We start from the raw sequence: 42,246 nt of genomic DNA on the forward strand, positions 1-42,246 counted from the left end.
AATGTCAGGGTAGTAGTACCCACAAATCCCGACCAGATGCTCGAACTGGCCGGCCACATCATTACCAAACACACGGCCGATGGGGCGGCAAGTCCGCTCAGTGGCCTGGACATGGCGGCTTTTGGAACGCGCGTTACCGATGCGGACACTCAGAATGAACTGGCCAAGCAGCTGCGCAAAGATGCCGAACTGGCCACAGAGAGCCGTGATGGGCTGTTGGGTAAACGGAAGGACCAGAATGTGAACTCGGAGGGCACGGTTCTCAACATCATTGCCCGCGTGCGCGACATTCTATTGGGCATGTACAAAGGCAACGAGCAGCAGTTGGGGCAGTGGGGCTTTGAGGTGAATCAGAGTTCCACAGGTGGAAATGGTTCGGGCCATGGCGGTGGCCCACAACCACCGGGCACGGGTTCCATTACAGGTACGGTTGCCGATATGGCGACCGCATTCGGTATTTCGGGGGCCATGGTAGAGGTGACCGCCTTGGGGGTGTCTGCCACTACCGATGCCATGGGGAAATTCACCCTGCCCAACATACCCTATGGCACCTATACGGTAAAGGTTTCGGCCACGGGTTATCTGATGCAGGAGGTACCGGTAACGGTATCGTCTGAGATGCAGGCGACCATCAATGTTGCACTTGCCGTAACGCCATGATGGATCATTGTCCTGTGGTCAAAAGAAAACCCCGCCCGAGTTCCGGACGGGGTTTTGTTTTCCAACATGATGATATGGACCTATTACTCCACCGTCAAGGTCAGGTTTGCCTGCTTGTTCAGTCCATCGCGGTTGGTGATGGTGAATGTGAAAGCATGCGTATTGCCCGAAACGGTATCGGTGTTGGTAAATGTGTAATCATGGTCATAGCTGGTAGCTTCAAGGTCTTCCGTATAAACCGTTGTGGTCGATCCACCGTTCACCGATTCGGAAACATTGAAACGGATGATCGGATCCTTGGCCTTCTCGGTTTCCGCTTCAACGCCAATGGTTATTGTGTCGTTTGCAGCCATGGTGCCATCCTGGTATGTGTAACCTGCGGTGGATTTGAACGAGATGTGCAGTTCATCGCCCTCATCCTCTTTATCGCAAGAGACAAGCACAGAAGCCATAAGCATTACTGCAAACATGGTTTTGAAAATTGAATTGATCGCTTTCATTTTTTGATTGTTGTTAAATGGTTTTTGAATTTGATTTTAAGATTGATAGACACGTCCCAACCGATGTTGAGCGTGCCGTAAAGTTTGAGCCGTGACAGGTGGTCGTAGTAGGCCTGATTCGTCAGGTTGTTTCCCACCAGATTCAACTCATAGTTGACCTTCTCACCGATATATTCGGCTCCGAAGCCCGCATTGAGCAATTGGTAGCTTGGTGTGGACTTTTCGGTGGAGTAGGTCAGGTATTGCCGCAGCACGAGGTCGGTATTCACAAAGCCTCGGAACGACCACCTCGCATTGTATTGGCGACTGTAAGCCACTTCGGGCCGCACCTTCTGCGCTGGCATCCAAGGAAGGAACTCCCCATTGTTCAACTTCCCAACAAGCCCCGAATAACTGGCCGAAATGCGCAGTCCTTTTGTCTGCGGTGGTGTAATGGAAATGGAAGCCTCACCACCGTAGAGATCCGCATCGTGCTGGCGGAACCGATACACGGGAAATCCGAACCATTCCTCATCGGTCGGATCCAAGAAGATGTACCCGAAGAAATGGTTGTAGAAACCCGAAACACTTGCCTGAACCCACTTGGAGGTGAACGCAACCTGCGCATCGCCATTGATGTTCTGCTCGTTCTTCATGTTCGGGTCACCGATCTCGTACGTGTAAACACCTTCGTGCAGGCCGTTGGAGGAAAGCTCCGCCAAATTGGGTGCCCGCACACCGCTGGCAGCGTTCAGCTTCAAGTTCCAATGGCTGTTGGGCGAGTAGCTGATGCCGACCAGACCATTTCCAAACTCGCGCGTCTGCGCAAACGGATGAATGTCTTTCTCAGCCGAATTGACCGTTGGAGTCAGCAACGTTTTGATGTAGCGGATGCCGCCTCCTGCACCGTATTCCACCATGAAACGGTTAAAGCGATGCTTTAAGTAAACCGACACAACGCTTTCCACCATCCACGCGTCAGGCACGATCTTGCGCCTGCCGTAATTGGTGTTGTTCTCCATGCTGGAAAGATTGGCCACCACCAGTTGCGTTCGGTTGCTGAGCTGCTTCAGCCACTTCACCGAATTCTGCACGGTGAGCAGATGCATTTCCAAACTCAGTTCGCCCCCGCCTTCATCCTCCGAACGGAAGTTCGATTGAAAACCCGTGTTCAAGCGAAGCAATGAATTCTTCAGTCGGATGTCGTTGGCGGATGAGAATACATTCAGCATGACGATGTGGTGCGGCCCCGACATCTTGCGGCTCCATCGCGCATCTTTCTCCATGAAATGAAGGATGTCGTTGAAGATGAAACCGAAGTTGTTGTACGAGAAATGGTAATGGTTCACCGATTTCCAGTTCTTCCGCTCAAACCCGAAAGACGCCTTCAGGTAATAGCCATCGTAGCGGCTGTTCAGTACACGCGTTCCGTTTCCATCCGAATAATCCGCGTGATTGTCCACGCCCACACGAAAGCGGAACCACTTGTTGCCGAAATTGGCTTTCGTTCCGACCTGAAACGTTCCTCCCAACGTATTGGAATGGAACTCTACGCCAAGGTCCGTTTCCCACATTCCCACCTTGGGAGGCTGCTCTTCGATGATGTTGATGACACCACCCACGGCATCCGTTCCATAGAGAATGCTCAACGGACCTTTGATCACTTCCACCTTTGAAATGCCCAAATCGGAAAGACCGAGACCGTGCTCATCCTGCCATTGCTGGTTGTCGAACCGCAGGCCTGAGAACAGCACAAGTAGGCGATTGCCATACAGTCCGCGTACCACAGGTTTGGAAACACCCAAACCCGTGCTGAACTGCGAAATGCCAGGCACGCGCGCCAGCGCATCGGTGAGATTGAACGAGCCTTGTCGTGCAATCTGGCGTATGTTGAGTGGCTCTATCGGAATGCTGGTTTCCAACGCATCTTCATCGGCATATGCCGAGACCAGAACTTCATCCAGCGGGTTGGCCGAGGCTGAGAGTTGAACCTTCGGATGTTCCGTCAGTTCGGTGTAACTCAGTTCGAGTGGCCTGTAACCCACCATGCGAATAATGATCTCTGCTACGCCTCTGAAAGCCGACACATCTGCATTTCCGTTCACATCTGTTACGGCCAGCCTCTTTGGTTCTTCGCTCGAAATGGTAGCGTAACCCAAAGGTTGGCCCGAAAGACTGTCCTGAACGGTGATGGTCTGTGCCTGCGCATTCGCCAACATGCCCAACAGGAACCACAGTATCAGAATTCTGAACATGTGATCGGTTTATTGGAACAAATTGAGGTGTTCTCAGAAAAAGAACGCGGCTTGACCGATCAGGCTTCGGGTGGGGGCGAAGGAGGGGAGATGTTCCAAGCTGAATGACCTTTCGCGTTCCGCATTGTAAAGGTTGCAACTGGAGTTTCAGTCATTCGCCAAGAAGATGGCTCTGAAAAGAACAACATCTGTGTAAAATGTGTGAAGTGGCTTTCTCGCTCTTGACGGCTTTTGTCCGTGCCAAGTGCCAACACTGTGAGTTGATTCAGCTGCTTGCTGAGATGAGTTTCCTCATTGTCCCACCAACAGCGATAGACAATGCTGTCACCGACAGAAACGACCGAAACCACGTCATACATTTCGCCATCGAACTCAAACTCCTTTTCATCCTTCCACCTGAGTTTCCTCTCTACCTCAGCCTTGGAAAATTTGAGTGACACAAGATCATCTTTCCAAATCCCTTCGACCAATCGGTGTTTCACTTGGCTGCGAACCACCGCCTTGCGAACATGCAGCCATCCTTGCATGCCCACAAACGGGGCAACCAGAACAAGGATCATTGAATATGCAAGAATGGTGCGCTTCAAGAAAACAAGTGAGTTTACGTTGTACAATAGTACCGCCTCTGAGGCGGATTTTCCAAATGACCCGACAAACTTTTCGAATGGAACGCACCCAATATTTTGAAAGCTTTGGCGTTCATCATCGCGTAATCGAAAAAACTATCTTTGCGGCCATGTTGAAAAAGGCCTTTCCAGCCCTTCTTGTCATTACTTCCGTTTTCCTGTTTTCTGGATGCAGTAAGTATCAGAAAATTCTGAAAAGCAACGATTTCGAACAGAAGTTCGAGATGGCCAAGATGTACTATGACAATGGCAAGTACCAGAAGGCTTTCCCATTGTTCGAGGAGCTGATCACGGTTTTCCGTGGAACCAGCAAGGCCGAGGACGTTTATTATTACTACGCATACTGCAATTACCAAGTGGGCGATTACATGCTGGCGGGGTATCATTTCGACAACTTTATTCGCACATTTCCGCGAAGCAGCAGGGCAGAGGATGCGCAGTTCATGAACGCCAAATGTTACTTCTTGGATTCTGCCGACCCGACACTCGACCAAGCAAGTACGCACAAGGCCATTGATGAACTTCAGTTGTTCATCAACAAATACCCTGAAAGCCCGAAAGTGGATGAGTGCAACGACCTGATGGACCGACTGCGCTTTAAACTGGAGACGAAGAGCTTCAACGGAGCCAAACTCTATTATCGCGTGGGTGAATATAAAGCTGCTATCTTTGCGCTCCGAAATACGCTCACGGACTATCCAGATACGAAGTACCGAGAGGAGATCAGTTTTATGATACTGCGTTCGAGTTATCTGCTGGCTGACAATAGTGTGGAGGAGAAGAAACTGGAGCGATTTGAACAGACATTGACCGAATGCAATGAATTCATTGAGCGGTTCCCACGATCGAAAGATGTGAGTTCTGCCAAGAGCATCAAAGAAGATTGTAAACAAGAACTTGAAAAGTTAAAAACCCTGTAAAATGGAATACAAGAACACCAAGGCAGAGCGCGATACCATTACCCGTGACATGCGTCAGTTCGAAGAAGGAACTGATAACGTGTATGAGACCATCGCCATCCTTGCAAAGCGTGCAAATCAGGTAGGTACGGACATCAAAGAGGAACTGAACGCCAAATTGGCTGAGTTCGCCACCACTTCCGACAACTTGGAGGAGATCTTTGAAAACCGCGAACAGATTGAGATCTCCAAGTTCTACGAAGGACTTCCTAAGCCTGTGGCCATTGCCGTTGAGGAGTATCTGAAAGGAAAGGTTTACTTCCGCAACCCTGCAAGAGAGGAAGGCGAAGCAGTTGAAACAGAACAGGCCGAAGCCTGATTCTTACCAGATAAGCATTGAAAAACCCGACTGAGTTCGGGTTTTCATGTATATTGGAACATGCAAGGCAAGAAAATACTGATCGGAGTTACAGGCGGCATTGCTGCTTTCAAAACACCTTTGTTGGTGCGTCTGATCGTGAAGGCAGGTGCAGAGGTGAAGGTGGTGGCTACCGATGCGGCTTTTGACTTTGTAACGCCATTGACGCTTTCCACCGTTTCTAAGAATCCTGTTCTGAGTTCGCTTTCCAATGCCGAAGGCAATTGGAACAACCATGTGGAACTTGGACTTTGGGCCGATGTATTTGTAATTGCTCCCGCTACGGCCAACACCATCGGGAAAATGGCCAACGGCATCTGCGATAATCTTCTACTGGCCACATATCTTTCTGCAAGATGCCCTGTTGTGGTTGCCCCGGCCATGGACCTTGATATGCTTCAGCATCCAGCAGTAAAAAAGAACATGGCAACCATTGCCGATTTCGGTAACCGCATCATTGAGCCGACCGAAGGAGAATTGGCCAGTGGCCTCGAAGGCAAAGGCAGAATGGCCGAACCTGAACAGATCTTTCAATTTGTGAAGGAATTGCTGCATGCCTGAACTGCGCGGAAAAAAGGTGCTTATCACCGCAGGCCCAACCTATGAGGCCATCGATCCTGTTCGGTTTATCGGCAATCATTCGTCTGGAAAAATGGGAATTGCCATTGCTGAAGTTGCTGCTGAAAATGGGGCAGAAGTGACCTTGATCTGTGGGCCTTCGCATGTTAAATGTTCCAAAAACATCCATCGTGTCGACATCATTTCTGCACAAGAAATGTTTGATAAAGTGATGAAACGCATGACAGACCAAGACATTCTTATCTGCGCTGCTGCGGTGGCAGACTATCGCCCCAAGCATGTTGCGGAGAATAAAATGAAGAAGAAAGACGTTTCCCTGACCATTGAACTGGAGCCGACACCAGATATTCTGGCCACGCTGGGAGCTACGAAGCGTAAGGATCAGATTCTTGTTGGCTTTGCTCTGGAAACAGACAATGAGTTGGAAAACGCAAAATCGAAATTGAAAAACAAGAACTGTGACCTACTGATTCTGAACTCGCTTCAGCATAAAGGAGCAGGGTTTGGGCACGACACCAACAGGGTTTCAATTCTGGACAGACACAATAATATATCTACTTTTGAATTGAAGTCGAAAACAGCGGTTGCAGACGATATTCTGCACGCCATCATCGCCATAAAATGACACGGTTTTTCACTTTTATTCTACTGATCTTCGCAGTTGCGGGAAAAGCACAGGAACTGAACTGTACGGTTTCGGTCATCAGCCCTGGAATTCAGAACACGGAGAAACGGATCTTTGAAACGCTTCAGAAGGATGTGCGCGAGTTCATGAACTCCAACCAATGGACAACCGACATTTACCAGTTGGATGAGCGTATCGAGTGCAATATTCTGATCACGATCACCGAAAAGGTTTCGAGCAGCCAGTTCAAAGGAAACATTCAGGTGCAATCGAGCCGCCCTGTTTATATGACCTCGTACAATACGGTCTTGCTCAACGTGAACGATCAGGAATTTGCCATTGAATATGTTGAGAATCAGCCATTGCAATGGCAACCGAACCAGCACATCAGCAACCTCACGTCCATCTTGGCTTTCTATGCGTACATGATCATCGGTGCCGACTACGACAGCTTCTCTCCGAAAGGAGGCGAGCAGTACTTTCAGAAGGCACGTCAGATCGTGAACAACGCTCAGAACGAATCGCAGAAAGGTTGGAAGGCGTTCGAGAATTCACGGAACCGCTATTGGCTGATCGAGAACATGATGAACGCACGTTACGAAGGTTTCCGTAATGTGATGTACAAATATCATCGACAAGGCTTGGATAAAATGCAGTCAGACCTGCAAGGTGGTCGTCAGGCCATCTACGAATGTCTGGAGCCCTTGAAGAAACTGCGTTTGGACCAACCGAACTCGTATCTACTAACGATTTTCTTTACGGCCAAGATGGATGAGCTGATCAACATCTTCAAAGAAGCGTTTCCTGACATCAAGACCAAAGCGGCCAACGACCTGATGCAGGCCGATCCATCGAACGCGAACAAGTACGAGGCGATCATCAAAAGCTGAGAACGATGCTGACCCGCCTGCACGTTCGTAATTACGCCATCATTTCCGAGTTGCATGTGAAATTTTCAGATGGTCTCACCATCATTACTGGTGAAACTGGTGCGGGAAAATCGATCTTGATCGGAGCACTTTCGTTAGTACTCGGTAAGCGGGCAGATACATCTGTGCTGTATGATGCTGATGAGAAATGTGTGGTCGAAGCGCATTTTGAGATCGGTGGTTTTGGGTTGGAAGCATTCTTTGAACAGAACGACCTCGATTTTGAAAAGCATACCATTCTGAGACGCGAGATCAATGCGCAAGGAAAGTCGCGAGCGTTTGTGAATGATACGCCTGTCAATCTCTCGCAACTGAAAGAGCTTGCCAGCAATTTGATCGACATTCATTCACAACACGAAGTGCTGACACTCAAAACACCTGAGTTCAGAGCAAGATTTCTGGATGCCTGCGCGGATGGAGGAAAACAGTACGCGAAATTTCAGAAGGCATATTCGGAGTGGAATGCGCTAAAGCGGCAAGTTGAGAAACTGAAGCAGAAACTGCAGGAAGCCTCTGCTGATGAAGATTATGTGCGGTTCCAGCTTTCTGAATTGCTGGAACTGAACCTGAAAGAAGGCGAGTTCGCAGAAAATCAAGAACGATTGAATCTACTTGAGAATGCGGAAGAGATCCGACAAACGCTCGGACAGGTTTCTGAAGGATTTTCAGGTGTGGAAGGTTCCATTTTGGATCAACTCCGAAGAATTGAATCGGAGCTGGGTCATTTGGCTCGGAAACATGCGCCATCGAAAGATTGGACGGAACGCGTGAAATCCAGTTTCTTGGAACTGGAAGATGTGGCTCAGGAAATTGAGCGAAGTGCCGAGGGGCTGAACGAAGACCCTGAGGAATTGATTCGACTACAGGAGCGAGTGGATGAAGTGGTTCGATTGATGACGAAGCATCGCAAGCAAAGCGAGAGCGAATTGATTGAATTTCAGCAAGAGCTGGAAGAAAAATTGGATGGCATTGGCGTTTCCGATGAACAACTGACCTTGCTCCAGGCAGAATTGGAATTAGCTGGCTCCAAACTCGAATCGGAAGCAACGCTGCTGAGCCAGTTGCGTGCTACTGCCGCCAAAAATGTTGCTCCCGTCATTGAATCTGAGTTGCACGAACTCGGAATGCCCGATGCCACTTTGAAGATCGAATTGCACCGAACTGAGGTCAATGTGCTCGGCCAAGATGGAATCGATATTCAGTTCACCGCCAATAAGGGACAGGCGTTGCAAGACATCAGCAAAGTGGCCAGCGGTGGTGAGCTCTCGCGACTGATGCTATCCGTCAAATCGCAGATCGCAAAGACATCGCAATTGCCTGCCATCATCTTTGATGAGATCGATACAGGTGTTTCGGGAGATGTAGCGAACAAGGTTGGGCAGAAGATACGCTCGTTGAGTACGTTGATGCAAGTGCTGTGCATCACGCATTTGCCGCAGATCGCTTCCAAAGCTGACCAACATCTGTATGTTTACAAGCAGATTGAAAAAGGTAAAACGGAAACGAAAGTGCGTGAACTGAATGAGCAGGAACGAGTGGTTGAGGTAGCGAAAATGCTAAGCAATGCCAACCCGACCGAAGCAGCCTTAACGCACGCGAAAAACTTACTTAACGAAAAATGAACGGTTAGGAATTCGAAATTGGTTTTCTTCCAAGGCTCAATTCTTCATTCCAATTCATACTTATCAAAATGGGGTACAATCTTCTAAAAGGAAAGAAAGGAATCATTTTCGGAGCGTTGGACGACCGTTCCATTGCTTGGAAAGTGGCAGAGAAATGTGTGGATGAAGGTGCAGAGATCATTCTCACCAATGCGCCAGTTGCGCTTCGGATGGGCGCCATTAAGGAATTGGGGGAGAAGCTCAATGCAGATATTATTCCCGCTGATGTGACCGTAATGGAAGACATTGAGAATCTGGTGGCTACTGCGAAGGAGAAGTTCGGTGGTTTGGACTTCATGCTTCATTCTGTCGGCATGTCTCCGAATGTGAGAAAGGGGAGAGGCTACACCGATCTGAACTACGATTTCTTCCACAAGACATTGGATATTTCGGCCATGTCGTTGCATCGCGTGTTGCAGACCTGCTATAAGCAGGATGCCTTGAATGAATGGGCGTCTGTGGTGGCTTTGACTTACATCGCTGCTCAAAGAACTTATACTGGTTATGGCGATATGGCCGAGGCCAAAGCCATGTTGGAAAGCATTGCCCGTAGTTTCGGACATCATTATGGAGTGAAGAAGAAAGTGCGGGTGAATACGATTTCGCAAAGCCCGACCGTGACCACTGCAGGTTCGGGAGTGGAAGGTTTTGATGACTTCATCAATAATGCAGACAAACTTTCTCCGCTGGGAAATGCCTCAGCTGCGGAATGTGCTGATTACTGCGTAACGCTTTTCTCAGACCTTACGCGCAAAGTGACCATGCAGAATCTTTTCCATGATGGAGGCTACAGCAGCATGGGAGCGACAGATTAGCAGATTTTCACGCAGAGATGCAGAGAAAATGAGGAATACAAAACGAAAACGGGGCTTAATTGCCCCGTTTTCATTTCGTTAGTCTCTGTGTCTCTGTGTGAGCTAAACCCGTCAATCTTTTTTCTTTTCCGACTTCGGTTTTTTGACCGAGATGGTCAGTTCATCTGCGTCTTTTGCATGCTTCACCTCAAGCACATCTCCTTCAGAAACAGTCGAACCAATAATGGCTTCTGCCAATGGGTCCTCCAAATATTTCTGGATGGCTCTTGCCAACGGACGCGCCCCGAAATCTGGGTCGTAGCCTTTTTCAGAAAGGAAATCCTTGGCAGATTTGTCCAATTGAATGGTGTAACCAGCGTCTTCAATTCGTTTGAAAACACCTTTCAATTCAAGATCGATGATTTGGAAGATGTCTTCTTTCTTCAATTGGTTGAAGAGAATCACATCATCAATTCGGTTCAAGAACTCAGGCGCAAAAGCCTTCTTCAATGCTTTCTCGATCACACCGCGAGCGTGGTCATCAGTAGCGGAAGTTTTAGCCGCAGTTGCGAAACCAACGCCTTGGCCGAAATCCGACAATTGTCGCGAACCGATATTCGAGGTCATGATCACAATCGTGTTCTTAAAATCGATCTTACGACCCAAGCTGTCGGTCATCTGTCCATCATCCAATGCCTGAAGCAACAGGTTGAACACATCTGGGTGTGCTTTCTCAATCTCATCCAAAAGCACAACGGAATACGGCTTTCTACGAACCTTTTCGGTCAACTGACCACCTTCCTCATAACCAACGTATCCTGGAGGCGCTCCCACCAAACGTGAGATGGCAAACTTCTCCATGTATTCGCTCATGTCAATACGGATCAAGGCATCATCTGAATCGAAAAGATATTGAGAAATGACCTTCGCCAATTCTGTTTTACCAACACCAGTTGGCCCCAAGAAAATGAAACTTCCGATCGGTTTGTTCGGGTCTTTCAAGCCAGCGCGGTTACGCTGAATAGCGCGAACCACCTTCTTAATGGCTTCATCCTGACCAATCACTTTGCCTTTGAGCATTTCGCCCATTTGCTTCAGACGATCGCCTTCGTTCTGAGCCACGCGATTGACAGGAATTCCCGTCATCATCGAAACAACCTCAGCCACATGCTCCTCGGTTACCGTTTCACGGTTCTCCTTGGTCTCGTCTTCCCACTTTTTCTTCTCGCGCTCCAACTCTTCCTGAAGCTTACGCTCCTTGTCACGAAGATTGGCCGCCTCTTCGTATTTCTGGCTGCGGACAACCTTGTTCTTTTCCTCCTTAATGTCGTCCACTTTCTTCTCCAACTCAACAATCACATCAGGAACGTGAATATTGGTGATATGAACACGTGAACCAACCTCATCCAAGGCGTCAATTGCCTTATCTGGAAGGAATCGATCGGTCATGTAGCGATTGGTGAGCATCACGCACGCCTCAATCGCCTCTGGCGTATAGATCACATTATGATGTTCTTCGTACTTCTCTTTGATGTTGTTCAGAATCTCGATGGTTTCCTCTGGAGAGGTCGGATCGACCATTACCTTTTGGAAACGTCTTTCCAGCGCACCATCTTTCTCAATGTACTGTCGATACTCATCAAGCGTAGTGGCACCGATGCATTGCACTTCGCCACGTGCCAAGGCTGGCTTGAACATGTTCGATGCATCCATAGAACCTGAAGCACCACCAGCACCAACAATTGTGTGAATCTCATCAATGAACAGAATCACATCTGGAGATTTCTCCAGTTCGTTCATCACTGCTTTCATGCGCTCCTCAAACTGACCGCGGTATTTGGTTCCAGCAACAAGCGATGCTAGATCCAAGGTTACCACACGCTTTCCGAACAGCACACGAGATACTTTTCGCTTCACAATTCGCAAGGCGAGACCTTCGGCAATCGCTGATTTACCAACACCAGGTTCTCCAATAAGAATCGGATTGTTCTTCTTTCTACGGCTAAGGATCTGCGAAACCCGCTCAATTTCCTTTTCACGACCAACTACTGGGTCGAGTTTTCCATCTTCCGCAGCCTTGGTCAGGTCGCGTCCAAAATTGTCCAGAACAGGTGTTTTGGATTTCGGGTCAACTGCTTTTCGCATCTGACCGCCACCACCTGCACCGAAAGCATCACCTTCGTCATCGTCATCTGCCGACTGGCTGTGCTTGGCTTCTGGATTCAAACCAGTTTCTCCCAACATCATTTCAACCTCTTCTTTCACGAGGTCGTAATCAACTCCCATCTTCTTCATACTTCGTGTTACAACGTTATCTTCATCTTTCAAGATGGCCAATAATAAGTGTTCGGTACCAATTGTAGGACTCTTGAACACCTTGGCCTCCAGGTATGTGATCTTCAATGCTTTCTCAGCTTGCTTGATCAAAGGGATATTACCCAAATTGGTCTTCTTGACAGCTTTTCCAGTTTGAGTAGTGCTTTCGATCTCCTTTCTAAGTTTTTGAATATCAATACCTAATGATTCAAGGATCTTAATGGCCGTCCCTTCTCCTTCACGGATAATCCCGAGAAGTAAGTGTTCCGTTCCTATGTATTCATGTCCCAATCTCAGCGCTTCCTCGCGACTGAAACTGATGACATCTTTTACCCGTGGTGAAAATTTCGCGTCCATGTTCAATCCTCAAATGTCGGACTTATCCTTTTACTACTGAAACAACAGCCGATAAATCCGCATGTTCAAAAATAGATTCGCCCTTTCAGCAGACCTTTCGGTGAGTTCGTTTTTATCAACAGAAATCTGTTAGTAAGAACTGGCTTTCGGAGCCTTGCAAAAGCCGACCAACGCAGCACAAAACCCTATCTTCGAAGGCTAAATTTGAGCATGGTTTGTCAAATACCATGCGAGCGTTTATTCACTAACATTTTGTCATGGCAGAAGGAGAGAGAATTATACCTATTAATATAGAAGATGAGATGAAGACGGCCTACATCGATTATTCGATGTCGGTCATTGTGTCACGTGCGCTTCCAGATGTAAGAGATGGTCTGAAGCCTGTACACAGAAGAGTGCTTTTTGGAATGCTTGAACTGGGCGTCCGTTCCACCAGTGCTTACAAGAAATCGGCAAGGATCGTAGGGGAGGTACTCGGTAAGTATCACCCGCATGGCGATTCATCCGTTTACGACACCATGGTGCGTATGGCTCAGGAATGGTCGTTGCGCTATCCGTTGGTTGATGGCCAGGGAAACTTCGGTTCGGTAGATGGTGACAGTCCAGCTGCCATGCGATACACCGAGGCCCGCTTGCGGAAGATCGCGGAAGAACTGCTTTCAGATATTGACAAGGACACGGTTGATTTCTCGCTGAACTTCGATGATACGCTGCAAGAACCAACTGTTCTTCCAACACGAATTCCGAATCTTCTGGTAAACGGTTCTTCGGGCATTGCGGTCGGTATGGCCACCAACATGGCTCCGCACAACCTCACCGAGGTCATCAACGGAACAATCGCTTATATCGATAACAGAGACATCGAGATCTCTGAATTGATGGAATACGTGAAAGCTCCTGATTTCCCAACGGGTGGTATCATCTACGGATATGATGGTGTTCGCGAAGCATTTGAGACGGGTAGAGGTAGAGTGATGATGCGCGCCAAGGCCGAGTTTGAGGAAACGAAAACTGGGAAGGAGCAGATTATCGTCACCGAGATTCCTTACCAGGTGAACAAGGCCGACATGATCAAGAAGACGGCCGAGTTGGTTGTTGACAAGAAGATCGAAGGCATCAGCGACATCCGTGATGAATCTGATAGAAACGGTATGCGTATCGTTTACGAACTGAAGCGTGATGCGATTCCGAATGTGGTTCTGAATACGCTCTACAAATACACAGCACTTCAGACTTCGTTCAGCGTGAACAATATTGCCTTGGTGAAAGGTCGGCCAGAAATGCTGACGCTGAAGGACATGATCCACCATTTCGTGGAACACCGTCACGATGTGGTTGTCAGAAGAACCAAGTTCGAACTCGATCAAGCGGAGAAGCGGGCACATATCCTCGAAGGTCTCATCATTGCATCAGACAATATTGACGAGGTAATCGCATTGATTCGCGCCTCAGCAAGCCCAGAAGAAGCACGTGAAAAACTCATGGAGCGTTTCGAGTTGAGTGATGTTCAATCACGTGCGATTGTTGAAATGCGTCTCCGTCAGTTGACAGGACTGGAGCAGGACAAACTTCGTGCGGAGTATGAGGAACTGATGAAGACCATCGCGCATTTGAAGGATATTTTGGACAACGAAGACCTTCGAATGACCATCATCAAAGACGAGCTCACAGTTATCCGCGACAAGTACGGTGACGAAAGACGAAGTGAGATCGTTTATGCTGCCAATGACCTTCGTATGGAAGATATGATCGCGGATGAGGAAGTGGTCATAACTATCTCGCACATGGGCTACATCAAGCGAACGCCACTTGCGGAATACCGTGTGCAAAGTAGAGGCGGAGTAGGCTCCCGCGCCAGCACTACACGCGATGAGGATTTCTTGGAATACCTGTATGTGGCCACCAACCACAATTACATGCTATTCTTCACCGAGAAAGGCCGTTGTTTCTGGATGCGCGCGTTCGAAATTCCAGAAGGAACGAAGACAAGTAAAGGTCGCGCTATTCAGAACCTGATCAATATCGAATCGGATGATAAGGTGAAAGCGTTTATCCGTGTCATTGATCTGAAAGACGAGGAGTACATCCAGAATCACTATGTGATCATGTGCTCTAAGAAGGGAATCATCAAAAAGACCACGTTGGAAGCATACTCACGTCCACGTGTAAATGGCATCAATGCAATTACCATTAAGGACGGTGATGAGCTTCTTGAAGCACGCCTTACAACGGGCAACAGCCACATTCTTATTGCTGGGACGCACGGTCGTTGTATTCACTTCCCAGAGGATAAAGTAAGACCGATGGGCCGTACAGCCGCAGGTGTCCGCGGCATCAACCTACCGGAGAAAGCCGATGTCGTTGGCATGATCTGTGTAGAAGACCTCGAGACCGAAACGGTGATGGTGGTATCTGAGAATGGTTATGGAAAACGCTCTGCGGTAGAAGATTACCGCATTACCAACCGTGGTGGAAAAGGCGTCAAGACCATGAATATCACCGACAAAACGGGTTCGCTCATTGCCATTAAGAGTGTAGTGGATGAGAACGATCTTATGATCATCAACAAATCAGGAATCGCCATCCGAATGGACGTGGCAGACATCCGTGTTATGGGACGCGCAACGCAAGGTGTGAAACTCATCAACCTGAAAGGAAAAGATACCATTGCGGCCATTGCCAAGGTGGAAATCTCTTCTGAGGATGCGGACCTGAATGAAGACGAGGAGGATGAAAACCCGATCGGTGGTATTGAAGGAAATGCCGAAGACCGACAGGAGGGAGGCGACACCTCAACCGATCAGGAAGAATCTGAGGAGTGATTGACCGACCAATTTGAGAGATAACGCGATATTCGCACCGAATAAAACCTAAAAACGATGAGTACGAAGAATACAATCTTGATTGCAGTAGCATTGCTGGTCAGTGCGGCCGTGTTCGGTCAGCCATCGAAAAGAACGAGTGCCAACAATTATCTTGGCTATGGCGAACTGGACAATGCCGTGGAGGCCATTGAACCGACAATTACCCACGAAAAGACCATGAATGATCCGAAAACATGGCTTTATCGAGGGCAGATCTACAATAAGGTTTATGAGGTTCAGAACAACGAAGGTAAATTCAAGGAGTTGAGCGATGACCCGCTTCAGATCGCCTACGAGAGTTTCAAGAAGTGTAAGGAACTGGATGAGAAGAATTACTATAAAGATGAGATCCAGAAATATCTGAACTTCGAGTCGGTCAACTTCTACAATCTGGGAATCGCCTCCTTGCAAGCCAAAGATTACGAGAAGGCAGCTACACGCTTCGGAAATGCTGTTGAAATGAGTGGCATGGGATGTTGCCCAGCCCTGAATGACACCTTGGCGATGCTAAGCGTCTTCTATCGTGGTTGGGCAAATGATGCCTTGGGGAAACTTGAACTTGCCGAATCGGATTATCTGAAAGCTGCGGAATTGGCCAAAGAGCTGAAGCAAAAAGAGCATCGTGCGGCATTTGTGCGATTGATCAATATGTGGCATACCGCGAAAAACACGGAAAAAGAGTTGAATGCTATCAAGTTGGGACGTGAATCATTGGGAGAGCCAGGCGCGTTTTCAGTTGAGGAAGCCAACGTGTTCTTAGGTTCAGGCAATACCGATGAAGCGGTCGATCCGCTCAGAAAAGCTGTGGAGGCAGATCCAACAAACTATTCAGCATGGTTTGCGTTGGGCTCTATTTTGGAGCAGTTGGCCAAAAAGGTTGATGAATCCGGTGTTGACCCAAAGGCAGTTGAAATGTTCAATGAATCGCGCGATGCTTACAAGCGTTCTGTAGAGGAAGCAAACAAGGCTTTGGCTGAAGCATCCGAAGACCAGAAGGCGGCAATACTTTCAGCCAAATTTGACGCTGTTTACAGTATTGGAGCATCTTGGTTCAATATGGGCGCAAAAATGAATGATGCTGCCAGCAATATTGCTAATCAGAAGGAATATGACGCAGCAATGGTGAAGGTGCTTGATATTTTCAGAAAAGCATTGCCAAGCCTGGAAGAGGCTTATGCAATTCGGCCAGATGATAAAGGTGTCCTGATTGCATTGAATCAATTGTACTACAAGCTTGGAGGAGACGACCCAAGCTATGAGAAGAAGCTCGAAGAAGTTTCAGCGAAGCTTCACAAGAAGTAATAGAGAAGGGAGAGTTCATTGGATTCTCCCTTTCTTTTGAAATTACTATTTAACATAATATTAATTATAGACTTAATGATGAATTGCAACTTGCCAAGCAATTAGTACATTCCCAAATGAAGTTTTTAAAGAGCGTGCTCACAGGTCTGATCATTTTCTTGATTCTTTTCGTTGGAGGAATTCTTACTTGGTATTATTTACAGGGACCTGAACATCAAGGTCTGATTCGTTCTGATTTTGCTGACCGACCTTTTAAACTGGAAGAAATTGTTGAGGTAAAACCAATTCCAGACAAACCGAATATCATCTTCATTTTGGCCGATGATCTCGGTTACGGAGATGTCGGTTACAATCAGCAGACAGTCATTGATACCAAGAATTTGGATTCTCTGGCAGAACACAGCGTGGTTTTCAGCAATTTTTACGCACCAGCGTCTATCTGTACGCCATCGCGTTTCGGGTTCTTGTCTGGTAGATACGCGCTGCGACAAGGATTGGCATATCCGTTCCATCATGTGAATCCTGGTCTCATCATGAATATTGGAAGTCGTTTTGCCAATTTCATGGGGGCTGTGGACATGCGTGGAGAACACAACATTATCAATGGAATTATGCCTTCTGAGGTCATCATCCCAGAATTGTTGAAGCTTGCTGGCTACCGAACTGGAATTGTTGGAAAATGGCATCTCGGCACGATTTCTCAGGATGCCCAGTTTCATCCGTTCAACCATGGTTTTGATTATTTCGTTGGTCTGGAAGCCTCCAACGATGATTGGCCTGTGGCATTTTATGAGAATGAGCGTAAAATGCTGGATGATATTGGCCTCGATCAGGAACATTACACGCAGTTGTTTACAGATTCTGCCAAGAGTTTCATTCGTCAGAATCAGAATCAACCATTCTTCCTGTATCTGGCGCACAAGGATCCACACCAGCCTTTCTTTCCCTCGAAGGGATTTAAAGGCAAGTCCAAAGCAGGTGCTTATGGCGATGCGGTTGAAGAATTCGATCACAGCGTTGGAGAAATTCTAAATCTGCTGGATAGTTTGAACTTGACCGAGAACACGATTGTCGTTGTCACCAGCGACAATGGACCTTGGTTCGAAGGAAATCCTTGCGGTCTGAGAGGCCGCAAAGGTCAGGTTTACGAAGGTGGATATCGCGTTCCATTCATGATCCGCTATCCCAAAAAGCTGAAAACCGCATACAAAACGAATATGCCCGCTATGGGCATCGACCTATTGCCTACGTTGGTGGCGGAAGCAGGTGTTTCTATTCCCAAAGACAGGAAGATTGACGGTATGAATCTGCTGGAACTTCTCAACGACACTTCCGAAACGAGTCTCGCCTACACCCGTCCCCTATTCTTCTTTCACGATTACGCATTTGAGGCGGTTCGCGTAGGTAACTGGAAATTCATGGAAACGAATTACAGCTACACATGGCCCATTCCGTTGGAACATCCCAAGTATGTAACGAGCCAGTACGTTTCGAAATACTCACCACCAGAAAGCGATACGGTCATTAACAGATTGGACAATTGGCCTAAGCTGTATTACCTGAAGGACAATTCCAGTGAATCATACAATCTCTCCTCAAGGCATGATCAAAAAGTAGAGGAAATGCAGCAGATGCTTTCTGAATTCAGAAACGATTTCTTGACCAATCCGCGCGGTTGGCTGGATAAGCCAGTTTCGGACAACCATTAATCCTGTCAGAGTTTTCTAACTTCGGTTGCATGAACAAACGAATGAACGCATTTACAGATGACGCCCTCGGTTCGCTTGATGCAACAGGTGTTGCTGAAGCTATCGCGAAAAAGGAAATCTCTGCACAAGAAGCCATTGAAGCAGCAATCAAACGCTCGGAGAAAGTGAATCCTGGGTTGAATGCCATCGTTCTGAAACTGTATGATGATGCCCGAAAAATCGATAGACTGACAGCGGATGGCGCATTCTATGGCGTTCCGACCTATTTCAAAGACACCGACAACATCAAAGGATATGCGACCCAATTGGGAACCGGTGCTTTCAGCGCGAAAAAAGCAAAACGGAACAGTCGATTTGTCAATCAGTTTCTTTCCACTGGCGTAAGTTATTTGGGAAAAACCACGCTGCCTGAGTTCGGATTGCTGTGCAGCACGGAAAACGAAAAGTGGGCCATTACGCGTAATCCTTGGAATACGGACTATACTTCTGGAGGTTCTTCTTCAGGTTCTGCCGCGCTGGTTGCCAGCGGTGCGGTTCCCATTGCTTCCGGTAATGATGGTGCGGGTTCTATCCGCATTCCTGCAGCCATTTGCGGCTTGGTCGGTCTTAAACCATCGCGCCATCGCATCCATGGAATTGATGGCACGGAGATGATGCCGATTGAGATCATTCACCAAGGCGTTCTCACGCGTTCCGTTCGCGACACAGCCACATTTTTTGGTGAGGCTGAGAAATTCTACCGCAACCCGAAACTGCTAAAACTCGGACACATCAAGCATGGAAACAAGAAGCGTTTGCGTATTGCCTTCATAGAGAATCTTACCGAAGGCACAACAGGTCGCCAAGATGAGGACACGTACAATTTGCAACAGGAAACCGCCAAATTGCTCGAATCGCTTGGCCATCAAGTTGAACAAGTTCCGCTACCGATCGATGTTGATACGATGGTCGGCCACTTCCTGAATTACTACGGATTCCTCGCATACATGTCAAGCCACATGGGGCAAATGGTATTTCAGGCCAAGGTGGATAAAACACAGCTGGAACCGTTCACGGTGGGTCTCGGCAAACGGTTTCGAAGCAATGCACTGAAGTTGCCCGGTAGCATCCGCGCCATGCGAAAAATGGGTGTTGAGTGCAGCAAACTGTTCGAGAAATATGATGTCGTCATGTCGCCTGTTCTGGCGCATAAAACGCCCAAGATCGGGTACTTCTCTCCTGAACTTCCGTACGAAGAAATAACCAAGCGCGCCATCGACTTTGCCACTTACACAGGTCTCTACAACGTAACCGGAGAACCTGCGATTTCGCTTCCGCTTGGAATAGATGCGGACGACATGCCGTTAGGGGTTCAGTTTGCCGCACCTTATGGTGAAGATGCGCGTTTGCTCGAACTTGCCTACGAATTGGAACAGGCCAAACCGTGGCGAACGCTTGCTACGGCAAAATCTGCACAGTTGGTAGAATGAGATTAACAGCTGCTTACCTTTGCGGCCATGCAAAAAGCAGCTCCTTACATTGATACAGCAGTCGTTTTGGCTGCGCTTTCATCAGGCTTTCTTCATCCTGCACCATTCGTATTTTACAAAAGCGCGTTGGAGGTGTTTCTCATCATCATCGTTCCGCTTTTCACATTCAGCTTTCTCATTTACAAGTATTCCGAAAAGCACGGAAATAGGATTCAGGGAAATCGCAAGAAACTGCCACCAATTGCCAAGGAGGCTTTCGGTACTGGACGAGCAGCCTTCATTGTTTCGTTGATGGCAGCTTGGCCTTTGGGACTGAGCCGTGCAGGCTATGAAACGGGTCTTGTCTGGACGTTGGATGAAATGGGACTGAGCTGGTGGATGGTGATTCTACAGATGTATTTGGGAATTATTGCCGTTGATGCGTGGACGTATTGGAAGCACCGAATGTTGCATACGAAGTTGCTATTCCCATTTCATAAGCACCATCACTCTTTCCGCGACCCAACTCCTTTTGCAGGTTTTGCCGTTGGTCCAGTAGAAACGCTACTTACATTTTGGCCGCTGTTGCTTATCTGCTTCCCTCCTGCCAAGCACTTCGCACCGCTGTATTTTTCAGCCATCGTTGGTTTCGTTTTCCTCAATCTTTACCTGCATTGTGGCGTTACCTTCAATTGGCTTGAAAAACTTTTGCCAAGGATATTGCTGAACAGCTCTGCTTGGCATAATGTGCATCACAGCGATGTGAATGCCAATTTCGGTGAGGTATCGTTTGTTTGGGATAAGCTGTGCAAGACCAGTCGAGAGGACATGAAGATCAAGAAGCAACTGGCAAAGGCTGCTTAATTGATTCTGGTTAGGGTTACAGTTGCAACCGCGAGATGAATCTCCAGTTCGCTTATCTGACCGTTTTTCACGTGATAGGTCGATCTGCTTCCATCCTGACAGAGCACTTTTAAGGTGCCTTTTTCTGGATTGCCAATAAGTTCAGCATAGCTGCAATCCTCTTCACAGAACACTTTCTGTCGGTCCCAAGTAGGCTCAAAATAGAGTTTGAGCAGCGAATAGTCGGCCACCTGTTTCAGAAGTTTGGAACCTTCACTCGACTCCACCAAGTAGCCACTTCCCTCCTGCTTCACGTTGGTCCATTTCTCTGTTTCGCCCTTGTTCAGATAGATGTAATCAGAAGAGAAAAGCTTCCCATTGCGGTAGCGCACTTCATACTTCGATTCCTCTTCGCGCTGCATCCACAAAAAATCGGTTTTGCCTTTGGCATGAAGGGTGAAAAGTTCCGTGCTGTCATTCTCCATGCTGCGCGTAAGCACCATGGTCCCGAATCGGATGCCGAAAACACTCATCTCGAAAACGATCTCATCTGCCAGCGATCGCAGCGAAATGCAACTCAGAAAGAACAAAAGAAAAAGCCTGCTGGTCACTTTACAAAATTACCAACAGGCTCGAATATTACGGTACGGAAGGATAATCAATCCTTATCGTCATCATCTTCTTCATCTGACGAATCATCAGAAGACTCATCCTCCTCTTCCACTGTTTCCTCGACCTCTTCAACGTCATCGTACTTGTCTTCGTACTCTTCACGGGCCTCATCGGTCAAATTGCCGTCCTCATCATAATCGTCATCGTCTTCAATGATGCTTTGCGCTTCTGCCACGGTCATGCGCACCAAATAGTAGCGGTCGTCTGTTTCGAATGGAAGCGCGGAAACTTTTTTCCCTTCTGCATTGGTAAAAGACACCAGATTGTCCTCAAAACCGAACGGATAATGGAGTTTGATCATCTCCTTCACCCCATCATCTAACTTGTCGTAATCCTTTACTATTCGTGGTTTTCCGTTACTCATCCGTGATTTGTTTCTGCGTTGTACCGCAACTTTTGCTTTAAAGTTTCGGGTTCAAAACAATAAAAAAATCAAACAACTGCACTTGTTCAAACAAATATTTGCTCAGACTTTCTGTGCGTACTTCTCAAGTAACTGTTGTTGCCTTTCCAATGCTTCAATGAATTCGGCCTTTAGACGCTGAACCAATTCAGCAACTGGGACGGTATCGTGAATAGTGGCCACGCCCTGACCGGCCGACCAAATGGTCTTCCATGCTTTGGCCTCCGCCTTGGCCGCTTCGAGGTTACTGAAATCCATTTTGGCCTTCTGGCTCCACATGTCTTCCGTAATGCCGATAGCCTCCAAACTCTTACGCATGAAATTGGCCGGAACGCCAGAAACGGCTGCCGTGTGCACCACATCCGTTGCTCCGCTATCGATGATCATTTGGCGGTATTCATCTGATGCGCGACTTTCCGTTGCGTTGATGAAACGGGTTCCCATCCAAGCGAAATCGGCTCCCATCTGCATGGCAGATGCAATATCATTTCCATTGCTGATGCAGCCCGAAAGCAGAATCGTCTTCTTAAAGAAACTGCGGATCTCCTGAATGAATGGCATCGGATTCAAGGTTCCCGCGTGGCCACCTGCTCCCGCAGCAACCAGAATCAGACCATCTACTCCAGCCTCCGCGGCCTTCTCGGCATGGCGTTTTTTGATGACATCATGATAAACCAAGCCTCCATACGAATGAACTGCATTCACCAGATCCGAAACCGCTCCGAGCGAAGTGATGATCAACGGAACCTTATGCTTCATGCATATCTCAAGATCTGCCTGCACGCGCGGGTTGGAGAAATGAACGATTAGGTTCACTCCGAAAGGAGCCGCCTTTTTCCCGGTTTCCTTCTCCCACTTAGCAAGCTCCTCCTTGATCTGAACGACCCACTCTTCAAAACCTTCTGTACTTCGTTGATTCAGGGCTGGAAACGTTCCGACAATGCCATTCTTGCAGCATTCGATCACCAGTTCTGGCCCTGAGATAAGGAACATGGGAGCAGCGATGACCGGAAGCGTCAGGTCATCATAAAAAGGAGGTTTGTTCATCTTCTTTTGTTTGGGTTGAGGTTGATTATTCGCAGACTTCGTTGAGTACGGCTGAGATCTCCAGCTTTACATCTGGCCAAAGTTTGCTCACGCCATCAGCACCTTTGTGCAGATCGAAGCATACTTTATTCAGAGAATCTGCATTTGCAACTGCTTGATAATCGGCCAATTCGATTTTTCCTTCCAAGCTCAGCAAGCTATCTGTTCTGCTTACGCTGAAAGGAACCGTGTCGGTCACTCCGTTCATGGTCAGCAACACTTTCAGTTCAGAATCGGTTGCCTCCAACACTTTCCCGCTCAACTCAGCAGTCTCCACCATGGTTGAGAAGAAGTGTTTGAAGATCTTTTCATCTCTTCCTGTATTGGCCGAGTTGACACTGGAAGTTGGAATATTGAACGAAGCGCTACCGAAAACGCCTGCAAGATCGGATGCCTGATTGACACCTGAAACCAGAACTGTGTCGAACGTACCCGAAACGCCCACGCGCTCCGATGTTTTATAAGCAGTCCATTTTACGTTGATTGAATTCTCCGCGTAGCTCAACTGACAATCAGCAGCGGCCTTTTCCTGAGCTTCTTCGTGGTTTCCTCCTGATTTGGTGTCGCAAGCGGTCATAAAAGCAATGGCCGCGCCAAGAATAATTGCATATCGTTTCATGAGATGATGTTTTTTGGGTTTGTGAATTACTGGCGAAATTGGTGATTTTAAAGACCAACCCCAAGTCGGATCACGCCATTTGATACTCTTGGACCAAACGAACATGCAATTTGCGCATGTATTCGTCCTGAAGCCACTTGATGTAGCTGGGCGTGGTCTTGGATAGACATTGGCCGTATTTTCGAACGCGGTACTCGATCTCGTCTCCCAACAGCTTCGCCAGATCCTTGGCATCCCAAAGGTCTTCGGCATTTTCTGCGCAGATGCGAACATGTTGATCGATCGACTCATCGATGACCACTTTTGGCTTATCACCTCGTTTTACCGCACGACCGTACGCTTCGCTGATGTTAAAATCGATGTTTTCAGATCGGCTGAACTTCTCACGTAATTCTGGCGGCATTTTGTATCGGAAATCGCGCTGAATCTCCTCATCCGACCGAATGCTGTTCAAATGCATATCGGGATGGCGAAAAATGTGTTCCCAGTTCACATAGGCATCCCAAAGACCGAAACGTGCCACATTATTACCAAGATCGATCACCGTGAACTCCCGTTTGTTTCCCAGTATTCTGGAACCGCGACCGATCATCTGAAAATACAGCGTCATGGAACGTGTGGCCCTATTCAAGATGATGGTATCAACTGTCGGTTCATCAAACCCTGTTGTGAGAATCCCAACAGAAGTCAAAATCGCATCTGGCGTATGCTTGAACCAATGCAGTACTTCCCTCCTTTCGGCAGGCGTGTTCTTGTTGTCGAGATGGCGAATGTCGTAACCTGCTTTCTTAAAGGTGTCGTGCACATACAACGATGTGTTGATGCCATTGTTGAAGATCAGCGTCTTCTTGCCAAGCGAATGGTCCTGATATGAACGCAGCAAGCGGCTCTGCATCGAGTAATCCGTGTAGAGTTCATCAGATGAACGTACGGTGTAATCTCCGTTGATCCCGACATTCAGCGACAGCAGATTCAGATCGTAAGTAACTGTATTGGCCTTGGCCAGATAGTTCGTTTCCACCAGCGAACTGATGGATTCGCCAATGATCAACTCCTCATAGTTCTCATTCATCGGCAAGTTGATGTTCGAACTCAGCGGTGTGGCTGTCACGCCCAGAACCGTGCTCTTTTCAAAGAACTTGAACAGCTTCCCAAACGAGTTGTAATGCGCCTCATCAATAATTACCAGCCCGATATCTTTCAGTTCAAATGCATCGTCATTGAGGCGATTGTTGAGCGTTTCCACCATCGCCACAAAACATTGATAGTCATCCTGATCGGGAAGTTCCTTCACATCGCTGGTAATGACCTTGTTCCTTACCGTGAACGTATCGAGCATACGCGAGGTCTGCCCGCAGAGCTCAATCCTATGCGTTAGAATGATGACCTTCTGCTTCTTCTCCAGAATAAATCGTCTGGCGATCTCGGAGAAGATGACCGTTTTGCCACCACCAGTGGGTAATTGAAAAAGCAGATTGATGGGATTTTCCGCTTCCAGCAGGCGGTCCATAATGCGGAACAGCGCCTTTTTCTGGTATTCGTAAAGCTCCTTCCCCACTCCGTTTTCGGAGTCTTCTTCCAGTTCTATGTGGTCATTCGCGGCCAATCCCGCAATACTACATACTTTCTTGCGATTTGCTGGTGGCCGAAGCAGGAAACTTTAGATGAATATCACCTCTTTTCCAACACCATCTTCATGTGCGGTGCTGGACGCATGGTGATGAGCGGATCTTTCTTGAATGTGAATCCTTTCTTCTTTTTCAGTTGAAATGCTCGGAAGATCATCTGTACGATCACCTGCATCTCCATTAGCGCGAAGTTGTTGCCGATACAGAGTCTTGGTCCGCCACCGAACGGGAAATACACGAATTTATGTCTTCCTTTTGCGTTCTCCTTACTGAACCGTTCAGGTTTGAACTGCTCAGGGTTTTCCCAATATTTCGGGTCGCGGTGCATGTAATAGACGGGAATCAGGCAGTTCGTATCCTTCGGAATATCGTACTCTCCGAGTTTGTCTGGTGCAAGGGAATGTCTTCCGATGATCCAAGCAGGCGGATAAAGCCGTAAGGTCTCATCGATCACCATGCGGGTGTATTCCAACGAACGGAGGTCGTCAAGCTCTGGTGTGCGACCGTTGAGCACGGTCTTCTCTTCTTCCAATAACTTCTCCAAAACCTTTGGATTCTCATCCATGCAATGCGCCAGCCAGGTCAATGCCACGGCCGTGGTCTCATGGCCTGCCAGGAAGATGGTAATTACTTCATCCTGAAGTTGTTGATTGCTCATCTTCTCGCCCGTGTCGGCATCTTCAATCTCCATCAGCATTGCCAGCAGGTCGTCATATTTCTCATTGCTCGACCTACGTTTCTCAATGATGTCGGCAACCACCTTTTTGATGGCCTCATAGCTGTTTTTTTCACGGATGATGTGAGGCAAGGGCATCCAAAGCGGTACTGGAAACGGTTTTTTGATGCGATCGATAAGCTTCTCATTCGCATAATCGAATTCACGGTTCACCACATCCATGGCATCCACCACATCCGTACTGAACATGGCTTTCGACACAATATTCAGCGTGGTTTCCATGAAAGCCTTGGAAACATCCACTTCCGTTCCGTCAGGTAGCTCATTCCATTTGTCGATCATCTCCTGTGCCACCTCTGCGTAGGTTGATACGAATGACGAAAGCCTATCGCGATGAAAACCAGGCTGCATCAATCTGCGTTGCTTGCGCCAAAAATCACCTTCGCTTGTCAGCAGTCCTTCGCCCAGCAGCACTTTTAGAATGCGGTATCCGTAACTCTTCACGTAGTTGCGGTTATTGTCCTGCATGATGTGCTTCACCATGTCGGAATCGGTGACCACAACAACTCTATCGAAGTTGGTTATGAAACGGAAAAAGATGGATTTGAGCTGAAATATCTCACCATAGATCGGAATGTTCTTTTCAATGAACCCGAGCGTATCCGTGGCAAAATCCCTTGCGGAGCCAATGAAGGTTTCTCCTTCAGCGGTAGGTGGAAAATTCAACCCCACCTCTTCCATTACTTCTTCTGACATCTTAAAGCGTTTGTGGTACGTGCAAATCCGTTCCTAAAGTAGCGTTTAGTTTCTGCACAAAATATGATGCCAGCAATGGAGATTCCAACTCCACATTCTGGTGGATGAAGAAGTCGATCTCTTCAATTCCCTGTTCTTTCCAAGTGGCCAATCGATTGATCCAATCGTCCAAACGTGTATAATCGGAAGGATGATTGGCACCTGTGTAGCGCACAAAACAACTGGGCGTGGTGAGCCGCATGTGAACCAGATCGCGTCTTCCAGCTGTGTCTGTGATCACATTAGAGATGCTGTTCGTTTCCAGCAGTTGATACAGTTCTTCGGCCACTTTCGGATCGCCATACCAATCGGGATGGCGGAATTCCATGGCCAACGGAACCGACTTCGGCCAATAATCCAGAAACTTCACCACACGGTCAAAATCCTTTGGCGTGAAATCCTCTTTGAGCTGAAGGAACGCACGCCCGAACTTCTCTTCCAATCCGCCAAAGGCGAAAACCACCTCCTCCACTACCCTTTCCACGTCTTTCAATCGGCCCCAATGGCTGATATTCTGAACAACCTTTGGGAAGAACCTGAAATTGGCTGGCGTTTTCTCACGCCACTTTTCAAACTGCGCCTTCGGGAAAATACGGTAGAACGTGGCATTCAACTCAATGCAATTGAATTGCGATGAATAGTACGTGAGTTCATCTTTGGTTCCGCGCGGATAGAAATTCTTCAGATCGGTTTTGTTCCACTTGGCACAGCCGACAAACACTTTCGGACTGCCCTTTCCATTTGCCAGCACTCTTTTGGTGTCTGGATGATCTTCAGGCATCGTAAAGTCAACGATACTCGGGTCTTCTACTTTTCCAAACTTCATGCTGGCAAAGTAATGATTCGTGTAAACCGACCCGTAAATGGCCGCCATTTTCTCCTCCTGCGGGTGTGAATGATCTCCACATTTTGTGTATCCATTTCACATTTGAAAATAATGGGCCTTTGGTCAGATCTCAGACGGGAACATCATTGTGGCAGAATCGTTCTCAAATAGGCCGTCATTCGAAATTCCTTATTGAAAGCAACCTGTTTGGTATGGTTCTTTCGGCCTTTTTTGGAGAATCAAAACACACCATCATGCAAACACATGGCAGCAATATCAGCAAAATGGGCATTAGAATCGGTTTTTACACCCTTTTCGGATTCATTGGATACTTTCTACTGATGAAACTGTTGGGTCTGGTTCAGGTTCCAGAGTTCCGTTATTTCAACTTCGTTATCCTTTTGATGGGCATCACTATCGGCTACAGGAAGTATCAGCATGAGAATGGAAAGATTCCATTTCTGAGCGGTTTCGGGCTGGGAATGATGATCACGGTGATCAGCGTAGTGCTTTTTTCGGCATTCCTTTTCATCTACCTCAGCATCTTCGACCCGCACCTGCTGGTAACGATAAAAGCGCATGCGCCAGTTATGGTCAAGGAATCCTTGACACCGTCTTTGGCGTCCGTGGCGATCCTGTTTGAGGGTTTGAGTTCAGGGCTTATCATGAACTTCGTGCTAATTCAGTACTACAAGTCGACCACCGTGAATGACGAGTACAGCCTTTAAAGGCCTGAGACCTTAGCGTTTAACAACTCGGAAGGTCTGTATGTCTTGGTCAGAAACCAAAGTGACATGATATACACCACTTTCAAACCCTGTGATGTCAATGGTCTGTTTAGAATTTTGAAAACTTTGACGAAGTACGGCTTGCCCGAGAGAGGTGTAGACCGTCACCGTGCCACGGAAGGACCGTGGGCCATTTAACGTTAGCAGTCCATTGGTCGGGTTTGGGAACAGCGAAAATTCGGTAGGGTCCGATCTCTCAGAAATACCGACCGATGACGTTACGCCATTCAGCGAATCAACCACCTCCAACGTGTTTCCGAGTTCGTAGAAATCGACCGTAGGGAAATTCGAGAACTTACCCGTCTCGTTCCAGCATTGCAATGCACGTGGGTAGAAGTAGTTGAACTCATTGGCCTGTGCAGCCAGGTCTGCTCTTCCTGTTCCCAACGTAGGGTCAGTTGCAAAATGATTCAGAATGAACAGGTCGTTGATAGAGTCTCCGCGATTGAAATCACAACTGAAGTCGCTCAGTGCATTATTGGCAAAGTTGGTCTCCACGGCAAAATCCCACATGTAGAGATACCAATCCTGACCTGGCTGACCATTGTTGTGATCCGAAAAGATCACCAATCGCTTACCTGAATCGATCATTTCCTGCAACGTAGGCCACGGCTCACCCAATGACTGTACATACAGCATCGGTTTCAGGCCAACTTGCGTGATCACCGTGTCCATCAGATCCGAAGTGATGTAGGTCTCGAACAAGATGGTGACGATCTCATTCGGATTAGCGTCCAGAAAATCCTTTATCTCTGTGAGGCTGGTGGCCAGCGGTTCTGTTCCCAGAAAAGAAAACCCGTGGTATTCCGTGGCTACACCGCCTTCATCGTAAACATCCAGCATCAATGCCCGAACGCCATCGTTCAGCTGCTGTGCAACCCCATGTGTCTGATTGGGCAGATTGAAGCCATCATCGCCTGCATTGAAAGAGTTATGCGTGGTGAGGTAAGCAACCTGATCATAACGTTTGCCGCATAGTTCGGGATGGCCATTGCATTGAGCAATGACCCAAACCGGAATGAATTGAATGAGAATGATGAATGAGAATCGCAACGTTATTGAAATATCACCCGAAAGTTAGAACAATCTTAATTGCAAAAATGTCGGCAGCTGATCAGAACAACCTTGTCTGTGCAGACGGACGCTCAAATAAACTTGAGGTAAGATGTATTACATCCTTGTTTTTGAACAGTTTACGTTTACCAAGATGATAGCTCTGATTGATCTGCTCCACCAACTTCCCTTCGCCTCTCATCCGTGTACCGAACCGTGAGTCATTGACCTTGCCGCCATGGGAATCTGAAACCTGATTAAGCACTTTCTCTTTCCTATCGGGATAATGTTCTTCCAGCCACTTGGCGAACATCTCCTTCAACGAGCCATTCAACCGTAGAATGATGTAACCGGCAGAGACCGCCCCGCGTTTGGCCACTTCCTCCATCAGGGCAAAAACTTCATGTCCGTTTATTCCCGGAATGAGCGGTGCCATCAACACATTTACCGGAATGCCTGCTTTACTGAGTTCCTCGATGGCGCGCAATCGTCCTTCTACCGAAGCGGTTCTCGGTTCCAATTTCCTTCTGAAATCCTCGTTGAGCGTATTCAACGAGATGTTGACCATGGCCAAATTCTTCTCCGCCATGGGCGCAATAATGTCAATATCACGCAGCACAAGATTGTTCTTGGTAATGATGCCAACAGGATTGTTGTATTCTGAACAGACCTCCAACATTTGGCGCGTTATCTCAAACTTCCGCTCGGCCGGTTGGTAGCAATCGGTGTTTCCAGAAACCATCAACGAAGCTCCTTTCCAACCCTTCTTATTGAATGCTTCGCGAAGCAACTGCGGTGCATTTTTCTTCACAAGGATCACCGATTCGAATTCCAACCCTGAACCATAACCCCAATATTCGTGTGTGGGACGAGCATAGCAATACGAACAGCCGTGTTCGCATCCCTGGTATGGATTCACCGAGAAATCGCTTGGAACATCGGGGCTCGGAACCTTATTGACGATCGTCTTTGGAAAGATGTCGATGAACTTGGTCCTGACCTTTTCCTCTGTTCCAGGCTCAAAACCATCATCCCACTCCACTTCCTCTTTGAAGAAACGGTTCTTGGGATTGTATCCTGCGCCACGGCCTTTCATTCCTGCCAAGTTCACGAATTAGGCGGCACAAAACAAGCCCTCGGATCAGACAACAGCCCTGTTCGCGTTGGTTATCTTATCAAACGCTTCAGCAACGGTTTCCGTGTAAGTAATTGTGATTCCACTGAGGAGATTTTCAGGATAACGCTGACGGATCTCATTCTTGCCTGCTTCTACACAACTGCGAAACCAATCTTCCTCTGGCAAGATCTTGAAATGATTTTTCAGACCGAGGTCTCTCACCTTTGGTTTCCATTGCACGAAATACCATTCCATGGAAGGTTGATGGAATGCGCGCAATGCTCTTTTGTCGAATATCAGATTTTTCAACCCTTCATCTTTTATCATTTCCGTGGCCTTGTTGAAACCACTCATGAACTCATCCATTGGTATGTAAGGTGCGATCGCCTCCACAAGACCTGTCTTGCTTTTTTTATCGTAGAGGAGCTTGAGAGACGGGGTTTCCGCATACTCCTGTAGTTGCAGCTCCAGCGTTTCATATATCAACTTATACATGTTAGAAGGGTTTAAATCCAATTAATAACTGATCATCTGTCTGAGGTTGATCTCCTTGCCAGGCGTATAAAAAGTCTCTGACGACCTCTTTTTGCTTATTCATTCTCAAAAAGCGAACATCCAATAGCAGTTCCCTTAATCTTTTCTCCGAGTACTTCTTGGGAATGGCATCTCCAAGCTGATCACTTATTCCGTCTGAGAACAGGTAGAACTGATCTCCTTTCAGAACTTGGATAACGTACTCATCAAATTCGGAGATGGCCGAAACACCAATTCCAAGACCAGCTTTAGAGATACGTTCTACTTCACCGTCTCTGACAAAAAGCATTGGCCTACCGGCTCCCACATATCGTAATGTCTTTGTTGCCGTGTTGTAAACAACCAATCCGATATCGAATCCGAAAACATGGCGACCTTCTTGGTCGAACGTCTCAATGAAGTAGCGATTGAGTCCTTCAAGGATACCTGAAGGATTATCTAATTGACTTGAAACAAGATCATTGAGCAGAGAATGAACCATGGCAGTAAGCATAGCCCCTGCAACGCCATGACCTGTGCAGTCTATGGCCGCGATAACGACTTCATCACCTACCTTCCGAACGTATGGAAGATCGCCACCGATCGCTTCCACTTGGTTCAGCCAGATAAAAGAATCCGCAAAAACATCTTTCAAATAATCCTCATGCTCAATGAGCCCATCCTGAACAAATCGTGCGTAGGAGATGCTGTCGAACATTTCCTTGTTGCGGGCCTCCAATAACTTTGATTTTTCGCGGACCTCTTCCTGCGTTTGCAACAGATACTTTGTAGTACTCTCCAGCATTTGCTGCTGCGATGCAATTTGCTCTTCAAGCTGTTCAATTCGCTGAAGGGCAGATAAGGGTCAGTCGGCTGAACTGTTTGATTCGGTCATCACAGAAGGTGAAAAGCTTGTCGCTCGCATCTGTTCATCTGAACACGAGTAACACGTTCTCCCATGAAATGTTCGGTTTCAAAAAGTTGAATACCGTTTCAATAAGTCGACTTTCTAAAGATCGAATAGGAGATTACCGTTCATTCATTGCCCAGCTGATGGAGTATTGGCTATTTTCGCGCGCCCAAATCAAAGCTGATGATCTCTACGGTAAATGTTTCTCTTCAATATGGCAAGCGCGTCCTATTTGATGACGTCAATATCAAGTTCACACATGGCAACTGCTATGGTGTGATCGGTGCCAACGGTGCCGGAAAATCCACTTTTTTGAAGATACTTTCTGGCGAGATCAGTCCGAATTCGGGTTCAGTACACATGGAACCCGGAAAAAGAATGGCGGTGCTGAAGCAGGACCACAGCGCATTCAACGATATTTCGGTGCTCGATACCGTGATGATGGGTCACACCGAGCTTTGGAAGAACATTCAGGCGCGAAATGAGATCTATGCTAAACCTGATTTCTCGGAGGCAGACGGCATTAAAGCATCTGAATTGGAAGAGCAGTTTGCCGAGATGAATGGTTGGAATGCCGAAGCTGATGCCGCTTCCCTTCTGAGCGGACTGGGTATTGACGAGGCCGATCACTACAAGTTGATGAAGGACATGCCGGGAGCGTTGAAGGTGCGCATCCTTTTGGCGCAGGCACTTTTCGGAAACCCCGACATCCTGATTCTGGATGAGCCTACCAACGACCTCGACCTGAAAACGGTTCAATGGTTGGAGAACTTCCTATTGGATTTTGAGAACACGGTCATCGTTGTCTCGCACGACCGTCACTTCTTGGATACCGTCTGTACGCACGTGGCCGACATCGATTTCGGGAAGATCAAGATCTACACGGGCAACTACTCATTCTGGTACGAATCGAGCCAATTGGCGCTACGCCAGAAACAGGCAGCCAATAAGAAGGCTGAGGACAAGAAGAAGGAATTGCAGGAGTTCATTGCCCGGTTCAGCGCCAACGCCAGCAAGAGCAAGCAGGCTACTAGCCGAAGAAAGCTGTTGGATAAGATCAATATTGATGAGATCCAAGCTTCATCCCGTAGATACCCTGCCATCATTTTCAAGCAAGCACGCGATGCAGGAAACCAGGTGCTGAGCGTACAGCATCTGACCAAATCTTTGAACGGAGAGCCACTTTTCAGTAACCTGACGTTTGAAGTGAACCGTGGGGATAAGATCGCCTTCCTCAGCAAGAGTGGATTGGCCACTACTACCCTTTTCCAGATTCTGAACGGGTTGGAGGAAGCGGATTCAGGCCATTTCAGCTACGGACAGACCATCACTTCGGCCTATCTGCCCACGGAGAACGGACATTTCTTCAATACCAAGGAAAATCTGATCGATTGGCTTCGCGAGTATTCTGAGGACAAGAGCGAGATCTACATCCGCGGCTTCCTCGGAAAGATGCTCTTCTCTGGCGAAGAGGTTTTCAAATCGGCAAGCGTGCTGAGCGGTGGCGAGAAAGTGCGATGCATGCTCAGTAGAATGATGCTGAACGAGGCCAATCTGCTCATCATAGACGAACCGACCAACCACTTGGACCTTGAATCCATCCAAGCATTCAACAACGGTTTGAAGGATTATGATGGAACGGTGCTCTTCACCTCACACGACCACCAGTTTGTGCAGACCGTGGCCAACCGCATCATCGAGATCGGACCTAACGGCTTCATCGACAAACTGATGGAATACGACCAGTATATTGAGGATGAGCGCGTTGCCGCTGCTCAGCAGAGCATCTACTGAGCAACAACCAACGTCAACTAAATTATTGAAACGGAAGGATATCAGTCGATATCCGAAGTTTTGCGCTGAGGCTTTTGCTTCTTCTCGTCAGACTCGAAAGCCTTCTCAACCTTGTCGGCAGCATTAACGGCCTCTTCTTTCACCACTTTTGCAGCTTTAACTGTCTCCTTCTCCACTTTTTTGGCTGCCTTCTCTACAGCATCTCCTGTCTTTGCGGCCGCTTTCTGAGTTTCATCCACAGCCTTGTCCACCGCTTTTTCGGTTTTTGTTGGCTTTGCCTTTTCCTTTTTGTCCTGCGCCAAAGCCACATTGCTTACAAGGGCAAACACCATCAATATTCCAATTGTACTAACTGCTTTTTTCATGTCCATTTTTGATTAGTGATCCAAATGTAGCGTTAGCAAGCATGATGCCAACGATTTTTCAGTTTTAAAGATAGAAAGGAAGACTACTCCTTTTTGCCTTCTGGAAGTACCAGCAGCGGAACCGTTGTGTGATATGCCATCTCGTGCGTGTGGTTCATGCCGAAGATCGTCTCAATGAACGAATGTTCGCGATAGACCATGGCCACCATATCATTGTCCGATTTCTTGTCCATGTAAAACTTGATGCCTTCCAAGATGTCTTTGGCAACGATACGTTTGTACGTGCAGTCCACTTCTGGTTCAAAAAGATTCATCTCTCTTCTTCGTTCAAGCACCTTTTCAAATGTCGGTTTGCTTCCGCTTCCTTTCTTTTCCACATGCGCCAAACGCACATCCGCATTGAACATGATGGCAATCTCCTTTATGAGGTCCAGCGCATCATCATCTGCTATCTCATGCAGATCGGAACACAGAAGAATGTTGCGCAATGGAATAAAGTCCGCTTTCTCAGGAACGATGAGCATGGGAATGTTGCGAACTTCCTTCATCAGATTCACCGTGTAGCTTCCAACCAAAAGTTCGCGGAGACCTGAAGCACCGCGTGTACCCAATGCGATCATATCGAACTTGTTCTCCTCAATGAATCCAAGAACCTCTTCAATGAATTCACCCTGCACCACTTTGCCCGTGATCTTCTTCGCATCAACCCCGTAATGCTTCGCCAACTTCTTTTTGGTGTCTTCCATGGCCGATACCGTGGTGGCCACCTTCACCCCTTCCAATACTTCGCTGCGATCGTATGCATGGAAGATGCAAAGCTTGGAACCAGCAATGGCCGCCAACTGGGCCGCGTATTCCAATGCATTGCGCGAATGGTGCGAGAAATCGAATGGTACAAGAATGTTCTTCATGGCTTAAAGTTGACGGAAAAGTTAGACAACAGAACTAACATTGGTCATGGTTTTGGCAAATCTCCAATACCTTACCTTCGGATGCAAGAAATGAACGATAAAAAATACATCCGTTTTCAATGGTTGGCCGTCTCGGTAGGTGTGGTCATTCTGGTCATTAAGTTCTTTGCGTTCCATGTAACGGGCTCCAACGCCATTCTGTCGGATGCCTTGGAAAGCATCATCAACGTGGTGGCGGGGTCTTTTGCGCTTTACAGCCTCATTCTGGCCGCCAAACCGAAGGACATGGACCATCCGTACGGTCATGGAAAGATCGAGTTCATTTCATCAGGAATCGAAGGTACGCTCATCTTTCTTGCAGGTGTCAGCATCATTGTCAAGTCCATCCACGATCTTTTTCAGGAACACACCGTGGTGGAATTGAACCTTGGCATTTATCTGGCAGCAGGTGCTGGGCTTATCAACTATTTGCTTGGATGGTTTACCGAATCTTATGGAAGAAAGAACCATTCGCCCACCATGGTGGCCAGCGGCAAACACCTGAAGAGCGATGGCTACACTTCGCTTGGTCTTATCCTGGGATTGACCGTTGTGCTATTCACCAAGCTCATTTGGTTGGATAGCGTCATTGCCATCGGATTCGGAACCTACATCGGAATTGTGGGATTGAAAGAAATTCGGAAATCCGTTGCGGGCATTATGGATGAGGCCGACTTTGAACTTTTGGAAAGTCTGATAACCGAAATAGATGCGAACCGGACCGAGAACTGGATCGATCTGCACAATTTCCGAGCGCAGAAGTTCGGAAAAGGCATCCACATCGATTGCCATGTTACCGTACCCTATTACCTCACGGTAGAAGAAGCGCATGAAGAGATCGATGCCATTGAGCAACTGGTACGCACCAATTATCCGTATGGCGTGGAGATGTTCATTCATGCCGATCCCTGCATTCCCACTTCCTGCCGCATCTGCAGCAAGAAAGACTGTCCAGTAAGGCAATCGCCACATGAAGAGACCATTACATGGAAGTTGGATTCGGTGCTGGAGAACAGCAAACACGCATGAGAAATATTGACGGATTAGCAGATCAGTAAATGAGACGAATAATAATTCTACTTACTCTACTTCCTTTTGCTGGCATGTCTCAGATAAGATGGCTGGATGATGGCAAACCTATCGACCACCCTGAACCCATGCTACAGGCGGCCATGCAAGACCTTGATTCGCTGACGCAGGCGCAGGGCATTTCAATCACGTTACAGATAAAGGATGCCGACACCATTCCAGCAGGGCGCACCGTTACCTTCGCGGGCATTCACTTCGTGTATTATCCCGAACATCACTATCAATGGTCGGGAAGCTATCCCAACTACACACTGACCTCCCAATCGGTTCAAGGGCTTACCTTCGGTATCTATGGCCTGCTTGATGAAGTGCTCGGGTTCCATTTTATCCATCCCAAGCAGACTATCCGACCCAATGAGGTGAAATGGCCACAGGAACTGAGCTACAGTTCCAGAGCGCGTTTTATGAAACATGGGTTTCATCTGCATACGCAGCACCCGTTGGAACTCACAGAACAGTTGCACAACCCCGACCTTCCCAATGCGTGGCCCGATGTGAAGGAATACATCGATTGGCTGGTGCGCAACCGACAGAACTACTGGGAATGGTGCCTCCTTCGCACCGTAGACATGGACAAATGGCAGCCGCATGCCAAGCGCATGGTCGACTACTCGCATCAGCGCGGACTGATGATAGGCATTGATGTATCGTTGCACATGATACAGCAGCGCACGTTCCAACTGTACAAAGGCTGGCCCAAGAGTTGGCGAAGCAAGGAAGAACAGCTCAAGCGCAGCTTGGCCGACCTCTACTATGCCGAATGGGATTTCCTGAACGTGGAGTTCAATACGGCTGAGTTTGTGGGTGGTAAGGACAAACTGAAAACACGGTTGAAGAAGACCCTCATCACCACCGCGCGCAACACGTACCACAGTAACATCATGGGGCGCAAGCATGTGGTAAGTGCGGAGAACATGGTAGGCGAACAGGCCGATGTTTTCAGCGCCAACGACAGCATCGACCTGTACCGTGGCGTAGGCATCCATACGGTAATGATGTACAGTTTGGAGGATAGCGTGGCGCCTGTATATGAGAACAGGAACTTCCACCACATCTACAAGGATATGCTGCGCGGGAACAAGGTGCGCGAAGTGTGGTTCTATCCCGAAAGCGCCTATTGGGTAACGTACGACAACTCGGTGCCGATGCTGCTTCTTCCCTACCTCAGCGCACGGCTGAGCGACATTCTGCTGTGCCAAAAGGAGCATGTGCCGAACCACCTCACTTTCAGCAGCGGTTGGGAATGGGGCTATTGGGCGGTTGATTGGAGCATTGCCCGTTGGAGTTGGAAAAGCACCTTCGATGGCAAGGAACATGCTCCCCAGCCGATGGAATGGGTCACTACCTTGGGTTATTCGGATGAAGTGAAAGAAAACCTGAACGAGCAATTGGCATTGCAGCATGAATACTTGGGAGACAGAAACCTGCTGCGTTTCATGTGTGCGCAAACGGTGACCGATGAGCTATCGTTGTTCCGTAAGCAGTTTGAGCCACGGCCCGACTATACCTTCAAATGGTTGCAGAACAGATCGGATGAGGGAACAAGAAATAGAATCAGGCAAATTGGATTGAAGGATCTTGGAGAGTTCTATGCAAGATCGAAGAACCTGAACAGCGAGTTGGCCATGATGGTGGACACGCTCCATCCCTCTCCTCTTTCTGACTACCTGCTTGCACTACAGGTTACAACCATGCGCGCCAAGCACCGCAATGCCACCATCAATGCCATGCTGGCGCATCGCGAAAAGCGCATGGACGATAAGGCCGATTGGTTGCAGAAGGCCACAGACCTGCGACTACACACGCTGGGCGCGGTTCATAAATTGGAACTCAACTACAAGTACAACCCCGAATACCTCTACACTGAGCGATTCAGCCATACCTCCTACCCTTATGGTTACCTCTATGCTCCGCATACGCTGCACTTCTGGAAACGGGAGGAACAGCAGAGCCGCAAAAACCGCTGGGGCTACAACTTTATGAGCATCTGGAAGGTGGGACGCATCATTGGGTTGTAATTGGTTGACGGTTGACAGTAGGGCTGTTCGAGTAGCGAGGCGTTCTCACTGCCGAAGGCGGAAAACTGACCGTATCTATTTCCGAACAAGTCACTGCATAGAGACTTCTGCGAGCGCGGGGGAAGCGGGCATCATTGACGCTGCATCTATTTCATCACCAATATTTTCCGTTTTGTTTCAACATCCCCATTCTCAAAATATTGAACCAGAATTGTATCGATATTTGTGGTGTCGGCATTATAAAATTCGAGGTCTGAAATACCCGTGTTCAGGTTTCTGAACGTCTGTTTATTATCGGCAAAGTCAGGAATGACCCAATTCTGCGGTTTGGAACAATACCATGGGTCTCCGCTTACGAGTGTCAGTTCAATTTTCACGGAACCACCCTCTGGTGTGACAGCCGTCATAGAACTCTTCTGATCGGTCGTAATGAACGTGTCTACCCCAAAGAGAATATTTGTGCCGTAATTTCCGGTATCAGGGTATTGAATACTGATGTCAGGAAATTCCTTCTTGCAACTGCAAAATACCAAAATGATCAGGATGAGACCCAGATGTTTCATGTGTTTCACTATTTGTTAATTAGAAATCTCCCATTAAACTGGCTTCTGTTTCCGCTAAAGATAATGCGTTAGAAACTACCGTCCGTTACCTCCTTTGTCGGTGAGCTCCCGTTGGTCGGTTCGCCATGCACGGATAGCGCAGAACTGAACTGAGACCGATTGACGCACCGTCACAAGCATTAGGTTTAGCGTGCTTTGAATCGGCTGACCATTATTAATGATTCAGCAGCGATTACTGAGCATACTAATCTACGCGCTCATTCCACTCCTTCTGTATCTTCTTCATTTTTAAGAAATAGGGAATCAGAAAAAACAGCTCTAAGCGGAAGTTGAACTCGAAACCATGACTATTGAGAAACGGAAGCACCACCGTTACCACAGCGCAAATGGCAATTCCTATGACCGCATCAATAATGGCCAATTGCACCGCCCAATCGCGTTCTGTCCAGAGGCCAAAGCCCACCACACCCTTAAGCGCAAATAAGGACGTCAATAAAAATCCGAGAACGGATATGGGCTGCGGGGTTTCAATCCCGTAGAGGGAGAGGCTGAATGAAGTGCCCATTGCCCCAAGTATAAGACCGAACGGTGAAAGAACCCCAAAAACCATGAATACCCAGATAAAAAACTTGATCCACACAGGTAAAAGGTCGCGTCTTCTTTGATACGAACCTTCGAATTGATCATCATCCAGAATAGTTTCACTCATTGGTATTTATTTTTTGCGGCTTTTTCCGCTAAGATAGTGGGTTATTTATGGCCCGGTGCACCAATTTGTATCGTTTCCTGTTGGCTGGTATACGGTTATGAGCGTATCACAGCCTAAAATCTGCAAACACTTCAGGTAGACCCTTGTGGTCTGAGAGAGATTCGCTGACCGATCTTCTTAAAAACCTCCAACACGGCAAGCATGACCATTGCCCCAATGATGGCCGAAGCAAAATGCGCATACCCTGGAAACTCGAAACTGAAAATATGCTGCAATACAGGGACAAGGGTGGTGAGCAGTAGCATGGCCAACGCTACCACGGAGATAATGATCACCGCTATGTTCTTTTCCTTGAACACGGAGATGAAACTCCTTGTATCAGACAGCGATGTAAAGATCAAGAAGACATTGCCGATGATCAGTGATGAAAATGCAATGACCCTGACCTCGCCATCTGTATGTCCTTCATTTATGGAAAGGAAATAAACGATCAACACCATACCAAGTAGCATGAATCCTTTGAGGATGCTGAAAACCATTTTACGCCAACCGAAGAAAAGTTCGTCCGGTTTACGTGGCGGGCGGTTCATAATGCTCTTTTCTTCCTGTTCCGACTCAAAGGCGATGGAACATACCGGGTCAATGATGAGCTCCATGAAAACGATGTGTAGCGGCATTAACAGAACAGGCAACCAAGCAAAAAATGCTGGCAGTAGCACAAGACCTATGATGGGTATGTGTATCGCCACAATGTATGACATCGCCTTTTGAAGGTTGTCAAAGATCCTTCTACCCGAGCGTATGGCCTGAACGATGGATGCGAAGTTGTCATCGAGCAATACCAATGACGATGCTTCTCGGGCAACATCCGTTCCCTTGAGTCCCATGGCCACACCGATGTCTGCCGCTTTAAGTGCAGGCGCATCATTCACGCCATCCCCTGTCATGGCCACTATCTCTCCCTTGCTCTTCAAGGCTCGGACTATCTGTAGTTTCTGCTCAGGAACTATTCTTGCAAATACACGCGTGTGATTGACCCTTTCCTTCAGTTCATTCTCATTCAATAAGGCCAGTTCTGGACCTGTAAGCACCTTTCCATCATACTGCAGACCGATCTGCTTGGCAATGCTGTTGGCCGTTGCAGGATAGTCGCCCGTTATCATGACCACCTTTATGCCTGCCTCTCTGCACTGAGCAATGGCCTGAGGAACTTCTGGGCGTATGGGGTCCTCAAACGCCACCAGTCCCATGAATGTGAACTGGAGTCCGCTCTGCGTTTTAGGAAGATCGATAGTGGGATGTACTCCCATTGCGGAGGCCAGAACCCGATAACCGCTCTCTGCCATCTGCTGAACAACATCGGTATAACGGACCTTTTCCGCTTCTGGCAGGTTGCAGAGGGCAAACACGGCCTCTGGAGCGCCTTTACAGTAAGCTTCGGCCGTGCTGTTCTGAAGATTGGCATATACCCGCGTCATGGCAAAGAGTTCTTTGCTTAACGGGTATTCTTTAATGAAGGTGGCAGGCTCTGGCCCGTCCTTGCTGCCAAAGTCATTGGCAATGGCCTTTTCCATCGGGTCGATGGAGTTGGGAGCGGAAGCATAATGGAGTACCCGTACCAGTTCGCGAACGCTTTCGGAATCATTTCCACAGTCTGCCTTGGCACGGTAAGCGCCATTGCAATACAATGCCGCAATGGCCATTCGGTTCTGTGTAATGGTTCCCGTTTTATCGCTGCACAGGACAGTGGCCGAACCAAGTGTTTCGATGGCCGATGGCTTTCGGGTAAGAACCTCGTTCTTGGAAAGACGCCACGCGCCCAGCGCAAGGAAAATGGTAAGCACTACTGGAAACTCCTCGGGCAATAAGGCCATGGCCGCAGCAAGCCCGTTGAGCAGGGCGCTCAGTATGTTGCCACGTGTAAAATAGAACGCGGCTATGACCCCTACGCTTATTACCGCTCCAAACATGAACAGATTACGTATAAGCACCTTCATCTCGCGCTGCAAGCGGGTACTGTCCTGCTCTATGGACTGCAATGACCTGCCTATTTTGCCGAATTGGGTTTCCATGCCCGTATACCGAACCTTGGCAGATCCTTTTCCCTGCACCACCAGTGTTCCACTGAACACTTCATGCTGGCCATCCGTGGTCTGTGAGGTGGCCGATTTCACCACGGGAATCGATTCTCCCGTCAGCAGCGACTCATCCACCGTCAGGTTATTGCTTTCAAGTACCACCGCATCGGCAGGAACACGGTCGCCTTCGTGCAGTATCACCACATCATCGGGTACCACTTCCCTGCCTGCAATGCGCGTTTCGGTACCGTCACGTACTACCAAGGCCCTTGGCGATGACAGCTGCCGCAATGCCTCCAACGATTGCTCTGTTTTACGATGCTGATAGAAGGTGATGAAAATGATGACGAATACCCAGCAAAGCAGGATGATACCTTCTGAAAAATCGCCCAGAAGCAGGTAGATGGCCCCACAACCGAGCAGGAGGATGAACATGGGTTCTTTGATCACCTCCAACGCGATCTGCCAAACGCTTTTGGGCTTTGCAGATGGCAATTCGTTATAGCCATGTTGCTTAAGCCGTTGTGCCGCGGCCTCGCTTGTCAGTCCCTGTTCCTTCATTTTGCCCAGCTGTTGCCGCTAAAGATAATGCGTTAGAAACTGCTGTCCGGTACCTCCTTTGTCGGTGAGCTCTCTTCGGTCGGTTCGCCATGCACGGACAGCGCAGAATGGAACTGACGCACCGTCCTAAGCATTAGATTTTAGCGGGTGTGCCCGTTGCACAACCCAAATATACCTGTTGAAAACTCAGTTTTCCATGATCTTGACTTTTTGCGCGGTCGGTCCGACCTTCGGTAGATGCAAGGCAAGAAGAAGTATTCGGAGAAGCT

General features: G+C 48.0%; 35 protein-coding genes and 1 pseudogene. 16 read left to right on the forward strand and 20 right to left on the reverse strand.

The annotated features are described in order from the left end of the window. Positions 1–36: 36 nt before the first annotated feature. The gene (locus GC178_15330) at positions 37–660 is read left to right on the forward strand and encodes a hypothetical protein (GenBank protein MBI1288939.1); all 624 of its coding nucleotides are present in this window, start codon (positions 37–39) and stop codon (positions 658–660) included. Positions 661–743: 83 nt separating this feature from the next. On the opposite strand, the gene GC178_15335 is transcribed toward GC178_15330, so the two are convergent. Genes GC178_15335 through GC178_15345 form a run of 3 tightly spaced genes read right to left on the reverse strand, consistent with a single transcriptional unit; the run spans position 744 to position 3,981 of the window. Then, a complete protein-coding gene (locus tag GC178_15335) occupies positions 744–1,160 on the reverse strand; it encodes a hypothetical protein (protein ID MBI1288940.1) in 417 nt (138 codons plus the stop codon). Continuing rightward, positions 1,157–3,394, reverse strand: a complete 2,238-nt coding sequence (locus GC178_15340) for a TonB-dependent receptor (GenBank protein MBI1288941.1) — start codon at positions 3,392–3,394, stop codon at positions 1,157–1,159. Before GC178_15340 ends, GC178_15335 begins: the two co-directional genes overlap by 4 nt. Positions 3,395–3,453: 59 nt before the next feature. Next, complete coding sequence (locus tag GC178_15345) at positions 3,454–3,981, reverse strand: hypothetical protein (GenBank protein MBI1288942.1); 528 nt, start codon at positions 3,979–3,981, stop codon at positions 3,454–3,456. On the opposite strand from GC178_15345, the gene bamD reads away from it, so the two are divergent. From bamD to GC178_15375, 6 genes and pseudogenes are all read left to right on the forward strand, one after another. Further along, a complete protein-coding gene (gene bamD, locus GC178_15350) occupies positions 3,960–4,940 on the forward strand; it encodes an outer membrane protein assembly factor BamD (GenBank protein MBI1288943.1) in 981 nt (326 codons plus the stop codon). The two genes, GC178_15345 and bamD, sit on opposite strands and share 22 nt — an antisense overlap. Position 4,941: 1 nt before the next feature. After that, positions 4,942–5,298, forward strand: a complete 357-nt coding sequence (locus GC178_15355) for an RNA polymerase Rpb6 (GenBank protein ID MBI1288944.1) — start codon at positions 4,942–4,944, stop codon at positions 5,296–5,298. A gap of 60 nt (positions 5,299–5,358) precedes the next feature. After that, a pseudogene (gene coaBC, locus GC178_15360) lies at positions 5,359–6,541 on the forward strand (bifunctional phosphopantothenoylcysteine decarboxylase/phosphopantothenate--cysteine ligase CoaBC). After that, positions 6,538–7,431, forward strand: a complete 894-nt coding sequence (locus GC178_15365; protein ID MBI1288945.1) for a DUF4835 family protein — start codon at positions 6,538–6,540, stop codon at positions 7,429–7,431. Before coaBC ends, GC178_15365 begins: the two are co-directional and overlap by 4 nt. Before the next feature lie 5 nt (positions 7,432–7,436). Next, positions 7,437–9,092, forward strand: a complete 1,656-nt coding sequence (gene recN / locus GC178_15370) for a DNA repair protein RecN (protein MBI1288946.1) — start codon at positions 7,437–7,439, stop codon at positions 9,090–9,092. 68 nt (positions 9,093–9,160) lie between these two features. Beyond that, on the forward strand, positions 9,161–9,946 hold the full coding sequence (locus GC178_15375; protein ID MBI1288947.1) for an SDR family oxidoreductase: 786 nt from the start codon (positions 9,161–9,163) through the stop codon (positions 9,944–9,946). Positions 9,947–10,057: 111 nt separating this feature from the next. Here the strand turns inward: GC178_15375 and GC178_15380 are convergent, their stop codons facing one another. Then, positions 10,058–12,598 (reverse strand): AAA domain-containing protein, encoded by a 2,541-nt coding sequence (locus tag GC178_15380; GenBank protein ID MBI1288948.1) that lies wholly within the window; start codon positions 12,596–12,598, stop codon positions 10,058–10,060. Positions 12,599–12,855: 257 nt separating this feature from the next. Between GC178_15380 and gyrA the strand changes: the two genes are divergently transcribed. The 5 genes from gyrA (at position 12,856) to GC178_15405 (ending at position 20,785) form a co-directional block, all read left to right on the forward strand. Next, positions 12,856–15,420, forward strand: a complete 2,565-nt coding sequence (gene gyrA, locus GC178_15385) for a DNA gyrase subunit A (GenBank protein ID MBI1288949.1) — start codon at positions 12,856–12,858, stop codon at positions 15,418–15,420. A 57-nt stretch (positions 15,421–15,477) separates the two neighbouring features. Next, positions 15,478–16,764 (forward strand): tetratricopeptide repeat protein, encoded by a 1,287-nt coding sequence (locus tag GC178_15390; GenBank protein MBI1288950.1) that lies wholly within the window; start codon positions 15,478–15,480, stop codon positions 16,762–16,764. Between the two features lie 116 nt (positions 16,765–16,880). Beyond that, complete coding sequence (locus GC178_15395) at positions 16,881–18,473, forward strand: sulfatase-like hydrolase/transferase (protein ID MBI1288951.1); 1,593 nt, start codon at positions 16,881–16,883, stop codon at positions 18,471–18,473. A gap of 29 nt (positions 18,474–18,502) precedes the next feature. Continuing rightward, a complete protein-coding gene (locus GC178_15400) occupies positions 18,503–19,942 on the forward strand; it encodes an amidase (GenBank protein MBI1288952.1) in 1,440 nt (479 codons plus the stop codon). 27 nt (positions 19,943–19,969) lie between these two features. Next, the gene (locus tag GC178_15405; protein ID MBI1288953.1) at positions 19,970–20,785 is read left to right on the forward strand and encodes a hypothetical protein; all 816 of its coding nucleotides are present in this window, start codon (positions 19,970–19,972) and stop codon (positions 20,783–20,785) included. On the opposite strand, the gene GC178_15410 is transcribed toward GC178_15405, so the two are convergent. From GC178_15410 to GC178_15440, 7 genes are all read right to left on the reverse strand, one after another. Next, complete coding sequence (locus GC178_15410; protein MBI1288954.1) at positions 20,782–21,375, reverse strand: hypothetical protein; 594 nt, start codon at positions 21,373–21,375, stop codon at positions 20,782–20,784. The genes GC178_15405 and GC178_15410 overlap by 4 nt on opposite strands. A 47-nt stretch (positions 21,376–21,422) precedes the next feature. Next, positions 21,423–21,800: a hypothetical protein gene (locus GC178_15415; GenBank protein ID MBI1288955.1), complete on the reverse strand. Its 378-nt coding sequence runs from the start codon at positions 21,798–21,800 to the stop codon at positions 21,423–21,425. A 102-nt stretch (positions 21,801–21,902) separates the two neighbouring features. Next, a complete protein-coding gene (locus GC178_15420) occupies positions 21,903–22,886 on the reverse strand; it encodes a nitronate monooxygenase (protein MBI1288956.1) in 984 nt (327 codons plus the stop codon). A 25-nt stretch (positions 22,887–22,911) separates the two neighbouring features. Next, the gene (locus tag GC178_15425) at positions 22,912–23,649 is read right to left on the reverse strand and encodes a hypothetical protein (GenBank protein ID MBI1288957.1); all 738 of its coding nucleotides are present in this window, start codon (positions 23,647–23,649) and stop codon (positions 22,912–22,914) included. Further along, on the reverse strand, positions 23,615–25,132 hold the full coding sequence (locus GC178_15430; GenBank protein ID MBI1288958.1) for a DEAD/DEAH box helicase: 1,518 nt from the start codon (positions 25,130–25,132) through the stop codon (positions 23,615–23,617). Before GC178_15430 ends, GC178_15425 begins: the two co-directional genes overlap by 35 nt. An 83-nt stretch (positions 25,133–25,215) precedes the next feature. Beyond that, positions 25,216–26,604: a cytochrome P450 gene (locus tag GC178_15435; protein MBI1288959.1), complete on the reverse strand. Its 1,389-nt coding sequence runs from the start codon at positions 26,602–26,604 to the stop codon at positions 25,216–25,218. Between the two features lies 1 nt (position 26,605). After that, entirely contained in the window at positions 26,606–27,469 is an 864-nt protein-coding gene (locus GC178_15440; GenBank protein ID MBI1288960.1) for a DUF72 domain-containing protein, read from the reverse strand. A 212-nt stretch (positions 27,470–27,681) separates the two neighbouring features. Here GC178_15440 and GC178_15445 point away from each other — a divergent pair, with 212 nt between their 5' ends. Then, positions 27,682–28,197, forward strand: a complete 516-nt coding sequence (locus GC178_15445) for a DUF4199 family protein (GenBank protein ID MBI1288961.1) — start codon at positions 27,682–27,684, stop codon at positions 28,195–28,197. Positions 28,198–28,209: 12 nt separating this feature from the next. Here the strand turns inward: GC178_15445 and GC178_15450 are convergent, their stop codons facing one another. The 4 genes from GC178_15450 to GC178_15465 all read right to left on the reverse strand — a co-directional run bounded on the left by GC178_15450 (position 28,210) and on the right by GC178_15465 (position 31,745). Beyond that, positions 28,210–29,310: a T9SS type A sorting domain-containing protein gene (locus GC178_15450; protein MBI1288962.1), complete on the reverse strand. Its 1,101-nt coding sequence runs from the start codon at positions 29,308–29,310 to the stop codon at positions 28,210–28,212. A gap of 61 nt (positions 29,311–29,371) precedes the next feature. After that, the gene (locus tag GC178_15455) at positions 29,372–30,406 is read right to left on the reverse strand and encodes a PA0069 family radical SAM protein (GenBank protein ID MBI1288963.1); all 1,035 of its coding nucleotides are present in this window, start codon (positions 30,404–30,406) and stop codon (positions 29,372–29,374) included. Between the two features lie 45 nt (positions 30,407–30,451). Beyond that, positions 30,452–30,922, reverse strand: coding sequence for a hypothetical protein (locus GC178_15460; GenBank protein MBI1288964.1), 471 nt, complete (start codon positions 30,920–30,922; stop codon positions 30,452–30,454). Position 30,923: 1 nt separating this feature from the next. Next, positions 30,924–31,745 (reverse strand): SpoIIE family protein phosphatase, encoded by an 822-nt coding sequence (locus tag GC178_15465; protein ID MBI1288965.1) that lies wholly within the window; start codon positions 31,743–31,745, stop codon positions 30,924–30,926. 288 nt (positions 31,746–32,033) lie between these two features. Between GC178_15465 and GC178_15470 the strand changes: the two genes are divergently transcribed. Further along, positions 32,034–33,644: an ATP-binding cassette domain-containing protein gene (locus GC178_15470; GenBank protein MBI1288966.1), complete on the forward strand. Its 1,611-nt coding sequence runs from the start codon at positions 32,034–32,036 to the stop codon at positions 33,642–33,644. Positions 33,645–33,685: 41 nt separating this feature from the next. Here the strand turns inward: GC178_15470 and GC178_15475 are convergent, their stop codons facing one another. Further along, on the reverse strand, positions 33,686–34,009 hold the full coding sequence (locus tag GC178_15475; protein MBI1288967.1) for a hypothetical protein: 324 nt from the start codon (positions 34,007–34,009) through the stop codon (positions 33,686–33,688). Positions 34,010–34,092: 83 nt separating this feature from the next. Continuing rightward, positions 34,093–34,920 carry a hypothetical protein gene (locus GC178_15480; GenBank protein ID MBI1288968.1) on the reverse strand — a complete coding sequence of 276 codons (828 nt, stop codon included), beginning with the start codon at positions 34,918–34,920 and terminating at the stop codon, positions 34,093–34,095. Positions 34,921–35,010: 90 nt separating this feature from the next. Between GC178_15480 and GC178_15485 the strand changes: the two genes are divergently transcribed. Both GC178_15485 and GC178_15490 read left to right on the forward strand, forming a co-directional pair. Next, the gene (locus tag GC178_15485; protein MBI1288969.1) at positions 35,011–35,988 is read left to right on the forward strand and encodes a cation diffusion facilitator family transporter; all 978 of its coding nucleotides are present in this window, start codon (positions 35,011–35,013) and stop codon (positions 35,986–35,988) included. Between the two features lie 29 nt (positions 35,989–36,017). After that, entirely contained in the window at positions 36,018–38,066 is a 2,049-nt protein-coding gene (locus GC178_15490; protein ID MBI1288970.1) for a hypothetical protein, read from the forward strand. Between the two features lie 146 nt (positions 38,067–38,212). Here GC178_15490 and GC178_15495 read toward each other — a convergent pair whose 3' ends face one another. The 3 genes from GC178_15495 to GC178_15505 form a co-directional block, all read right to left on the reverse strand. Next, on the reverse strand, positions 38,213–38,629 hold the full coding sequence (locus GC178_15495) for a hypothetical protein (GenBank protein ID MBI1288971.1): 417 nt from the start codon (positions 38,627–38,629) through the stop codon (positions 38,213–38,215). Between the two features lie 244 nt (positions 38,630–38,873). Then, positions 38,874–39,338, reverse strand: a complete 465-nt coding sequence (locus GC178_15500) for a hypothetical protein (protein ID MBI1288972.1) — start codon at positions 39,336–39,338, stop codon at positions 38,874–38,876. A gap of 131 nt (positions 39,339–39,469) precedes the next feature. Further along, a complete protein-coding gene (locus tag GC178_15505) occupies positions 39,470–41,977 on the reverse strand; it encodes an HAD-IC family P-type ATPase (protein ID MBI1288973.1) in 2,508 nt (835 codons plus the stop codon). Between the last annotated feature and the right edge of the window lie 269 nt (positions 41,978–42,246).

The organism is Flavobacteriales bacterium (genome assembly GCA_016124845.1).
Classification (GTDB): Bacteria; Bacteroidota; Bacteroidia; order UBA10329; family UBA10329; genus UBA10329.

Bases quoted from the DNA above. Each gene is read 5' to 3' on its own strand.
- GC178_15330 (MBI1288939.1), top strand. From the start codon at position 37: ATGCTCGAACTGGCCGGCCACATCATTACCAAACACACGGCCGATGGG.
- GC178_15335 (MBI1288940.1), bottom strand. From the start codon at position 1,160: ATGAAAGCGATCAATTCAATTTTCAAAACCATGTTTGCAGTAATGCTT.
- GC178_15340 (MBI1288941.1), bottom strand. From the start codon at position 3,394: ATGTTCAGAATTCTGATACTGTGGTTCCTGTTGGGCATGTTGGCGAAT.
- bamD (MBI1288943.1), top strand. From the start codon at position 3,960: ATGCAAGAATGGTGCGCTTCAAGAAAACAAGTGAGTTTACGTTGTACA.
- GC178_15355 (MBI1288944.1), top strand. From the start codon at position 4,942: ATGGAATACAAGAACACCAAGGCAGAGCGCGATACCATTACCCGTGAC.
- GC178_15365 (MBI1288945.1), top strand. From the start codon at position 6,538: ATGACACGGTTTTTCACTTTTATTCTACTGATCTTCGCAGTTGCGGGA.
- recN (MBI1288946.1), top strand. From the start codon at position 7,437: ATGCTGACCCGCCTGCACGTTCGTAATTACGCCATCATTTCCGAGTTG.
- GC178_15375 (MBI1288947.1), top strand. From the start codon at position 9,161: ATGGGGTACAATCTTCTAAAAGGAAAGAAAGGAATCATTTTCGGAGCG.
- GC178_15380 (MBI1288948.1), bottom strand. From the start codon at position 12,598: ATGGACGCGAAATTTTCACCACGGGTAAAAGATGTCATCAGTTTCAGT.
- gyrA (MBI1288949.1), top strand. From the start codon at position 12,856: ATGGCAGAAGGAGAGAGAATTATACCTATTAATATAGAAGATGAGATG.
- GC178_15390 (MBI1288950.1), top strand. From the start codon at position 15,478: ATGAGTACGAAGAATACAATCTTGATTGCAGTAGCATTGCTGGTCAGT.
- GC178_15395 (MBI1288951.1), top strand. From the start codon at position 16,881: ATGAAGTTTTTAAAGAGCGTGCTCACAGGTCTGATCATTTTCTTGATT.
- GC178_15400 (MBI1288952.1), top strand. From the start codon at position 18,503: ATGAACAAACGAATGAACGCATTTACAGATGACGCCCTCGGTTCGCTT.
- GC178_15405 (MBI1288953.1), top strand. From the start codon at position 19,970: ATGCAAAAAGCAGCTCCTTACATTGATACAGCAGTCGTTTTGGCTGCG.
- GC178_15415 (MBI1288955.1), bottom strand. From the start codon at position 21,800: ATGAGTAACGGAAAACCACGAATAGTAAAGGATTACGACAAGTTAGAT.
- GC178_15420 (MBI1288956.1), bottom strand. From the start codon at position 22,886: ATGAACAAACCTCCTTTTTATGATGACCTGACGCTTCCGGTCATCGCT.
- GC178_15425 (MBI1288957.1), bottom strand. From the start codon at position 23,649: ATGTTCGTTTGGTCCAAGAGTATCAAATGGCGTGATCCGACTTGGGGT.
- GC178_15435 (MBI1288959.1), bottom strand. From the start codon at position 26,604: ATGTCAGAAGAAGTAATGGAAGAGGTGGGGTTGAATTTTCCACCTACC.
- GC178_15440 (MBI1288960.1), bottom strand. From the start codon at position 27,469: ATGAAGTTTGGAAAAGTAGAAGACCCGAGTATCGTTGACTTTACGATG.
- GC178_15445 (MBI1288961.1), top strand. From the start codon at position 27,682: ATGGTTCTTTCGGCCTTTTTTGGAGAATCAAAACACACCATCATGCAA.
- GC178_15455 (MBI1288963.1), bottom strand. From the start codon at position 30,406: ATGAAAGGCCGTGGCGCAGGATACAATCCCAAGAACCGTTTCTTCAAA.
- GC178_15460 (MBI1288964.1), bottom strand. From the start codon at position 30,922: ATGTATAAGTTGATATATGAAACGCTGGAGCTGCAACTACAGGAGTAT.
- GC178_15465 (MBI1288965.1), bottom strand. From the start codon at position 31,745: ATGCTGGAGAGTACTACAAAGTATCTGTTGCAAACGCAGGAAGAGGTC.
- GC178_15470 (MBI1288966.1), top strand. From the start codon at position 32,034: ATGATCTCTACGGTAAATGTTTCTCTTCAATATGGCAAGCGCGTCCTA.
- GC178_15475 (MBI1288967.1), bottom strand. From the start codon at position 34,009: ATGAAAAAAGCAGTTAGTACAATTGGAATATTGATGGTGTTTGCCCTT.
- GC178_15480 (MBI1288968.1), bottom strand. From the start codon at position 34,920: ATGAAGAACATTCTTGTACCATTCGATTTCTCGCACCATTCGCGCAAT.
- GC178_15485 (MBI1288969.1), top strand. From the start codon at position 35,011: ATGAACGATAAAAAATACATCCGTTTTCAATGGTTGGCCGTCTCGGTA.
- GC178_15490 (MBI1288970.1), top strand. From the start codon at position 36,018: ATGAGACGAATAATAATTCTACTTACTCTACTTCCTTTTGCTGGCATG.
- GC178_15495 (MBI1288971.1), bottom strand. From the start codon at position 38,629: ATGAAACATCTGGGTCTCATCCTGATCATTTTGGTATTTTGCAGTTGC.
- GC178_15500 (MBI1288972.1), bottom strand. From the start codon at position 39,338: ATGAGTGAAACTATTCTGGATGATGATCAATTCGAAGGTTCGTATCAA.
- GC178_15505 (MBI1288973.1), bottom strand. From the start codon at position 41,977: ATGAAGGAACAGGGACTGACAAGCGAGGCCGCGGCACAACGGCTTAAG.